General features: G+C 35.9%; 62 protein-coding genes (1 of these 62 cut by a window edge). 23 read left to right on the top strand and 39 right to left on the bottom strand.

Annotated features, from left to right (window positions below; all coding sequences use genetic code 11):
* The 19 genes from BOQ62_RS17155 to tpx (BOQ62_RS17075) all read right to left on the bottom strand — a co-directional run.
* Positions 1-183, bottom strand: partial view of an SRPBCC domain-containing protein gene (locus tag BOQ62_RS17155; RefSeq protein ID WP_129041401.1) — the start only. The gene continues 246 nt to the left of window position 1, outside the view; 183 of the gene's 429 nt are visible here — the first part of the coding sequence; it begins with the start codon at positions 181-183; its stop codon lies beyond the left edge, outside the window.
* 96 nt (positions 184-279) lie between these two features.
* Positions 280-1,113, bottom strand: coding sequence for an SDR family oxidoreductase (locus BOQ62_RS17150; RefSeq protein ID WP_129041399.1), 834 nt, complete (start codon positions 1,111-1,113; stop codon positions 280-282).
* 48 nt (positions 1,114-1,161) lie between these two features.
* On the bottom strand, positions 1,162-1,836 hold the full coding sequence (locus BOQ62_RS23480) for a VOC family protein (RefSeq protein WP_317127390.1): 675 nt from the start codon (positions 1,834-1,836) through the stop codon (positions 1,162-1,164).
* Positions 1,830-2,027 (bottom strand): VOC family protein, encoded by a 198-nt coding sequence (locus tag BOQ62_RS23475; RefSeq protein ID WP_317127389.1) that lies wholly within the window; start codon positions 2,025-2,027, stop codon positions 1,830-1,832. Before BOQ62_RS23475 ends, BOQ62_RS23480 begins: the two co-directional genes overlap by 7 nt.
* 180 nt (positions 2,028-2,207) lie before the next feature.
* Positions 2,208-2,447 (bottom strand): DNA-directed RNA polymerase subunit alpha C-terminal domain-containing protein, encoded by a 240-nt coding sequence (locus BOQ62_RS17140; RefSeq protein ID WP_228414259.1) that lies wholly within the window; start codon positions 2,445-2,447, stop codon positions 2,208-2,210.
* Between the two features lie 35 nt (positions 2,448-2,482).
* Positions 2,483-2,896, bottom strand: a complete 414-nt coding sequence (locus BOQ62_RS17135) for an SRPBCC family protein (RefSeq protein WP_129041397.1) — start codon at positions 2,894-2,896, stop codon at positions 2,483-2,485.
* Positions 2,897-2,973: 77 nt separating this feature from the next.
* Positions 2,974-3,405: a VOC family protein gene (locus BOQ62_RS17130; protein WP_076597946.1), complete on the bottom strand. Its 432-nt coding sequence runs from the start codon at positions 3,403-3,405 to the stop codon at positions 2,974-2,976.
* A gap of 88 nt (positions 3,406-3,493) precedes the next feature.
* Positions 3,494-3,880, bottom strand: coding sequence for an alpha/beta fold hydrolase (locus BOQ62_RS23470; RefSeq protein WP_228414256.1), 387 nt, complete (start codon positions 3,878-3,880; stop codon positions 3,494-3,496).
* The gene (locus BOQ62_RS23465; protein ID WP_228414254.1) at positions 3,877-4,269 is read right to left on the bottom strand and encodes an alpha/beta fold hydrolase; all 393 of its coding nucleotides are present in this window, start codon (positions 4,267-4,269) and stop codon (positions 3,877-3,879) included. Before BOQ62_RS23465 ends, BOQ62_RS23470 begins: the two co-directional genes overlap by 4 nt.
* Before the next feature lie 2 nt (positions 4,270-4,271).
* Complete coding sequence (locus BOQ62_RS17120) at positions 4,272-4,796, bottom strand: DinB family protein (protein ID WP_129041395.1); 525 nt, start codon at positions 4,794-4,796, stop codon at positions 4,272-4,274.
* Between the two features lie 142 nt (positions 4,797-4,938).
* Complete coding sequence (locus BOQ62_RS17115; protein ID WP_129041393.1) at positions 4,939-5,400, bottom strand: hypothetical protein; 462 nt, start codon at positions 5,398-5,400, stop codon at positions 4,939-4,941.
* A gap of 25 nt (positions 5,401-5,425) precedes the next feature.
* Positions 5,426-5,833 (bottom strand): VOC family protein, encoded by a 408-nt coding sequence (locus BOQ62_RS17110; RefSeq protein ID WP_129041391.1) that lies wholly within the window; start codon positions 5,831-5,833, stop codon positions 5,426-5,428.
* 77 nt (positions 5,834-5,910) lie between these two features.
* Positions 5,911-6,501, bottom strand: coding sequence for a Crp/Fnr family transcriptional regulator (locus tag BOQ62_RS17105; RefSeq protein WP_129041389.1), 591 nt, complete (start codon positions 6,499-6,501; stop codon positions 5,911-5,913).
* A gap of 251 nt (positions 6,502-6,752) precedes the next feature.
* A complete protein-coding gene (locus BOQ62_RS17100) occupies positions 6,753-7,967 on the bottom strand; it encodes a DUF763 domain-containing protein (protein WP_129041387.1) in 1,215 nt (404 codons plus the stop codon).
* Between the two features lie 83 nt (positions 7,968-8,050).
* A complete protein-coding gene (locus tag BOQ62_RS17095) occupies positions 8,051-9,181 on the bottom strand; it encodes an FAD-dependent oxidoreductase (protein ID WP_129041385.1) in 1,131 nt (376 codons plus the stop codon).
* 48 nt (positions 9,182-9,229) lie between these two features.
* Positions 9,230-10,063, bottom strand: a complete 834-nt coding sequence (locus BOQ62_RS17090) for a helix-turn-helix domain-containing protein (RefSeq protein WP_129041383.1) — start codon at positions 10,061-10,063, stop codon at positions 9,230-9,232.
* A gap of 7 nt (positions 10,064-10,070) precedes the next feature.
* Positions 10,071-10,475, bottom strand: coding sequence for a glyoxalase superfamily protein (locus BOQ62_RS17085; RefSeq protein ID WP_129041381.1), 405 nt, complete (start codon positions 10,473-10,475; stop codon positions 10,071-10,073).
* Positions 10,476-10,486: 11 nt separating this feature from the next.
* Positions 10,487-10,834: a VOC family protein gene (locus tag BOQ62_RS17080; protein WP_129041380.1), complete on the bottom strand. Its 348-nt coding sequence runs from the start codon at positions 10,832-10,834 to the stop codon at positions 10,487-10,489.
* Positions 10,835-10,904: 70 nt separating this feature from the next.
* Positions 10,905-11,405 (bottom strand): thiol peroxidase, encoded by a 501-nt coding sequence (gene tpx / locus BOQ62_RS17075; protein ID WP_129041378.1) that lies wholly within the window; start codon positions 11,403-11,405, stop codon positions 10,905-10,907.
* 357 nt (positions 11,406-11,762) lie between these two features.
* Here tpx (BOQ62_RS17075) and BOQ62_RS17070 point away from each other — a divergent pair, with 357 nt between their 5' ends.
* The gene (locus tag BOQ62_RS17070; RefSeq protein ID WP_129041376.1) at positions 11,763-13,982 is read left to right on the top strand and encodes an NADP-dependent isocitrate dehydrogenase; all 2,220 of its coding nucleotides are present in this window, start codon (positions 11,763-11,765) and stop codon (positions 13,980-13,982) included.
* Positions 13,983-14,176: 194 nt separating this feature from the next.
* Here the strand turns inward: BOQ62_RS17070 and BOQ62_RS17065 are convergent, their stop codons facing one another.
* On the bottom strand, positions 14,177-14,512 hold the full coding sequence (locus BOQ62_RS17065; protein WP_129041374.1) for a winged helix-turn-helix transcriptional regulator: 336 nt from the start codon (positions 14,510-14,512) through the stop codon (positions 14,177-14,179).
* A 102-nt stretch (positions 14,513-14,614) separates the two neighbouring features.
* Here BOQ62_RS17065 and BOQ62_RS17060 point away from each other — a divergent pair, with 102 nt between their 5' ends.
* The 5 genes from BOQ62_RS17060 (at position 14,615) to BOQ62_RS17040 (ending at position 18,786) form a co-directional block, all read left to right on the top strand.
* Entirely contained in the window at positions 14,615-15,361 is a 747-nt protein-coding gene (locus BOQ62_RS17060) for an SDR family oxidoreductase (RefSeq protein WP_164976778.1), read from the top strand.
* Between the two features lie 168 nt (positions 15,362-15,529).
* Positions 15,530-16,513: a heme-binding domain-containing protein gene (locus tag BOQ62_RS17055; protein ID WP_129041372.1), complete on the top strand. Its 984-nt coding sequence runs from the start codon at positions 15,530-15,532 to the stop codon at positions 16,511-16,513.
* The gene (locus BOQ62_RS17050; RefSeq protein WP_129041371.1) at positions 16,510-16,953 is read left to right on the top strand and encodes a hypothetical protein; all 444 of its coding nucleotides are present in this window, start codon (positions 16,510-16,512) and stop codon (positions 16,951-16,953) included. The genes BOQ62_RS17055 and BOQ62_RS17050 overlap by 4 nt, the downstream gene beginning before the upstream one ends.
* Positions 16,954-17,033: 80 nt before the next feature.
* The gene (locus BOQ62_RS17045; protein WP_129041369.1) at positions 17,034-18,047 is read left to right on the top strand and encodes a sensor histidine kinase; all 1,014 of its coding nucleotides are present in this window, start codon (positions 17,034-17,036) and stop codon (positions 18,045-18,047) included.
* Positions 18,028-18,786 (top strand): LytR/AlgR family response regulator transcription factor, encoded by a 759-nt coding sequence (locus BOQ62_RS17040; RefSeq protein WP_129041367.1) that lies wholly within the window; start codon positions 18,028-18,030, stop codon positions 18,784-18,786. The genes BOQ62_RS17045 and BOQ62_RS17040 overlap by 20 nt, the downstream gene beginning before the upstream one ends.
* Positions 18,787-18,931: 145 nt before the next feature.
* Here the strand turns inward: BOQ62_RS17040 and BOQ62_RS23935 are convergent, their stop codons facing one another.
* Positions 18,932-19,060, bottom strand: coding sequence for a hypothetical protein (locus BOQ62_RS23935; RefSeq protein ID WP_262708353.1), 129 nt, complete (start codon positions 19,058-19,060; stop codon positions 18,932-18,934).
* A gap of 55 nt (positions 19,061-19,115) precedes the next feature.
* On the opposite strand from BOQ62_RS23935, the gene BOQ62_RS17035 reads away from it, so the two are divergent.
* The 5 genes from BOQ62_RS17035 (at position 19,116) to BOQ62_RS17015 (ending at position 26,459) form a co-directional block, all read left to right on the top strand.
* Positions 19,116-19,892, top strand: a complete 777-nt coding sequence (locus BOQ62_RS17035; protein WP_129041364.1) for a DUF1223 domain-containing protein — start codon at positions 19,116-19,118, stop codon at positions 19,890-19,892.
* A 37-nt stretch (positions 19,893-19,929) separates the two neighbouring features.
* Positions 19,930-20,322, top strand: a complete 393-nt coding sequence (locus BOQ62_RS17030) for a DoxX family protein (protein WP_129041362.1) — start codon at positions 19,930-19,932, stop codon at positions 20,320-20,322.
* A gap of 532 nt (positions 20,323-20,854) precedes the next feature.
* Complete coding sequence (locus BOQ62_RS17025; RefSeq protein ID WP_129041361.1) at positions 20,855-21,301, top strand: hypothetical protein; 447 nt, start codon at positions 20,855-20,857, stop codon at positions 21,299-21,301.
* A 70-nt stretch (positions 21,302-21,371) separates the two neighbouring features.
* A complete protein-coding gene (locus tag BOQ62_RS17020; protein ID WP_164976777.1) occupies positions 21,372-24,188 on the top strand; it encodes a T9SS type A sorting domain-containing protein in 2,817 nt (938 codons plus the stop codon).
* Positions 24,189-24,266: 78 nt separating this feature from the next.
* On the top strand, positions 24,267-26,459 hold the full coding sequence (locus BOQ62_RS17015; RefSeq protein WP_129041357.1) for a TonB-dependent receptor: 2,193 nt from the start codon (positions 24,267-24,269) through the stop codon (positions 26,457-26,459).
* 102 nt (positions 26,460-26,561) lie between these two features.
* Here BOQ62_RS17015 and BOQ62_RS17010 read toward each other — a convergent pair whose 3' ends face one another.
* The 3 genes from BOQ62_RS17010 to BOQ62_RS17000 form a co-directional block, all read right to left on the bottom strand.
* Positions 26,562-27,563: an aldo/keto reductase gene (locus BOQ62_RS17010; RefSeq protein ID WP_129041355.1), complete on the bottom strand. Its 1,002-nt coding sequence runs from the start codon at positions 27,561-27,563 to the stop codon at positions 26,562-26,564.
* An 86-nt stretch (positions 27,564-27,649) separates the two neighbouring features.
* Complete coding sequence (locus tag BOQ62_RS17005; RefSeq protein ID WP_129041353.1) at positions 27,650-28,555, bottom strand: helix-turn-helix domain-containing protein; 906 nt, start codon at positions 28,553-28,555, stop codon at positions 27,650-27,652.
* Between the two features lie 109 nt (positions 28,556-28,664).
* The gene (locus tag BOQ62_RS17000; protein WP_129041351.1) at positions 28,665-29,117 is read right to left on the bottom strand and encodes a hypothetical protein; all 453 of its coding nucleotides are present in this window, start codon (positions 29,115-29,117) and stop codon (positions 28,665-28,667) included.
* 571 nt (positions 29,118-29,688) lie between these two features.
* On the opposite strand from BOQ62_RS17000, the gene BOQ62_RS16995 reads away from it, so the two are divergent.
* A complete protein-coding gene (locus BOQ62_RS16995) occupies positions 29,689-29,976 on the top strand; it encodes a GNAT family N-acetyltransferase (protein WP_047433564.1) in 288 nt (95 codons plus the stop codon).
* A gap of 80 nt (positions 29,977-30,056) precedes the next feature.
* On the opposite strand, the gene BOQ62_RS16990 is transcribed toward BOQ62_RS16995, so the two are convergent.
* Positions 30,057-31,076, bottom strand: a complete 1,020-nt coding sequence (locus BOQ62_RS16990) for an MBL fold metallo-hydrolase (protein ID WP_228414252.1) — start codon at positions 31,074-31,076, stop codon at positions 30,057-30,059.
* 316 nt (positions 31,077-31,392) lie between these two features.
* Between BOQ62_RS16990 and BOQ62_RS16985 the strand changes: the two genes are divergently transcribed.
* On the top strand, positions 31,393-32,787 hold the full coding sequence (locus tag BOQ62_RS16985) for a S41 family peptidase (RefSeq protein WP_228414250.1): 1,395 nt from the start codon (positions 31,393-31,395) through the stop codon (positions 32,785-32,787).
* 41 nt (positions 32,788-32,828) lie between these two features.
* Here BOQ62_RS16985 and BOQ62_RS16980 read toward each other — a convergent pair whose 3' ends face one another.
* The 6 genes from BOQ62_RS16980 to BOQ62_RS16955 all read right to left on the bottom strand — a co-directional run bounded on the left by BOQ62_RS16980 (position 32,829) and on the right by BOQ62_RS16955 (position 37,792).
* Positions 32,829-33,419: a hypothetical protein gene (locus tag BOQ62_RS16980; RefSeq protein ID WP_129041348.1), complete on the bottom strand. Its 591-nt coding sequence runs from the start codon at positions 33,417-33,419 to the stop codon at positions 32,829-32,831.
* Between the two features lie 13 nt (positions 33,420-33,432).
* On the bottom strand, positions 33,433-33,942 hold the full coding sequence (locus tag BOQ62_RS16975; RefSeq protein WP_129041346.1) for an RNA polymerase sigma factor: 510 nt from the start codon (positions 33,940-33,942) through the stop codon (positions 33,433-33,435).
* Positions 33,943-34,252: 310 nt separating this feature from the next.
* Complete coding sequence (locus BOQ62_RS16970; RefSeq protein WP_129041344.1) at positions 34,253-34,612, bottom strand: hypothetical protein; 360 nt, start codon at positions 34,610-34,612, stop codon at positions 34,253-34,255.
* Positions 34,613-34,674: 62 nt separating this feature from the next.
* The gene (locus tag BOQ62_RS16965; RefSeq protein WP_129041342.1) at positions 34,675-35,490 is read right to left on the bottom strand and encodes a hypothetical protein; all 816 of its coding nucleotides are present in this window, start codon (positions 35,488-35,490) and stop codon (positions 34,675-34,677) included.
* Positions 35,491-35,501: 11 nt separating this feature from the next.
* A complete protein-coding gene (locus BOQ62_RS16960; protein WP_129041340.1) occupies positions 35,502-36,011 on the bottom strand; it encodes an RNA polymerase sigma factor in 510 nt (169 codons plus the stop codon).
* Positions 36,012-36,163: 152 nt separating this feature from the next.
* Positions 36,164-37,792 carry an NADP-dependent glyceraldehyde-3-phosphate dehydrogenase gene (locus BOQ62_RS16955; RefSeq protein WP_129041338.1) on the bottom strand — a complete coding sequence of 543 codons (1,629 nt, stop codon included), beginning with the start codon at positions 37,790-37,792 and terminating at the stop codon, positions 36,164-36,166.
* Positions 37,793-37,965: 173 nt separating this feature from the next.
* Here BOQ62_RS16955 and tpx (BOQ62_RS16950) point away from each other — a divergent pair, with 173 nt between their 5' ends.
* Positions 37,966-38,535, top strand: coding sequence for a thiol peroxidase (gene tpx, locus BOQ62_RS16950; RefSeq protein WP_129041337.1), 570 nt, complete (start codon positions 37,966-37,968; stop codon positions 38,533-38,535).
* A 498-nt stretch (positions 38,536-39,033) separates the two neighbouring features.
* Positions 39,034-39,411 carry a helix-turn-helix domain-containing protein gene (locus tag BOQ62_RS16945; RefSeq protein WP_129041335.1) on the top strand — a complete coding sequence of 126 codons (378 nt, stop codon included), beginning with the start codon at positions 39,034-39,036 and terminating at the stop codon, positions 39,409-39,411.
* 575 nt (positions 39,412-39,986) lie between these two features.
* Here BOQ62_RS16945 and BOQ62_RS16940 read toward each other — a convergent pair.
* The gene (locus tag BOQ62_RS16940; RefSeq protein WP_129041334.1) at positions 39,987-40,694 is read right to left on the bottom strand and encodes a DUF6261 family protein; all 708 of its coding nucleotides are present in this window, start codon (positions 40,692-40,694) and stop codon (positions 39,987-39,989) included.
* A gap of 352 nt (positions 40,695-41,046) precedes the next feature.
* Between BOQ62_RS16940 and BOQ62_RS16935 the strand changes: the two genes are divergently transcribed.
* Complete coding sequence (locus BOQ62_RS16935; protein ID WP_129041333.1) at positions 41,047-43,455, top strand: NACHT domain-containing protein; 2,409 nt, start codon at positions 41,047-41,049, stop codon at positions 43,453-43,455.
* 268 nt (positions 43,456-43,723) lie between these two features.
* Here the strand turns inward: BOQ62_RS16935 and BOQ62_RS16930 are convergent, their stop codons facing one another.
* Complete coding sequence (locus BOQ62_RS16930; protein WP_129041332.1) at positions 43,724-45,709, bottom strand: urocanate hydratase; 1,986 nt, start codon at positions 45,707-45,709, stop codon at positions 43,724-43,726.
* A gap of 275 nt (positions 45,710-45,984) precedes the next feature.
* Here BOQ62_RS16930 and BOQ62_RS16925 point away from each other — a divergent pair, with 275 nt between their 5' ends.
* Entirely contained in the window at positions 45,985-46,422 is a 438-nt protein-coding gene (locus BOQ62_RS16925) for an endonuclease domain-containing protein (protein WP_129041330.1), read from the top strand.
* A 115-nt stretch (positions 46,423-46,537) separates the two neighbouring features.
* Here BOQ62_RS16925 and BOQ62_RS16920 read toward each other — a convergent pair whose 3' ends face one another.
* The 4 genes from BOQ62_RS16920 to BOQ62_RS16905 form a co-directional block, all read right to left on the bottom strand.
* Positions 46,538-46,831, bottom strand: a complete 294-nt coding sequence (locus BOQ62_RS16920; protein WP_129041328.1) for a hypothetical protein — start codon at positions 46,829-46,831, stop codon at positions 46,538-46,540.
* A 49-nt stretch (positions 46,832-46,880) separates the two neighbouring features.
* Positions 46,881-47,867, bottom strand: a complete 987-nt coding sequence (locus tag BOQ62_RS16915; RefSeq protein ID WP_129041326.1) for a 2-hydroxyacid dehydrogenase — start codon at positions 47,865-47,867, stop codon at positions 46,881-46,883.
* A gap of 316 nt (positions 47,868-48,183) precedes the next feature.
* The gene (locus BOQ62_RS16910) at positions 48,184-48,834 is read right to left on the bottom strand and encodes a protein-L-isoaspartate(D-aspartate) O-methyltransferase (protein ID WP_129041324.1); all 651 of its coding nucleotides are present in this window, start codon (positions 48,832-48,834) and stop codon (positions 48,184-48,186) included.
* 100 nt (positions 48,835-48,934) lie between these two features.
* Positions 48,935-49,582: a hypothetical protein gene (locus BOQ62_RS16905; RefSeq protein ID WP_129041322.1), complete on the bottom strand. Its 648-nt coding sequence runs from the start codon at positions 49,580-49,582 to the stop codon at positions 48,935-48,937.
* A 134-nt stretch (positions 49,583-49,716) separates the two neighbouring features.
* On the opposite strand from BOQ62_RS16905, the gene BOQ62_RS16900 reads away from it, so the two are divergent.
* Positions 49,717-50,679: a Gfo/Idh/MocA family protein gene (locus BOQ62_RS16900; RefSeq protein ID WP_129041320.1), complete on the top strand. Its 963-nt coding sequence runs from the start codon at positions 49,717-49,719 to the stop codon at positions 50,677-50,679.
* Between the two features lie 77 nt (positions 50,680-50,756).
* On the opposite strand, the gene BOQ62_RS22585 is transcribed toward BOQ62_RS16900, so the two are convergent.
* Positions 50,757-50,930 (bottom strand): hypothetical protein, encoded by a 174-nt coding sequence (locus tag BOQ62_RS22585; protein WP_164976776.1) that lies wholly within the window; start codon positions 50,928-50,930, stop codon positions 50,757-50,759.
* A gap of 215 nt (positions 50,931-51,145) precedes the next feature.
* On the opposite strand from BOQ62_RS22585, the gene BOQ62_RS16895 reads away from it, so the two are divergent.
* The 5 genes from BOQ62_RS16895 (at position 51,146) to BOQ62_RS16875 (ending at position 55,455) form a co-directional block, all read left to right on the top strand.
* Positions 51,146-52,876, top strand: a complete 1,731-nt coding sequence (locus BOQ62_RS16895; RefSeq protein ID WP_129041318.1) for a cellulase family glycosylhydrolase — start codon at positions 51,146-51,148, stop codon at positions 52,874-52,876.
* A 66-nt stretch (positions 52,877-52,942) separates the two neighbouring features.
* Positions 52,943-53,821 carry a CGA/CIA family class A beta-lactamase gene (gene bla-A, locus BOQ62_RS16890; RefSeq protein WP_129041316.1) on the top strand — a complete coding sequence of 293 codons (879 nt, stop codon included), beginning with the start codon at positions 52,943-52,945 and terminating at the stop codon, positions 53,819-53,821.
* Positions 53,822-53,852: 31 nt separating this feature from the next.
* Positions 53,853-54,263 carry a hypothetical protein gene (locus BOQ62_RS16885; RefSeq protein WP_129041314.1) on the top strand — a complete coding sequence of 137 codons (411 nt, stop codon included), beginning with the start codon at positions 53,853-53,855 and terminating at the stop codon, positions 54,261-54,263.
* 10 nt (positions 54,264-54,273) lie between these two features.
* Positions 54,274-55,164 carry a 3-hydroxybutyryl-CoA dehydrogenase gene (locus BOQ62_RS16880; protein ID WP_185146806.1) on the top strand — a complete coding sequence of 297 codons (891 nt, stop codon included), beginning with the start codon at positions 54,274-54,276 and terminating at the stop codon, positions 55,162-55,164.
* Positions 55,165-55,215: 51 nt separating this feature from the next.
* Entirely contained in the window at positions 55,216-55,455 is a 240-nt protein-coding gene (locus BOQ62_RS16875) for a hypothetical protein (protein WP_002977986.1), read from the top strand.
* Between the two features lie 49 nt (positions 55,456-55,504).
* Here BOQ62_RS16875 and BOQ62_RS16870 read toward each other — a convergent pair whose 3' ends face one another.
* Positions 55,505-55,915, bottom strand: a complete 411-nt coding sequence (locus BOQ62_RS16870) for an META domain-containing protein (RefSeq protein ID WP_129041310.1) — start codon at positions 55,913-55,915, stop codon at positions 55,505-55,507.
* Positions 55,916-56,212: the final 297 nt, after the last annotated feature.

The raw sequence follows: 56,212 nt of genomic DNA, 5'->3' as shown, positions 1-56,212 counted from the left end.
GTACATTCCATTATTTTTGGGATCAAGAAATTTGACGATATGATCCTCTTCAAGTGTTCCTTCATAAAAAGAACCTTCTGTAAATGCTGTTGTCCATTGTCTGTAGGTAATATCTCCCCAAAGGACACTCCACACTTTCTCTGGCTCGGCATTAATTTCTATTTCGTATGATAATTTTTCCATATATTTTTTTAGGTATTAGGTTGCATATGATTGGGTTTGATAGTCAGAGGGTATTAGGATGAGAAAATTATTGGTAATCATTTCTAACTTCTTGTTCTATCCTCCTACAAAATCACCTCCATTAATGTGTATAATTTCTCCTGTGATATAACTTGCGTCTTTGGAAGCAAGAAAAACATATGCAGGAGCAACTTCCGATGGCTGTCCCGCACGTTTCAGGGGTGTATCTTTTCCAAACGTGGAAAGATCATCAAAAGCTTCTTTTACAAGCGGTGTCCATATAGGCCCCGGTGCAATTCCATTCACCAGAATCTTTTTTTCTGCAAGATTATCAGCTAAAGAGCGGATAAACGACAGCACAGCTCCCTTGGTAGATGCATAGTCAATTAAATGATCACTTCCACGATACGCCGTGACAGAGGTTGTACAGATGATCTTTCCTCCTTTTCCAATAAGCGGAAGAAAATTTCTGGTGAAAGAAATCATAGAGATGATATTGGCATCAAATGTTTCCTGAATCTGTTCATCAGAGATTTTCTCCAGACTGCTTTTAGAAGTATGAATACCTGCATTATTGACAAGAATATCAAGCTTTTTCCAGATAGTTTTAATCTTATCTGCACATTTTGTTCTGAAAGCTTTTCTTGTAAGATCTCCTTTAATCATAAGGCACTTCTGCCCTTCTTTTTCAACCAGTCTTTTGGTTTCTTTGGCATCATCATAACTTTCTTTATAAATGATGGCAATATCTGCTCCTTCTCTTGCAAAATGAACGGCAACAGCCTGTCCTATGCCACTATCTCCTCCGGAAATAACTGCTTTTTTACCCTGAAGCTTCCGGCTACCGCGATAATCATTCCGGATAATTTCCGGAAACAGCCCTTCTTTAGGCACTTTTGATTTAGAGTCTGATTTGTTCTGTGTCTTCATAAGCAAATCTTTTTCTCTAAACCACATCAAACAATACGCCGAACTGATTTAAGAATTATAAGCGTCTTCCAGATCCTGTATAATAATTTTCTGCATTTTCATCATTGCCTGAACTACTTTATAGGCTTTTTCACGATCAGCATCATTCATTAACTGAATGAGTCTTTTAGGCACAATCTGCCAGCTCATTCCGTATTTATCTTTCAGCCAGCCGCACATACTTTCCCGGCCTCCGTCTGCTGTAAAAGTATTCCAGTAGTGATCGGTCTGCTGCTGATCATCTGTCATTACCACCAATGAAATTCCTTCATTAAAATCAAACTGATGATCGTAAGAATTATCCATACAGAACAGACTGTAATTGTCAATCACAAAATGAGCATGCTGCACATTGTCTGCAGGCTCCGGGCTGTCATGACCTTCGCTCCCTGCCCCATAGGTCAATATATTTCCTATGTTTGAGTTTGGAAAGGTCTTCGTATAAAGCTCCATCGCTTCTTTTGCTTTTCCATTATTCTGATGGATAAACATTAAAGTAGGAATTATTTTCTGCTCGCTTGTCTTTTCACCTAAAAACAGTTGCCATGTTACGCCGTATTTATCCTGCACCCATCCGTATTTTGGGCTCCAGGAGTAAGATCCCAGTTCCATTAAAGCCATGCCGCCTTCCAATAACTGGTCCCAATATTTTTGAACTTCATCTTCGGTTTCACAGATTACCATGAAAGAGATGGATGCATTTTTTGGAATTGCGGACCTCCGTTCAAGAGCATCAGTCTTTGCCCAAACAAATCAATATTCATCACCACAGGAGTATCTGCTGTAATTTCGCCTCCAAAAACGTTACAGTAAAACTCTGCAGACTGTTTGGCATCTCCGTCATACCAGAGACATGGAAAAATATCGTTATTCATAATTTTAAATTTTAACAGGGGATTGATTTATTTTATTTTTTCTGTTTCAGATTAAGTTGATTTTACAGATTTTTTTGACAGGGTTTCATAATAGCAAAAGTGATATTATGCCTATGCATTTAAATGACACTGCTCATTTTATGGCAATGACACTGTAAAATTTTAAGTTGTATATTTATTTTATGCTTCTTTAAAGCACATTTGATTTTCTTTCATGTAATTTTTCAGTTTCATCATCGTATTTTTACCGAAACCATGAAGCTGCATGATTTCTTTTTCAGAATAATCTGAAAGTTTTTCCAAAGAATTTATTTTTTCTTTTTCTAAAGCTTTTCTTGCACGCATTGCAATAACTCCATGAAGAAATTCTTCTGCAGAGTCATAATTAAAAGCATACATAGAATTTAAACTCTTTGACATGATAACTAGATTGATCATGGCTACAAAAAATATTGTTAATGATTCTCAACATATTTGTGGAAATTATTCAAAATAGCATACCAGCCATCCCGCTGCATTTCCACGGAATTTTGTTTTTCCGGATCGAAAATTTCAATAACTTTCGTTGTATTTTCGTCTATTTTGTCGAAAACAATTTCTACTTTCCTTCCGTCCTCCATATGGTATTTGATGATCTCATGAGGGATAATTTCATCATATATTCCTTCAAAATCGAATCCGAAACTCTTGTCTCTGGCTTCCATTCTGTTTTTGAATCTGCCTCCTACCTTCAGGTTATTTTCAGAACTAGGACATTGCCAGCTTTCGTGGGCGAAATTCCATTTCGTGATGTGTTTAGGCTCATTGAAATAATTCCAAACCTTTTCAACCGGAGCTAAAATTGTAATGTCTATTTTAATTGGATCCATAGTTCTATTTTTTTAAGTTTGAATAAAGAGCTGCCCAAAAATGAGCACCTCTTTATTATCATTAGTTAAATATAAGATTATTTTGCATATTCTTCATTATAGTTCACCATCCAATGAACACCATATTTGTCCTGAAAGCAGCCAAAATAGTCTCCCCAGAATTGGTCTTCAATTGGCATTTCTACATTTCCTCCATCAGAAAGCTCTTTAAAAATTCTGTCTGCTTCACTTCTGGAATCAGGGAAAATAGACACATAATTGTTGTTTCCTACGGTAAGAGTCTGCCCAAATCCGGGTACAATATCAGATGCCATTAGAAGATCTCCTCCAACAGGCAAGGCAATATGCATTACTCTGTTTTTTTCTTCTTCTGAAAGGTTTTCAGTACCTGGAGCATTACCCATTTTATGAATTCCTCCAACGAATTCACCACCGAAAACAGTTTTGTAAAAATTGAACGCTTCTTCAGCTGTTCCATCAAAATTTAGATACGGATTTAATTTTGCCATGATTTTTAATTTTAAAGTTATTATTATAAGATATAGTTTCTACTGTGGAGCCATTAAGGATTAATTAATTTACTATGAATAAAAATGCTTAATCGTTTAAGAATTTTTCTACTTCTCTGATGGTAAAGTCTATTAAGTTGACATCCATACTTCCATCAAAGTCAGGCATCATATAAGTGCCGTGAGTAGCAGGAAGAATCATTAATCGTGAATCTTTTACCAGTCGCCACATTGCTGCGGTATGCTCCGGTTTCATCACATCCTGATCTCCACTGATGAATAATGTGGGTGATTGGATAGAAGCCAGCACCTCATCATCCCAGTCTTCAAATGTCTGCATCCTTGTACAGTCTTTCTCAAAAAGATTTTCCAGTTTTGAAAAATCAGGATTGAGATTTAAAAAATTGATTTTGAAAGGTTCCGGCATTGAATCGAAAGTAGCTTCCTGCATTCCTTCGAAAAAGCCTTCTATCATTCCGTTTTTTTATAAAATGCTGAGGCTACAATCAGTTTTTCAACGATTCCGGGATGGCGGTGTCCAATCTGCATTACGGTACTTCCACCGTTGCTGAATCCCCAGAACGAAGCTTTATTGATATTTAATTCTTTTAAAAGCCCTGCAACATCGTCTGCATCCTGTTCAAATGTTTCAGGAATATTACGGTGTTCGCTACGTCCGTGATTTTGGAGATCAACTCCTATAAGCTGGAATTTTCCTTCCAGTCTTGTAATGACCTCTTTAAAATCGTAAAGAATGGAAGATCCCCCACCATGAATCAAAATCAAAGGTTTTCCTGATCCATAGATCTCATAATACAATTGGATTCCGTTGACTTTTTTATAGCCTGTTTCTACTGGATTCATTATTAATATTTAAGATTTTCATCCACATCATATTTCATTCCCGGATAATTCAGAATTCTTCGCATTAAGCCAATTTGTCCGCATAAATAATCTTCACGGCCAATACACATTCCGACAAAATTGAGTTTTGTTTCTTTAATGAAAGGGATATTCATTCCTATTTCAAATATTTCATCCAGCTCTTCATCGGTTACTTCATGAAGTTTTTGATATACTTTAGCAGAAATTGAGTGAAAATTTTCTTTCAATTCGGTCAGCGTTGGATATTTAAAGCTTTCATCCAGTGCTTTTCCCTGAAAGAATAAATCGCTGTAAGGATCTTCTGCCCGAAGTCCAAGCACCCAGCCCAAGCCATAGCGCATGTTGACAAAGTTTCCTGCCATCCATACGATGTGATTGGTTTTATTTTCAATTCTTTTCAAAGCATCTTCTTCCGAAATGCCATCCAAAACATTCATAAAGCTCTGGGAATGCATTCTGTAAGCCGGAATAACGAGTTCCATTTTTTTTGATTTTGGTGTGTCCATTTTTAATTAGAGATTAAAAGTTCGAAATTAAAGGTTAATAGGTGGGAGAAACGCAAGGGCGCTAAGGATTTTACAAACTATACGTTTTTAAGGAGCGAGAATTTTATCTTCGATAAAATTTCACTAATCTAAAAATAGCACGCTATTTGATAGCTCCCGGTTTTCCTAAGATTCTTCGGAGATAACCTAACTGTCCGCTGTGATAAATTTCATGAAGACTTAGTGTTGATATATCTTTGATCATTTCAGGTTGAAAATTCTTAAGAGTATTAAGTTGGGTTTCCAGTTTGTCCTGAGATTGTTTCAGATAAGATTTTAAATCTTCAAAGTTGACTAATTCATCTTTCCGGTTCAAAGGATTTTCCCCTCTGTTGTAGAATGAAAATTTTTCGCTGTCCCAAACAGATTCTTCTCCTAAAATATTCAATAAGGGATTTCTGATGTAGATCAAATGTCCAAGAATCCAGTTCATACAATTAGCTTCCCCATTAGGAAAAACCATAGATTCTTCATGGGTAATTCCTTCAATATTCGAAGTAGCCACATAATAGGTACCAGCTACCTGATTTTTTATGATTTCTATCTCGTTTGATTGTGTTTCCATGGGAGATGTTTTTGTGTGATAATAACTATTCTGCAGGCATTTGAGACATGTCGGCAAAAGTAATATTCCAGCCATGTCCATCCAGATCCCAGAAAGAATTCTGATACATCCATCCGTAATCCTGAGGCTCTTCATGCTGCCACGCTCCGTTCTCTACGGCAGTATTCACTATTTTATCTACTTCTTCACGACTGTTTAAGCCAACCGCTACAAGTACCTGGCTGGTATTTTCTTTGGCAACAGGTTTATTGGTGAAGGTCATAAAATAATCTTCCTGCAAAAACATGACATAGCTTGTATCATTCAAAGCAACACAAGCCGCTTTATCATCTGAGAATTGTTCATTAATTGAAAAACCTACCTTCGTCCAGAAGTCTTTTGTTTTCTGTACATCTTTTACCGGAAGGTTCACATAAATTTGATTGATTTTCATTTTCTGTAATTTTAGTGTTAATTTCTTATCCAAAATTACCTAGGTGTAATGAAAATCAACTTGTCATAGGGCAAGATTTAATTTTTCTTGGGATGGGAAACGATTTCCTTACGAATACGGCTCAAAGAAGTGTCTGTAATGCCCAGATAGGAAGCAATCTGTTTTAGAGGAGCAAATTGTATGACTTTAGATTTTTGTTCCAGCAGATTGAGATATCTTTTGGTTGCTGAAAGGGTGAACATTTCCACAGATCTCTGTTTATAGGCAAAAAGTTCCTTAGACATCCATAATCTACCCCATTCTCTGAGATTTGGAATTTTGTGGAACAGTTCCTGAAAAGTGTCATAATCTAATCTCCAGCATTCACAGTCTGTAATACAAACGATATTTTCCTGAGAGGGAACTCTTTGAAACATAGATAAAACCTCAATAATCACTTCGTTTTCCGTGAAAAAATGCGTGGTTACTTCATTTCCGTTGAAATCATTAACGTAGGAACGTGCTAATCCGCTTTCAAGAATATAATATTCATTGGCTGTTTTTCCTTCTTCAAGAATAAAATCACCTTTCTGGAAGGATCTTTTTTCGTGAGCCTGAAATATTTCAGCAAGCTCTTCGGGGAAAAAGAAGGGAAAATCGTAACATATTTCAAGGGCTTGGTTCGTCATTTGGTCAATTTTTTAAGTTTTTAAAAATAAAATTTTTAATTGAATTAATGATAAAAACATTAAACAAAGAATATAATACCTTTATAAAAAGTCATGTATTACACTACAACAAATATTATTTTAAAACCAATTATATTAAACAGTTATTTAAAACCACCCCGTCAAAAATTCTTTGAATTTTCGCCACCCCTCCAGAGGATGGGAATAATAAAACATTTATCTGATGGCAAGAGAAATGCGCAGCTTTTGTTTTAAAATAGGGAAAGCTGTATTGGTTTTGGAGGATTATTGGGTTTCTGGGCATCTCCAAATACAGTTTTTCCGCCAAAACGCCAGGAATTTTGTCTTTCTTCTTCAATGACCTGCTGAATATCAAAATCCGGTGTAAAGTCTTTTTCTGCTTCAGTGACAATCTGGTGAAGCTTGTTTAAAGAATTCAGCTTATCAGAATTTCCCAATTTGGACTTTTCAATCCCTCTTCTGAGAATGCTGATACTTTCGTCATACGTATTAATCGGAACCGGAAAAGGATGTCCATCTTTACCGCCATGAGCAAAGGAAAATCTTGCCGGATCAGCAAATCTTGAAGGCGCACCATGAATCACTTCGCTTACCAAAGCCAATGACTGCATGGTTCTTGGCCCTACTCCTTCCAGCATCAGCAAGTCTTCAAAGTTCTGAGGCTGCTGTTCTCTGGTAACATACAGAAGTGCTCCAAGACGTTTCAGATCCACGTCAGAAGCCTGAACATCATGATGGGCAGGAAGAATCAGCCTTGCAAAATCTTTCATCACTTCTGCTGAATCAGTATGGGAAATATCCAGAATTCCTTTTCTGTTTTCAGAAGCTTCGGTATCCGTAAGGTTAAGAATCTTTCCTCTTGAAATCCCATTAATTCCTGTGTGAGGTTTTTCTACAAATGAGGTGATGTTTTCGGAATGCCAGTGATATCGTCTTGCTGTACCGTCGGATTCATGCATTCCCTGCTGAATAACGCTCCAGTTTCCATTGTCGGAAAGGATGAAATTGTGCAAATATAGCTGATAACCATCCTGAATCGCAGTGTTATCTACTTTTGCAGAAAGTTTGCTGGCTCTTACCAACTCAGTTCCATTCAGTCCAGTTTTATCTGCAATTCTGATTAACTCTGATGGGGTCTCTCGTGAAAATTTTCCTTTTCCACCACAGATATAAAGTCCCAACGATTGAGAATTAGGATTAATAGAACGTTTCAAAGCACCCATAACGGAAGTGGTAATTCCTGAAGAATGCCAGTCCATTCCCATCATCGCTCCAAAACTTTGAAACCAGAACGGATCTGCCAATCGGCGCAATACTTCATCTTTACCGTAATCCATCAGAATGACTTCAATAATGGATAACCCAAGAACAGACATACGCTCATACAGCCATGGCGGTACTTTTCCATAGTGAAGAGGTAAATCTGCGGTTCCTGAACGTTTCATTCTATTTTTAAAATGTAAAGGTAAGTTTTATTCATCTTACTATTTAATGATCCGGATCATTAATTCTGTCATTAAATCCTCAACTATTGAATAAGACTTGTAAAAGAGAAGTTGACATCCCGCATTTCCAGTTCATTTTTGCTGGATTCAAATTGTGCTTCTTTGGCATATATAAACATTTCTTTTTCGTAAGTCTCAATGGCTTCGGATAGCGTTAGGCATTTTCCTTCCGTCAGGTTTTCTGATAAAATTAAAGCATCCAGCAATCCGCTGTTTACACCCTGTCCTGCAAATGGAGGCATCAGATGTGCTGCATCACCAATCAATGTTACGGGTAAAGGACGGTTATTTTTCCAGGGTTTATCTAATGGAATTTTTCTTGTTGGTAACCCTACAAAAAAGGAAGTTGAGTCAAATAGCTGTTGATAAAGCTCACTCCATGAAGAGAATCTTTCAGAAAGGAATTGACGAATCTGTTCTGTATTTTTAAAATCCAAGATACGGCCGTCTTTCCATTCTTCAGGTTTTTTGAATATAACTCCATACGTCAAAGCACCATTATTATAAGGATTGGCAACCAATAAATTACCTTCAAAAGCTGCCATTGGCCTTTTCCCATCACACCAGTTGAAAAATTCAGGACAAATTTTTTCAGGCTGAGGAATATCTCCCTGAATGATAAAGGTTCCCGTTTCTTCTACTTCGGCTTCCGTTACGTATTTTCTTACTTTGGACATTCCACCATTAGCACCGATAACAAGATCAGCTGTAACATCAGGTTTGTTTTTAAAATGAAGCCGCCACTGGCCATCATTATCTTCCATTCCTGTATAATTCATATCCCAGATTACGGTATCATCGGCCAAACTGCCAAGCAGCATTTCTCTCAAATGATTTCTGTTGATTTCAGGGTTGTCAAATTGATTTTCAGGTGTGATTTCTTTCGTAAAAAGAATATTTCCCTGCTCATCAGCAATTTTGATTCCCATAGGTAAAGCTTTAGCGTAATATTGATCCAGCAAACCCGTCTTTTTCATTGCTTTCTGTCCTGATTCCTTATGAAGATCCAATGTACCACCCCAGACTCTGGTCTGCGCATTCAGATCTCTTTCATAAACATTGACTTCAACACCTTTCTGTTGTAATAAAACAGCCATCGTTAAACCCACGGGTCCTGCGCCAATAATGGCTACTTTTTTATGATTCAGTACCATAATCTTTAATGTATTTATTATGATACAAAATTCCGGAATGCAGTTGTGTTATGCTTGTACAAATGCGACAAAATCATTGCTTAAGGCCCGCTTTCTTTTTTTGGCTTCCCGTGCAAAAACAGCAGGTGTTGTACCGCTGTACCGTTTAAACTCTCTGCTTAAATGGGATTGGTCTGTATATCCAAATTCCTGTGCAAGTTCAGCAATGGAAGCTTCAGGAGTATTCCACAGACGGTTTCTTATTTGCTCAAAACGCATAATCCCGGATATATCTTTTACCGTGTGACCGGAAGACTGCTTAAATTTTCTTTCTAATGTTCTTACAGTCGTATGCGCTGAATCCGCCACCTGATGGACAGGGATGGTTCCTTTATTCTTTCTCATGGCAGCTCCGGCTTTGGCAAGGAGACTGTCTGTTGTAATATGTGAATGTAATTTCAGGAAATATTGTTCTACCTGAAAGATCGCTTCCTGTATTTTTCCTTGAATAATCAAATCAGTCAATCCAGATTGAAGCTCTGCCAGAGGATGCTCCAATATGTGAACCCCATTTTTTGTTTTTTCGGAGGAAAGCCCCAGTAGGTCAAAAACAGCCCATGGAAAACATCTGATTCCGATAATTTCCAGTTGATTTTGAGCATGAAAAACGGCAGGCTGATTGAGCAGTCCCATGATAAACGGAGAAGGTAAAGCCTGTACAATTCCCTGATGAGAAATGCTGCACCCGCTTCCAAAATGAAAAATGATTTCTGCATACCCATCCGGAAGCACTGTCAATTCAGACAATTCCTCTTTATAATTCCTTCTGTTGTACCAAAAGCATTTGATGGTATCTTTTAGTTCTTCCGGAACTTCAAACTCCTGATGTATATTAGAAAACATACTTTTATCAATCGTGAGAATACAGTTTCAGATCTTTATGTTTTGCTTCGTCATATTCTTCTTCGAAGGTGATTTTATTTCCAAAAGGATCAATCACAGTAAAGGATACAGCTCCATAAAAGGTTTTTTCAAGTCCGGGACGGTTGTATTTATATTTTTTATCAATCAATTCTTGATGATATTCAGGAACACCTTCCCCCCATACAGAAACTCTTGTTCCTGGTGTTCCATCTCCGTGATGTTCGCTTAAGTGAAAAATGATATTTTCTCTTTTCACCTCCATATAAACAGGGGTGTTTTCTTCAAAATAATGTTCCCATACGATCTCAAATCCCAGCCAGTCTACATAAAATTCTTTTGTCTTCTGATAATCGAAGATTCTTAATACGGGAATAATTCTATCTGCTTTCATTGTACTTGTATTTATTGGTGAGACAGTATATTGATCAGTTTCTGAAATGGATCTTTAACGAAAAATCTGCGGACTCCCCAGTCTTCATTGGTGAGCTTGTAAATGATTTCAAAGCCTGCATTTTTCATTTTGTCATAGACCTCATCTACATTATCTACTTCAATAGAAAGATCAGGAACTTCAGTACCATTTCCTCCTTCTTCTGCAAAGCTGATCTGAATTTTTGCTTCTTCATCATTACCCAGCGTTTTGATCCAGCCATGATCCATCAAGACATCCAGTTCTAAAATATCCTGATAAAAATGATTCGCTTTGGAAAGATCATTTGTTTTAATATTGGCTACGATTCTTTTTATCATTTATTAGTTTTATGTTCAAAAAAAGCCTTGCAAAAATGATTCACAAGGCTTCTTTACAAAAATTATTTTATTATTTTAATGCGGCAAGAGCTGCATCGTAATTAGGTTCATTAGCAATTTCCTGAACCTGCTCAGTGTAAACTACTTTGTTGTTTTCGTCTGTAACGATCACGGCACGGCTCAATAGACCTTTCAAAGGTGAATCTGTGATAGTCACTTCATAATCATCTCCGAAATTACTTCTGAAATCTGAAAGTGTTTCCACATTATTCAGTCCTTCAGCTGCACAAAATCTTCCTAACGCGAAAGGAAGATCTTTAGAAACATTGATTATCACTGTATTATCAAGTTTGGATGCCTCTTCATTGAATTTTCTGGAAGAAGCAGCACAAGTAGGTGTATCAATGCTTGGGAAAATATTGAATACTTTTTTCTTACCTGCAAAAGTTTCAAGCGTTTTTACTGCTAATCCTGAATCTACCAGTGCAAAGTCTTTTACAGTGGTTCCTACAGAGGGTAATGTTCCTATTGTATGTACTTCGCTTCCTTTTAAAGTGATTGTCGTCGACATAATATTTATTTTTTAAGTTTTTCAAATTTAATCAAAAAAGAAAATTTTCCCAGTTTTATTATGGTTAAATTAATCTTAAAGTGAAAATAAAATTCTTAATTCTGATAATCAGTTTTCCCAACAAAAATTTTTACATATCACCCATCTGAAAAAATGAAGATTTCTATAAAAAAACTCCAGTACATGAAAATTATAAAATCGTTTTTAAAATAATTGTAAACTTAATCAGAGTATAAATTGTACAGAGATGAAATTAAAGAGCCAAAAGTCTCTTTTTTTATGGAAATATCTCAAATAAAACAATGATATTTACTAAATTTGTGGGACTTAAAATTTCAAATAAAAAATAACAGTATAATGTCAGAAAAATCAAAAATCTATTACACACTTACTGATGAAGCTCCAATGCTGGCTACTCACTCGTTTTTACCTATTGTAAAAGCTTTCACAAAATCAGCAAATATCGAAATCGCCGTTCCGGATATTTCTTTGGCAGGAAGAATTTTAGCTAACTTCCCTGAGTTTTTAAAAGACGACCAGAAAATTGGTGATGCTTTGGCAGAACTGGGAGAATTGGCAACACAGCCTGATGCTAACATCATTAAGTTACCTAACATTTCTGCTTCTGTACCTCAATTGGATGCGGCGATTGCTGAACTACAAGGTAAAGGTTTCGCAGTTCCAAACTATCCTGCAGAGCCTAAAAATGACGATGAAAAAGCAATCAAAGCTAAATATGCGAAAGTATTAGGAAGTGCTGTAAACCCTGTATTAAGAGAAGGAAACTCTGACAGACGTGCTCCAAAAGCTGTTAAAAACTATGCTAAAGCAAACCCTCACAGAATGGGTGACTGGGCATCTGACAGCAAAACTGACGTAGCTCATATGAACAACGGTGATTTCTACGGTACAGAAACTTCTACAACTTTGGAAAACGCTACAAAATACAAAATTGTATTCAAAGGAAATGACGGTTCTGAATCTGTATTAAAAGATTTCGCAGGTCTTCAGGCTGGAGAAGTAATTGATTCTTCTGTAATGAACCTAAATGCATTAAAAGCATTCGTTCAGGAAGCTATCGAGGAAGCTAAGAAAAGAAATGTACTTCTTTCTGCTCACCTTAAAGCAACGATGATGAAAATCTCTGACCCAATCATTTTCGGGGCTATCGTTGAGACTTTCTTCAAAGAAGTATTTACTAAATATGCTGAGACTTTCAAGTCTTTAGACATCAATCCAAATAACGGGCTTGCTGATCTTTTTGATAAAATCAAAGGAAATGCTCAGGAAGCTGACATCAAAGCTGATATTGAAGCGGCTTTAGCAAACGGACCTAGAGTAGCAATGGTAAACTCTGACAAGGGAATTACTAACTTCCACGTACCTTCTGATATTATCGTTGACGCATCTATGGCTGCTCTTGTAAGAGGTGGAGGTAAAATGTGGAACAAAGACGGAAACGAAGAAGATACAGTTTGTATCATTCCGGACCGTTCTTATGCAGGTTTCTATCAGTCTGTTATTGACGATATGAAAGCGCACGGAAAATTAGACCCTACAACAATGGGATCTGTTCCAAATGTAGGTTTAATGGCTCAAAAGGCTGAAGAATATGGTTCTCACGATAAAACTTTCCAGTTAGCTGCTGAAGGAACTGTAGAGGTTCAGGACGAAGCTGGAAATGTTCTTCTTTCTCAGAAAGTAGAAAAAGATGATATCTTCAGAATGTGTCAGACTAAAGATGCTCCTATCCAGGACTGGGTAAAATTAGCAGTAAACAGATCAAGATTATCTGATACTCCTGCGATCTTCTGGTTAGATAAAGGAAGAGCTCACGACAGAGAAATCATCAAAAAAGTAGAGAAATATCTTGCTGATCATGATACAACAGGTCTTGACATCAGAATCCTTGATGTAAAAGATGCAATGACTGAAACTCTTAAGAGAGCAAGAGAAGGTAAAGATACAATCTCTGTTTCAGGAAACGTATTGAGAGATTACTTAACAGATCTTTTCCCAATCCTTGAGCTTGGTACTTCTGCAAAAATGCTTTCTATTGTTCCATTAATGAACGGTGGTGGTTTATTTGAAACGGGTGCCGGAGGTTCTGCTCCAAAACACGTTGAGCAGTTCTTAGAAGAAGGATATTTAAGATGGGATTCTCTAGGTGAATTCTTGGCACTTCAGGCTTCTTTAGAGCACTTAGCGCAAACTCAGGGGAATACAAAATCTCAGGTTCTAGCTGATGCATTGGATGAAGCAAATGCTAAATTCTTAGCTACAGATAAGTCTCCTGCAAGAAAAGTAGGTCAGATTGATAACAGAGGTTCTCACTTCTATTTAGCAATGTACTGGGCTGAAGCGTTAGCTAACCAGACTACTGATGCTGAATTGGCAGCTAAGTTTGCTCCTATTGCTCAGGCAATGCAGGAAAACGAAGAAGTAATTAATGCTGAATTAATTGGTGCTCAGGGTAAACCTCAAAACATTGAAGGATACTACAAAACTGACACGTATAAAACGTATGCAGCAATGAGACCTAGTACTGTTTTAAATGAAATCATTGACGGAATTTAATTGTTCGTTTTGATATAAATGAAAGCTCCTTTTTTAAGGGGCTTTTTTGTAGATACAATCGGCGTAGTAAACCACCCCGTCAAAAATTCTTTGAATTTTTGACACCCCTCCAGAGGAGGGGAATTTAGCCCATAATTACTCATACAGGTCGGCACATCCCTAATCCCTGCAACCTAACATCTGCCATCTCTCGCCTATCTATCCTCTACAATCACTCTTCTATGCTCCCTACCCCAGTGGATCATTTCCATAATGATGTTTCCAAAAGTGCGACAATATTCTGTGGGTTCGTATTCTATTAAAACTGGAGTTTCCGGGTAAACGGTGCGTTTTACCAGTTTATTCAGTTCCATATCTTTCAATTCTTTTGAAAGCATTCTGGTGGTGATTCCGGGAATACTTCGCTCAATTTCTCTGAAACGTCTATTTCCGTTACAAAGTGAGTTGATAACAGGAATGCGCCATTTTCCTCCGATGAAATAAAGGGTATCCTGCAGGGCTCTAAGTTCTTCTGTCTGATCTCTTTCCATAGTTGCAAAGTTAATTGATATCATTCGTTATACTGGTATACTCTGTGACACTGGTAACAAAAGTATACCAATTTGAAATAACTTTGTCAAAAAAATTTTACAATGAAAAAATTAAGTAATAAAATAGCTGTTGTAACAGGAGGAAACAGTGGAATCGGGTTCGCTGCAGCAAAAGAGCTTATTTCAGAAGGGGCAACCGTGATGATTACCGGAAGACGAAAAGAAGCTGTAGAAAAATCAGCTCAGGAGATTGGAGCTACTCCGTTTATTGCAGATCAGGCTAATCTTGATGATATTGATTTACTGAAGAAGGAAGTAGAGAAACAGTTTGGAAAGGTAGACATTCTGTTTGTCAATGCAGGAATTACAGGAACTCTGACACCTATTGAAAATATGGATGTAGAAAATTTTGATCAGGTGATGGATATTAATTTCAGGGGAGCTTATTTTACGTTAAGCAAATTCATTCCTTTATTGAATGAAGGAGCTTCCGTTATCTTTTTATCTTCTATTGTTGCTTCTACCTATAAACCTAACAGTTCAGCATATCAGGCAAGCAAAGCCGCATTGAATTCAATTGCAAAAACAGCAGCAGCAGAATTAGCTCCAAGGAAAATCAGAGTGAATATGATAAGTCCGGGTCCTATAAAAACAGAAATTATGAATAAGGCTGGTCTGGATGAAGAAGCTTTGAAAAATATTAAAAATTATCTCATAGATCAAATTCCATTAAAGAAAATGGGAACAGCTGAGGAAGTTGCCAAGCTGGTTACTTATTTATCAGACAGTGAAGCCTCCGGTTATGTCACCGGAACCGAAATTGTGATAGATGGCGGTATGACATTATAAGGAATCAATTCCAACAAATCCCAGTAGTGCAGCTATCGGGATTTTTCTTGTGTATTTTCGGGGTTAAAAATTCCGTATTCGCCTCTTGATTTGTCCAGATCAGTTTGTTTTTCGTTTCAGTACATGTACTACTCACTTACTTTTGAATCATAAAAAAACAATACTCATATGGACACCGCAAAGAAAAAAAGAAGTCCCATTGCCATAGTGTTTCTGGCTATACTAGGAATTTCCGGAGGGTTGCAGCTATTCAGCAGACCTCTTGAAGGAAAACCTATTACAGGAAGAATAGAAGCTCCAAAGGAAGTGATCAGTATTCTTGAAAACTCATGTTTCAACTGTCATTCCAATCAACAAAATTTGAGTTGGTATGATAAAATTACCCCAATTTCCTGGGCCGTTAATAAAGACATCAAAAGAGCTAGAGAAGTTCTGAATTTTTCAGAATGGGAAAAGTTATCTCCGGCTGAACATCAGGGAAAAATGTATGCTATTCTGAATATGATGCAAAGTGGAAAAATGCCTCTTCATGAATATACTCTTCTGCATCCTTCTGCTAAAATTACAGAGAAAGATATTGAAACCATCAAAAAATATGCGCTTTCATTATCCTCCGTACAGCCATCAGTTCAAAATACACCTGAGGTATATCCTACCTCTCCAACTCCCACTAACACCATCTCTTCAAAATTACCGGTTTCACCGAACGGAGTTCAATACAGCCCTGATTTCAAAAACTGGAAAGTGATCAGTATGAGTACGTTGTTTGATAATTCCATCCGTGTGATTTATGGGAATGACATTGCTGTAAAAGCAGTGGAAACAGACAACTTTCATCCTTGGCCAGACGGAAGCATTGTGGTAAAATCTGTATGGAAACAGGAAGAACTTCCAAACGGTGAGATCAGACCCGGGAAATTTATCAATGCACAGTTTATGGTAAAGGATTCCAGACAATATCAAGATACTGAAGGTTGGGGATTTGCGAAATTCTCAGGAGATGAACTTCATCCTACGGGAAAAACAGCATCATTTGCGAAAGAATCATGCATTGCCTGCCACAGACAGCTGGCTGAAAAAACAGGCTATCTGTTTGATGTTCCTATGAAAGTAAATACCCAAAGATTAATTCAAAACTTACAGAAAAAATGAAAAATACCATTCTGCTTTTATTGGTAAGCCTTATTTCTCTTACCGCCTGCAGCAAAGAAAATAATGATACAAATAATGGACTTTCAAGGATTGTTTTTGATCCTGGCCATCTGAAATTCATCTCCAATTCTTTAAATCCTAAGAAAGAAACCATGTCGGCTTTATATGGAAATGAGAAAGCATTGGAATCTTTATCCAAAGAAAGTAAAACACCTGAAGCTGGTGCCGTAATGAAACTAGTTACCTGGAAATATCATGATAATCCTCAATACATTGGCGGAACTATCACCGGAGAACTGGTAAGTATTGAAACTGTTCAGGCCGATCATCTTGGAAAGGTTTCCTATGATATAAAAAATAATCTGCCACAAAACAGCTCTCCCGATAAAGAAGAAAGAATACACTATTTTATGAGTTACCGCCCTGTAAGCAGGCCTTAATAAAAAACTTCCGTTTCACTATTTATCATAATATTATCGATAAAAAGCATTAATTTAACCTTTTCAAATCAGCAGATTTCATGCAACAGCAAAAAATAAAAATCTCACAAGCCATTATCTGGATAAGCTCCATTTTCCTGGGCGTTTTATCATCTGTACCTCAGCTTGCATCCCATCAGTTCGACTGGAAAGAAGCTTTGGTCAACTCGGGGATTACGGCAGCATTTTCGGTCATTATGTGGTACATTAATATTTATATGCTTAACCGCACGAAAAAACGAAGACAGCATATCTCCTATTCAAGATTGATGGTGGTACTCGCTTTTGGGATGGTGATTATGTTTGGCCTGGCATGGATTCAGCAGCTGATCCTCTCCCATATTAATTTTGGTCCGGTCATGCTGATGATTGAAGTAAGAGGAATCTTAATCAATCTGGTGTGCTACATGTTTCTGAACCTTCTTCAGCATAATTATACGGGACAACAGGTACAGCTTGAACTGGAAAAGGTAAAAAGTGATAATCTCGGGGCTCAATATGAATTATTAAAGCAGCAGATCAATCCACATTTTCTGTTCAATAGCCTGAATACTTTAAAAATGATGGCAGAAACGCGTGATGAAGAAACAGTAGATTTTGTTGTAAAACTTTCTGATTTTTACAGATTTACGCTCGAAAGCAGAAAATTAGACCTGATCAGTGTTCAGGAAGAGATGAAAATAGTAGATGCTTATCTTTTTCTTCAGAAAGCCCGTTTTGGCGACGGAATTATGTTTACCAATCAGCTTGAAAAGGCAATCGGCTCTACGCTTATTCCTCCTTTTACGCTTCAGCTTTTGGTGGAGAATTGCATCAAACATAATATTGTTTCACAGAGTAAACCATTACATATTAAAATTTATACTTCCAACGATCATATTGTGATTGAAAATCCTATACAGCGAAAAGTGAATCCTGAAGATTCTTTGGGAGTGGGATTGGATAATATTAAAATGCGTTACAAGCACTTGTTGGAAAAGGATATTATTATTAATTCAGACGAAAAAACATTTCAGATAAAACTACCATTAATTCATGAATATCATCATTATTGAAGACGAATTCAGGGCTGCAAAATCCCTTCAGAATTTAATCTCAGATTTAAAACCGGCCTCCAAAATACTGGGTGTTTATGACAGTATTGAAACAAGTATTGAAGGCTTACAGGAGATCAAACCCGATCTTATTTTTATGGACATCCATCTTTCGGACGGGCTTTCGTTTGAAATTTTCAAATCGGTGGAAATTACCTGCCCTGTAGTTTTCTGTACTGCATTTGATCAGTATATGCTTGATGCTTTTAAAAGTAAAGGGGTTGATTATGTTTTAAAACCATTCTCAAAAGAGGATATTGCAGAAGCCCTCCGAAAAGTGGATGAACTTAAAAAATTCTTTCAGAAAAATGATCTCCCGGACTTGGAATCTATTATTCAAAAAATGAATCAGCCTTCTGGTAAAAGCAGTTTTTTAGTGTTTAAAAATCAAAAATACACAACGATTCCTACAGAAGATATTGCCTATTTTTATATCCATAATGAGATTACCCATCTTGTTACATTTGCCAAAGAGCAGTTTCCTCTTACCCAGCCTTTGGGACAGGTAGCAGAACAGGTTTCTGACAAGCAGTTCTTCAGGGTCAATCGGCAATATCTTGTTAATTTTAAAGCCATTAAGGAAATGGAACATTACTTTCAACGTAAAATACTGGTAAAACTAACGATTGAAACTCCTGAGAAGCTTTTGATTAATAAAGAAAAGACGCATAGTTTCTTTACCTGGCTGGAGGATAGATAAAGGAGGAAGGAAGCTGGGTGCTGGAAGTACTTGAAGGCATTATAATCTATAAAAGTCTTATTTAAATACATTATAGCCCTGATTGAGATGATCAGGGTTTTCTTTTGCTTTAATTTTTTAAGCTTCATTGCTCATATTTTTACTATCAAAAAATATAAACATCAATTCCTTTTTGCACTCCAAAAACTTCCAGCATCCTTCTTCCAGCATCCAGCCTTAAAATACTTCCCCTCACAATTTCCGGGTTCACCTTGTAATTTGTCCGGTTGAGCATTTTTTACATTTTTTTACCTTCGCACAGTATCTACTTTTGAATCAAATTAAAAGAAATGATACTAAAAAACTTAATCATAGTAAGTGCTTTCACGGCTTTACTATTTGCTACTTCAGCATTTATTTATCAAAATAAAGAACAAAAGACGGCACAGCATTTAGCTGATGAGAACAATGGTTTTGCTGTCTTGGAGCTTTTCACTTCAGAAGGCTGTTCCAGTTGTCCTCCGGCAGATGAACTGATGGGAAAAATAGAAAAGGATTACAAGGACCAACCTGTTTACCTTCTCTCCTATCATGTAGACTATTGGAACCGTCTTGGATGGAAAGACAGATTCAGTACTGCTGAAAACTCTCGACGACAACAAGAGTACAGCCATATTCTAAACTCACAAGTTTATACTCCACAGCTGGTAGTGAATGGAAAGACGGAATTTGTAGGTTCTGATGAAAGTAACATTAAAAATGCTATTCAGAAGGCTTTACTTACTGATAAAAAGACAAAAATAGAACTGTCGGCAACTGCTTCTCAAAAGGATATTAATGTGTCATATAAAACATCTTCTAATGATCCTAAGAACATGCTTCTCATTAATCTGGTTGAAAAACATTCTTCTACTCAGGTAGGAAAAGGGGAAAATGAAGGACGTCATCTCCATCACTGGCAGATTGTTCATCAGCAAAATTCAATTTCATTGAATAAGCAACAAGAAGGGACTACAACATTCAAACTTCCGGAAGGTTTTTCACCAGAGAACTGGGAAGTAATAGCATTTATTCAGAATGTAAAAACCGGGCAGATATCGGGATCAGCAAAAACAGCTTTTAAATAAAATTCTAACCATTCAATCAATATTAAAAATTACAACAATGAAAACAAAAACAACAAAAATTATCTATTGGGCAGGCACTATTTTTATGTCATTATGGTTTGGAGCCAGCGGCTTCTTTGAACTGACAAAAAATCCTGTTGTATGGGACATTACCCAACAGCTCGGTTATCCGCCTCATTTCATTTATATACTGGGTGTTTTTAAAATTTTGGGAGTGCTTGTTCTTCTGCTTCCCAATAAATTATTAAGACTGAAAGAATGGGTATTTGCAGGAATGTTTTTTGATATTCTGTTTGCCTTCTTTTCAAAAATCATGGTACTTGGGTTTCCATCAACTGTGGATGCGATAGTTGCTTTTTCCGTGCTCTTAGTGACATATCTGATGTTCAGAAAACTTTACCCTCCTGAGCTGATATACGGGGAAGCTTAATATTTATAAAACTCTTATTTTTCTTATGTTTGAAACCTATCCTCCCATTAACGGGAGGATAGGTTGTTTTATAAGTTTGGGCTAAAGCCTGACGAAGAGACATTATTCATTAGAGCATTATGAGTTGATGATTCCTTTTAAAAATTCTTTGAATTTTTGCCACTCGTCCGGAGGCTAATCTATAGGAGTTTTATAATTCGGATCCCTTTTTTCATTGTTTGTGCCAGTTTCTTGATTCCCGGAAAGGGATAATTTTTTGTTGGGCTTCATCCGGAGCAATCTGTTCTGTTACTGATTCCAATATGAAATTTTGTTGTTGGAAAAAACAAATAATATGAACTACATTTCCTGATTTTTCTTTGAATTCATCTTGACTTTATTTTTTGAATCTTTCTAATTATAAAGTATATATTTATTAATCACCAGTCATTTATCCATACAACATACTGCTCAAAAAACACTCTTTTAAAAGTTATTTCAGAACTTTGGACATTTTTTTGTATATTCTTTTCATAATTTTGAAACTACAGATATGAAAGCCATTCATTACATTTTACTCTTGCTCTTATTCAGCAGTTGTTCTTCTGCTCAGTACTTTAAAGTGATTGAAGCCACTCATACTCTTACAATGGGAGGATTGCAAGGAGCAAGATCTGAAAGATTCAATATCATGATCAAAGACAATCCGCAGCTTGATATAAAATATCTCTTAGCTGGAAATGTTGAAATAACTTTAAATAAAGAAAATAAAAATGGTATTACCTATCTGCAAGGAGTCTATTTTCCCGAGAGCCAGGAATACCCTACCATGAACGAAAAAAGTGGAACTACAGACAGCATCCCGGAGAAAACTTTTGATCTGAATACAATCTATCTCGTCTCTGAAAATATAAGAACAAAGAAAACAATCAAGCAAAAAATAAAAATCCTCAACAAAAACATCAAAAATCAAATAAAAAAAGAAGAACACCCTCAATAAATTAAAAACTATTCCATAAAATGTTTTTTATGTGATAAAAAACAATATTTTTATGCATCAAAAAAACAATATGAAACTAAAATCAATTTTCGGACTTGGCCTTACTATAGCCTCGTTGTATTTGAATGCACAACAACCTTCTCTAGGTAAAGAAAACCCTAACTCGAAAGTCAACAAAAAATACCTGAAACATATTCAGGATATTACCAACACTTTTCAGAAAAATGTAAAGTTTGCTAAAGAGCACAATCAAAAACCGCCTGATGAGTATTATCTGCAGGACTTTATTGCTACAATGGATCCTGAAACGGGAACAGTAAATAACCAAAACTACGTTGAACTTGAAAGAAAAGTAAAGAATGGAAAATTCCAGGCTCAGCAAGATCTTAAGATTTTCAATGGAGCAAGAGGAGGTACAGCTAATAAAAGTATTACTAATTTGTGGGTAGAAAGAGGACCTTATTCCGTAGGAGGAAGAGTGAGAGGTATTATGTTTGATCCGAATGACTCTACCGGTAAAAAAGTTTGGGCAGGTGGAGTTTCCGGCGGACTTTGGTACAATAATGATATTACCGATGTCAATTCCGAATGGACTCTTGTAGATGCTTTCTGGTCCAACACGACAGTATCCTGTATTACTTCAGATCCTAATAACCCACAGATTTTTTATGTGGGAACAGGTGAAGTGGAAACCGGAGACTTCAGTGGAATGGGCATTTGGAAAACCACAAACGGAGGAGCAACCTGGCAGCAGGTATTCAATATCGACACCGGATATACTTCAACCGGAGTTAAAAAAGGAACTTATAATATTCCGTCAATAAAGGTGGTCAACAACAACGGAGTATCTGAAGTATATGCAGGCGTTGCTGGAACTTATCTGGGAGATGCCGCCACCTTCATCGGATTATCTGAAGCAGGGCTCTATAAATCTACGGATGGTGTCAATTTTACTTTAGTGAATAGTTTGCTGACAACGGCTACCAGAGGATATGATATTCAGGATATAGAAGTAGGTACAGACAATTCAATTTGGGTGGCGACAAGACAAAGCCGCTTCAGCGGATCCGCTTCCGGGGGAAGAATTTTCAAATCTACTGATCATGGTGCTACTTTTACGAATGTCTATAACGTAGGTAACAACAGCTCAAGGGTCATGGTAGAGGTTTCCAATACCAATCCTTTGAAAGCTTACGCCCTGATGCAGGGAGCGTCAAGTTCAGAACCTGTAAGAATCGCAAAAACTACAGATGGTGGTACGACATGGATTGCGACCAATGTAGCCGGTTCGGGAATAACTCTGCCCAATCCGGTAGATACGAGCCAGCCTGATAATGATTTTACTAGAGGGCAGGCATTTTATGATCTTGTTATTGAAACTGATCCGGATAACGATGAGCATGTGTATGTAGGAGGAATAGATTCTTATAAAAGCACAGACGGAGGTGCTACATGGACTCAGTATACCAAATGGTCAAATAACAACGTGATGGGAACTACCAATATTTCTCTGGTGCATGCCGATCAGCACGCTTTGGTTTTCAATCCAAAAAACACAAGCCAGTTTTTAATGGGGAATGACGGAGGCATTTTCTTTACTTCAGATAAAAACAACCTTGCTAATACTACAGCTCTCGGCATGAGAAATAAAAGGTTTAATGTGACTCAATTTTATCATGGAACATTAAATCCGTCTTCTACATTTGCCAATGAAGACATGATTTTAGGAGCTCAGGATAACGGAACAAAAAGACTTTCCGGAGCTGCTTTAGCCAATAACTTCTACAACACTTCGGAAGTATATGGTGGAGATGGCGCTTATACAGCCTTCGATGATCAGAATAAGTACTATATCGCATCCTATGTTTACAATTACCATATTATTTTCAATTCACAGGGATCATATTATCTTATGCCTACTGCTGCTCAAAGAGATGCAGGGTTATTTATAAACCCTCTTGCAGTAGACAGAAATCTTGACATATCTTATAGCAATGCCAATGCATCGAACTCCACCTCAATAGTACTGAACAGAGTAAGCGGACTTGCAAGTCTACCATTAAGTCTTACAAGAACTCAGCTTACCATTGCTAGTGTAACAGCTGGTGAGTTTGTTACGGACATTCTTGTATCTCCTTATACTACTACAAGCAGCAGTCTTTTCATAGGATTATCTTCCGGAAAATTATTTAAGGTGACCAATGCCGATACTACTCCGGTAACTTCATTAATCAATTATAATTTCGGCGGTTATATTTCTGATGTTAAACTTGGAGCATCTGAAAGTGAGATTATGGTCACTGTTTCTAATTTTAATAAAACGAGTGTATTTTACACTACTGATGCAGGAATAACCTGGGTGTCTAAAGAAGGAAATCTTCCGGATATTCCTGTTAAAGCTATATTTATGAACCCTGAAGATAATAATGAAGTGATTCTGGGAACTTATTACGGAGTATGGGGAACAGCCAATTTCCAGTCTTCTTCCCCTACATGGGCTTTATATTCCGATGGTTTAGGAAAATTTAAGGTAAATCATTTTGATTATCGTCCATCAGATAAAACAATCCTTGCGGTAACGTATGGAAGAGGAGCTTTTACTACCAGAATAAACAATACGACTTTAGCTACTTCTGAGTCACAGCAAAACCTGCTCAACAACCGTGTGTATCCAAATCCTACCAGAGGTCCTATTCAGGTAAAACTTGAAAACGGTAAACCGATGGATATAGAGATTTATGATGCTTCCGGAAGGCTCGTTATGACAAAGAAAAATATTAAATCTAATGAAGAGTTTAATATTGAAACCCTGAGTAAAGGAGACTATGTACTGAAAGCTTTACAAAACGGCAGTATGGTATACACTGCAGTAATTATCAGAAAATAATTCTTAATTTTTTACAATAAAGCAGAAAGGTAAGGTTATGTTTACTTTTCTGCTTTCTAATATTCAACAGTAAGATTGATGAAAAAAAACTATATTATCGCTCTTTCATTATCATTAATGGGATTTGCCCATGCACAGGAAACTGAAAAAAATATTGATGAGGTAGAAATCCATGCAAGAACAAAAGTTGTCAAAGAGCGGGAAGAATTTAAAAGACACGCACAGTCTACAGAGGTTATTTCTGATTATGAAATAAACCGTAATAATCCTGCATTTGTGGAACAAAGCCTGGGTACAATGGCGGGTGTTCAGGTGGAAAAAAGAACCCAGCTGGGTGGACAAAGAATTGTAGTGAGAGGATATGGGAACGATCAGAAGTTTAACAATTGGGGAATAAAGATGTACCTCAACAACATTCCTCTTACCGGAGCAGACGGAGTTACCGTTTTAGATGATGTTAATTTCGGACTCGTTAACCGTATAGAAGTTATAAAAGGGCCGGCAGCCACATTATATGGTGGAGGCTCCGGAGGTGCAGTCAGGTTTTATATGCAGTCCGAAACCAGAAAAGGCACTTCTATTTCTGAGCAGTTTAATACAGGTTCTTTTGGTTTATTTCAAAGCTCTACCTCTGTTACCAATGTAGGAGACAACCATTCCATCACAGCCAATTACGGACATATCGGAAGTGACGGGTATCGTCCTCATGGTAAAAGCATCAAAAACTTTTATAACATCAATGGAGAATTTAAACTGAATTCAAAGCAGAAGATCACTTTACTCGCTACTCATGGAAATTCTCTGGAACAGGTTTCCGGCCAAATCTCTTATGATGATTATTATAATAGGATAGACAATGGAAACTTTGCCTACATCAGAAGAGGTGCCAAAACAAAATTCGTTACCTCCAGAGTTGGAGTGGGCCATATCTGGCAAATCACTCCTGATTTCAAAAATAATACGGCCGTATTCTACACAGGAACTATCGGTGATAGAATTGCTGCAGGAGCGTATGAAACATCTTCTTTTTCCAACTATGGGGTAAGATCTGTATTTAATTTCAACAAAGAGTGGGATGATTTTAAAAGTCAGACAGAGTTTGGAATCGAAATACAGCAATCACAGTCTACTATCACCAATTATCGGTATAAAAGTGTAACTAGTAGCGAACCTCCTATTTTGAGGCCGCTTTCTGATGGATCTTATTTTAAGAATATGAATCATCAGAACAACTATTTTGCCGTTGAAAAGTTCACTTATAAACCATGGGATCTAATGTTTCTTGCAGGTGTCAGTATCAACCAGATAGGCTATAACAGAAAAGATCTGTTGGCTTTACCCGGTTTATTTGCACCGAGTGTCAATAAAAAAGACCTGTCTTTTGATAAAAAATTTAAAGTGGTAGCCACTCCTCATTTTGCTCTTCAGAAAGTATGGAAAAATCAGATATTCAACCTAAGCTACAGTGAAGGATATAATGCTCCGACTTCTGCAACTGCTTTTATAGCAGGACTTAATATAACTAATGACAACTTGATTGCAGAGAAAGCAAAAATGTGGGATTTCAGTGTACAGGGATTGATTGAAAATACTTCAATAGATTATCAGTTCTCACTGTTCAGTATCAATATCACAGATAAGCTTACGCAATTGGGAGCCACCATGTCCAATCCAGAAAAAACACCTTATACCTATTGGGCCAATACCGGGGATCAAAAAAACAGAGGATTGGAAATGAGCATAGGATATTCTTACAAACCTACCCGTTCTTTTGTTTCGAAAATCCAGCCTTTTGTCAATTATACCTATAATGATTTTAAGTATTCCAATTTCAGCACCTATTTAAAGGAAGACGGACAGCCGGCAAGAGTCAATGTTTATGATAACAAAGATGTAGTAGGAGTACCTAAAACTAAATTATCTGCCGGATTGGATTTTGAAACCCATTTTGGACTGTACTGGCAAAATACCTATAATTTTATGGGAGGCGTCTACACCGACTTTGCCAACACCAATAAAGTAAGAAGTTTTGGTCTTTTAAACTCAAAAATAGGATATAAACAAAGCTTCAATAAATGGGATCTGGATGTATTTATTATGGGAAACAACCTGACCAATCAAATCAATTACACGTTCTTATTTTACGGAAACAGTATCAACGATACAGATGCAGATAATCAGTATAATAATTCTTCGGTATATACCGATGTAAATCCCGGTCCTAGTAAAGCTTATTTCTTTACTGGGTTTAATATAAAGTATAATTTCTAATATTATTGACTGTTTTCGTGGCTTTACATCTCCATTAGTGAACAGTCAAAACAAAAAGCTGGGTTCCTGATGACAGGAACCCAGCTTTTGTATAAATAATTCTTAGTTGTTTACCAGTTTCATTGAACCTTCGGTATACCTTTCTCCTACATTCGGGTACTTTTTCAGAATAGCATCAATGGTCTCCAGATCTGATTGGGAAAGGTCTATATTGACGGCTGCAATATTTTCTTCCAGGTATTTGATTCGTTTGGTACCAGGAATCGGGATGATATCTTCGCCCTGACTCAATACCCAAGCTAATGCAAGTTGTGTCCCTTTTACTCCTTTAGAAGCGGCAAACTCATTGATCTCGTTAGCTAATTTGGTATTATTTTCCAGATACTCCTGCTGATAACGTGGTAATGTTTTTCTGAAATCGTCATCACCTAATTTCTGTACCTCATAAATATTGGTAAAAAGTCCTCTTGCCAATGGTGAATAAGGCACTAAAGAAATCCCCAGCTCTCTGATGGTTGGTAGAATCTCTTTTTCAACATCTTTTGTAAGGATAGAATATTCTGACTGTAATGCTGCAATAGGGTGAACTTTGTTCGCTTTTCTGATCGATTCTGCTGAAGCTTCAGATAATCCGATATATTTCACTTTTCCGGCTTTTACCAGCTCTGCCATTGCTCCTACAGTTTCTTCTACAGGTACATTGGGATCTACTCTGTGAGCATAGTACAGGTCAATAGTATCTATTTTTAATCTTTGAAGGCTTAAATCTACGGCCTTTCTGATCCATTCCGGAGAACCGTCAAAATAAGTTCCGGGGGCTCCACTGTGGCTAGCTTTTCCATCTTTAAATCTGAATCCGAATTTGGTAGCAATAAAAATCTTATCTCTGTTCGGAACTAATACTTTAGAGATTAGTTTTTCATTTTCTCCGTTGGCATACATATCTGCCGTATCCCAGAAGTTAACGCCTAAATCTAATGCTCGGTGCAGTGTATTGATACTTTCCTGCTCATCTGTAGGGCCATAAGCAAAGCTCATTCCCATACATCCTAAACCGATTGCTGATAACTGTTCTTCTGTGTTTCCTAATTTTTTAAATTTCATGATAGGTATGATTTAATTTTACAGGACAAAATTAGAACATCCGGAAACGATCTGCTATATAGAATTCAAACTAAGAATTATAAAATTCAAACAACATCCATTCTTAGGGCGTTGGGAGTAATTCCGGTTTGTTTTTTAAAGTAATTGGTAAAATAAGCGGGTTCTTCGAATCCTAACCCATAAGCGATCTCGGCAATATTCCAGTCTGTATGTTTCAGTAAAGCATTGGCTTCCTGTATGATTCTTCCGGTAATCTGCTGACTGGTTGTTTTCCCTGTAATCTCTTTTACGGAGCGGTTTAAAGAATTCACATGAATGGAAAGACTTTGAGCATAATCATTGGGAGTTTTTAATTTTAAAAATGCTTCAGGACTGTCTATTGGAAACTGTCTTTCAAGAAGTTCCATAAATAAAGAAGCAACTCTTTGTGAGGCATTCTGATAAGGTTCAAAACTCTCTGCCGGCTGCATTCTCATGGTTTCATGAATCATCAGATGAAGGTAAGCTCTCAGCATATCATATTTGTGAATATACTCAGACTGAATCTCCGTCATCATTTTGGTATAAATCTCGGCAAGTATTTTCTGCTGTTCCTCATCTACAAAGAAAACCGGAGTTCCTCCAATCTTAAAAAGCGGAGAATCCTGAAGGTTTCCCATACGGGTTCCATTGTGCAGAAACTGATCTGTAAACAGGCAGAACCAGCCTTTCTGATCTTCATCGTCAGCTTCCCAGGAATAAGGAATAATGGGGTTGGAAAACAATAATGCAGGACGGTCTACTTTGATCCATTTATCAGCATAATGAAGTTTTCCCTTTCCTATGATCAGTGAAATCTTATAATAATCTCTTCTGCTGTAAGGGGTAAGCGGGGAACAGTATTCTCTTGAAAATACATTAAAGTGCCCCATTTTATTCACACCAATACATTGTGATGCCAGATTGGGGGCATTTCTTTCATAAAAACCTTTGAGTGATTCGTGTGATTCCATAGATCAAAGTTATAAAATTCAAACAAATTAAATAATGATCATCATTAAAAAAATAAAATGGCTGACAAAGATGTCAGCCATTTCAAAATAAGATATAGTTGATCATGGATTAATCCCAATCATCATCATGACCATGATGTTTATTTTGTTTTTTATAATATTTCTCCTGGTTTTTATAGTATTTTTCCTGCTGCTTACGGTATTTTTTATAATCGTTTTTGTTTCTGCCATAAACAATTACCGGGTTTTGACCTCTGTAATATTTCTTTTTAAAAATAATATACTTTTCCCTACCCATGATTCTTTCCAGCTCCGAATAACGGTCGCCTCTCCATCTTCCCGGATCTACCACATACACCCTGTTCCAGGTATCATAATCACGGTATCTGTCATTCAAAACATAAATCTGGTTAGCCTGAGTTGTAGACAATAACAGATCAGCAACTACTTTTTGCCAGTTTAGATCTGAAATACTCCTTCTATAATCATTATAATAATCTGACTGGGCATAGCTCAAACTGAATGTTCCAATCAAAAATGCTGTTAATATTAACTTTTTCATTTCATTCCTCTTTAAATTAAACATCAAGACCTAGTCAATTAAAGTGCCAATTCTTAATTACAAAAGCCAATATTTGTTAAGAAAAACCACAAACAACTGATTATCTTTGAAATATTTTCTTTTTTTTCACAAAATCATTGAATGTTAATTATTTAAAATTATAATGGGAACGTAATTAGTTTTATTAAATATAATTATATTGAGTATTATTAATCAACGGATTGCAATTTTTAAATTAAGTATTTTAAACTACATCTGTTTTAAGTTTTGGCTATAGCCAATGGATCAATAATTTATTATGAGGTGGGTTAAAGACCATCCCTATTGAATTTAATCAACAACATCTTTTATCTTTTATCTTTTATCTTTTATCTTTTATCTTTTATCTTTTATCTTTTATCTTTTATCTTTTATCTTTTATCTTTTATCTTTTTCTCATTTATGTTATAAAATTCGTTAAGATTCCGAAAAACTATTATTTCATATGATTTAATTTCGTAATTTTAATGGAGAGAATGTTTTTCAGAAAATTTTCTCCTATCATTTTTAATCAACCAAATCTTACATTATCATGGAAAATATAAAGTTTCAGGTATCTCAATATCAAGATGAATTGCAGCTGCTTATAGATGGGAAAAAGGCAGGTTATATGTCCATAGAGGTTGACGGAAGACTGCTTATCGTATTTTATACAAAATTGGATGAGGAGCGTGAAGGAAAAGGATATGCCAAACTATTACTGGATGAACTTGTGCGTTATGCAGAGGAAAAAGATTTGCTTGTAGACCCGGAATGTGATTTCGTCAGACAACAGTTTGAAAATCATCCCGCAAGATATAAAGAAATCTGGCATGCCTGATCAGCTTTCCCACCAGGTGGTAAATTGCTGGTCTGATTGATTTAGCTCTACTACCTCGCCGATCATCGGAGTGAGGATATTCAATTTTTGTTCTTTTCCAAGAGCTGTAATCCTTTGTAAAGGTTCATTCCATGGATGAAAAGTGCCAATGCAAATTTTGCTGCATGAACCGGTAAGATATGCGCGGCTTTCAGATCAATGCCAGCCTGAATAACGTCTTCCGGTAATGTATGAATATACCTCCATGCTTCTCCATACTGCCCATTCTCCAGAATTGCATAATCGAAAGGACCATATTGCTCACCTATTCTTTTAAAATGGGAATCATAGCCGCTGTCTCCTCCTAAGAAAATTTTCTTTGTGGGTGTTATCAGAACGTAAGAACTCCATAAGGTATCATTCTGTCGGATTCTTCTGCCCGAAAAGTGTCTGGCAGGGGTAAAAACAATTTTCAATTTATTCTTCAGATTAATTTCGGCTCCCCATTCTTCTTCAATAAGTGTATTCTCAGCATATCCCCATCTTTCCAGATGTGCACCTACTCCCAAAGGTATAATAGCCATTCCTGTTCTGTCTCTGATAGATTGTACAGTGGGATAATCCAGATGGTCAAAATGATCGTGGGTTATGACCAGATAATCAATATTGGGAATATCTTCAGGTTTAAAAATATCTGACCCTTTAAATGCTTTATTAAAGTATTTAAAAGGTGAACCATATTTACTCAGCACAGGATCAATCAGAAAGGAAATACCATCTGTCTGAAGATAATAAGATGAATGTCCCAGCCAGATAAATACGTCCTGATTTTTATCTCTATTTTTTAAATCCGTATGAATGGAAGGAATTTCTTTCAAAGGTTTCAGCAATGGATCTTTTTTTTCTAAAAAGAAATCGTAGGTCACTTTCGACATTTTGTACCCTTCTGTGATAGAGGGTGTATGGCTGATATTCTGAAACTGCCTTTTCTTGTAGAGTTTCGATTGTTTAATGCGTTTCAGTCTCTCCCCTTTTGGCACACCACCAAAAGCCTTCATATTGATCACAATAAAAAAAGTAACCGTCAAAACAGCTACAATCGTAATAATCCAATAAATCATTTGTACAAAATAAGCATCAAATGTATCGACTTTTGGTTTGAAATGAAAATTTATTCCATCTTACTATAATTTTTAACTAAATTTATCATGAATTTTAGAAAATTTATTATTCATTTAAGTCAGGATTAATTTTAAACTTTCTATTTTAGCACGTTAAAAAAACTCAGATACATTGAAAAATTATTCATTAATATTTCTCCTCGCTATTTTTTCGTCCTGTGCCTCTATAAAAAAACACAACGAACAGCGGGCTTCATGTATCCCACCGGAGCAACTTAAAGAAGATGTGGACTTTGCATATTCAAAATTACAGCAAATGCACCCGCAATTATACTGGTACATTCCCAAGAAGGAATTGGACCATAAATTTGACAGTCTTAAACACACCATCACCGAGCCTCTCACCCCTCTTCAGTTTTATTTTAAGCTTCAGCCTGTTATTGCAGGAATCCGTGAAGGGCACCTTTCATTGAGAATTCCCAGAAAAAAGTTCACGAAAAGAGAATATAAAAGACTGGAACACCAAAAAGGAATGTTCAGTCGTTTTGAATATTATATTAAAGGGGATCAGATGTATATTGTTCAAAACAGAGATTCTATTGAAAATATCCAACCCGGAACAGAAATTTTATCCATCAACAATGTTCCTATTTCAGATTATATAAAGAAATACAGAAGTCTGATCAGCAGTGATGGCGACAATACGACTTTCTATCCTTATTTTTTGAAGGATCTATTCTTTAATTTTTATACCGCAGAAAATGGTTTTGGAAGTAAAGCTACTCTTGAAACCCTTTATCAAGGAGAGAAAAAAACCTTCACTTTAACCAGAGAGATAAAATCTGATACAGAGCTGGAAAAAGATAAGGAAATGAAGAAAAAAACTCCAGAAAAGAAACTGAATGATTATGTAGCAGCCAGCAATTCTTACAACAGAAGTTTTAAGTTTCTGGATAAAGACAGTACAATTGCTTATATTAAAGTAAAAAGTTTCTCAAGGGAATATTCTGATGAATTTTATAAGAAGACATTTGCCAAAATCAACGAAGCAAAGTCTCCTTACCTCATCATAGATGTCCGTAATAACTATGGCGGCTCTCTTTATGAGATCAATAACCTGTATTCCTATTTAGCAGAGGCTCCGTTTACTCTGATTAAACCTTCCCAGTTAACGTCAAGAAATGTTCCACTGCGCACAAATTATTTCAGAAAAAGTAATCCTTTAGAATATGCTCTTAAAAGTATTGCCTACCCGAGTTACTTTTTTGCACAAACCTTCAGTACCTATAAAAAAGATGGAAAAGTTTTCTATAAAATGAAAGCTGACAAACCAACAAAGCCTAATAAAGCTGCCTTTCACGGAAAAGTTTTTGTACTGATCAATGGTGGTAGTTTCTCAGCATCTTCTATCATTACCGCTAAACTTAAGAATGATAAAAGAGCAACTCTTGTTGGTGAAGAAACGGGTGGAGCTAATGACGGAACAGTCGCAGGTTTCTATTCTTACCAAAAACTTCCTAATTCTGAAATCAGGTTTCCTATAGGATTGCTTTTGGTACAGCCTAATATCAATTTTTCAGATTCACGGAAAGGCGTTATCCCTGATGTAACTGTTACCGAAAGTATGCAGGATATTATTGATAAAAAAGATCCACAGCTGGATTGGATAAAAAACGAAATCGCAAAAGAAAAGGAAAATAAAGGACAATAATGAATATAGGTTCGGCGGGCTTTCAGCCCGCCGAACTCTTTTTATCTTTTTAATTCTTCCAAAAGATCTTCAATATGTTGGATATATCTTCCGTAATAACGCTGATACCAGAACTTTCCAACTACATAAAGCAAAAACAGTCCTATGGTTACCGTACTAATTAAAACGACTGCAATTTTAAGCTCACTCAAAGGTTTCGGCCATGGTATAAATTCCAGGACAATAAGAATCTCGCATACCAGAAACGGTGCAAAACTGATGTAATATGAGAGATAATACTGCTTGTTGAGGTTGAGCTGCATCACCAGATCTTTTAGGGAATCATAGGTTTTAGGGGCAGGATTACTGATGTCATGATATAATTTAAAGAACTTACTGAAAAAGAAAACGGTAACAATAAGCATGGAAGCAATCAAAACCGTTATATACAGTTGAAGTTTGAATGGTCTGCATACAGAGCACACCAGAAAGGCGAAAACAAAGATTCCTATCATCCACCAGAATTCTACACGCATATTTTTGCGTATCTTTTCAAGGGGAAGGCTCAGTTTATTTCTCTGTTCAAGACTTATTTCGGGAGTTTCCTCCACAATATCTTCATTCCAGGTATTTTTGAATTCATCTATATTCATTGGATTACTGATTTTAATGTTGGTTGATTTTTATTTGGCTTAAGATATCTTTAAGTTTATTTTTTGCCCGGTTCATTTTCACTCTGGCATTGACTTCTGAAATTCCCATCTGTTCTGCAATTTCTTTTCCTGAAAAATCTTCCAGATAGTAGAAAATAAAAGCCTTATCAATGGGATTGAGCAGGTGAATAGCCTTATACATTTCGGTGAGACGTTCTTCTTTACGATAATCATAATCTTCCTGAATAATGATTTGGTTAGAAAAATCTTCATTGGCAATAAAGCTTCTTCGTTTCTCAGATTTCAGGAAAATAATGGCTGTATTCAAAGCGATTCTGTATAGCCATGTTGAAAATTCACTTTCCCCTCTGAAACCAGGAAATGCTTTCCAGAGCTGATAGGTGATCTCCTGAAAAAGATCATCACGGTCATCCTTTTCAGTCATGTACATTTTAGAAATCTTAAATAGGATTCCTTTATGCTGTTCAATTTGGCTTATAAACTCTTGTTCTAATGAGGTCATGGGCTTTTACTCTATAGAGTTAGTTTTCGTTTAAAAAAATTGTTACAGTATTTTCACAAAAGAAATAAAAAAACCCGACAGAAATATACTGCCAGGCCTCATTATGTGTTTTTAATTATTACTATTTTCTCAGAATAGTATTTTACCCGAAATAATTTATGTTGAATTTTATCTTCAATACCTTTCTAAAGCATTTATTCATTTTTGATCTCAACAGTTAGTAGAAAAAAAGTAAAAATGTTACATAAAAAACACAAAACCTGATATTTTTTAATATCAGGCTACATATTTAAGGTATTTAATTCTTTTATTATTTAAAATCTAAGAAATCATCTTTTTCAAGATAATGATTCAGTGCTGTGATCAGCTGAGAGGGAGTAACATCGGCACACTGCGTGAAAGCAAGATCCACCACATCCTGAATATTCTCATCAGAACACATATAATTGAGTTTATTGTGAAAAACAAAATCAGGTAAGATTTCATTATCATTTTCTCCAATATCCAAAGGATCACCAATAAAAATTTTCATTTCAGGTTTAAATTCCTCTTTTGAAGAATAGACTGCATAATTATATTCCGGGTCAAAAGATGCTTTCCGATCCTGCTTACTCTTTACGAGTTCCAGAAATTCTTCTATTACATACATTTGATTTTTAAAATCATCCATGTGATATTTTTTTACAACTCAATTTTCTAAAGATAGAAATTTTGCAGAATATAAAATAATTTCTAATTCAGTTTATTTAAAGCCCTCTGCAGCGATCCTATGTCAAGAAAATCAAGTTTTGCACCTACTATGATAATGATCAAAAGCACCACTGTAAGAAATAAAATGATCACAAAATACATAAATACAAACCAAATAACCGTATTCAGGATATTTCCTTTAATACCCATTTTATTCATGAAAAACATCTGCGAGCGCTCAAACCATGTTTTCCTGTTTTTCGTTCCAGTCTTTACTTCCAGTCCGTTCAGTTCATCTACCAGAAGTACCACATCATCAATATATCTTCCGTACATATAATAAATCCAGTACCGGATAATGAAGGCAATCAGCAAAAGCGTAATCAGAACACTGATTCCGAAAATGGCCAGATTGTATTCCATATCAAAATGAAAATTAATTTGAATGAGAGACAAAAGAAAGCCAATAGGGACATAGGAAAGATAATAAGAGATATAGATTTCTTTCGAAATAAGGAGCTGGGTTTTAAGGTTGAACAAATCATAATTGGTATTGATACTGTTCTTCCGAAGCAGCTTATACAATTTCAGAAAACGGGAATAAAAATAGACAATAATAGCAAGGGTCAGAATGGTAACAAATAATGATATGGTTTTAATATTAGAATCCCTGGATGTAAATGGAAAAATGGTTAAAAGCAAAGGCAATGTCACAATCATCAGCCAAAATTCAGTTTGCATATTCACTTTCAGCATCTGCAATGGAGAATGTATTTCCTTCTGTTTTTCCAGCGAAATTTCAGGGGATTCCTGTCCAGTATCTTTATTCCAAATTTCTTTAAAATTTTCTAACTCCATAGTTTTATCTTTTACTTCGAATCTACCTCCTGTCTGGTAATGATCTCTTTCAGTTTTTCTTTTGCTCTTTTCAGCTTTACTCTTGTATTCACTTCAGTAATTCCAAGCTGAACAGCTATTTCTTTACCCGAAAAACCTTCCAAAAAGAAAAATATAAGCGCTTTATCTATGGGGCTCAACTGATGGATGGCTTCATACATCCGCTTCATATTCATATCATCTACATCATTATAGGGTTCTTGTCTGGCGCTGAGCCCATCCACATTCTGATTCTGTATAAAACTACGTTTTTTTTCACTTCTCAGGAAAACAATTGCTGTGTTAAGTGCAGTTCTGTACAGCCATGTGGAGAAATCACTTCTCTTTTGAAAATCACCGTATGATTTCCAGGCCTGGTAAATGATCTCCTGATAGAGGTCATTCTGATCGTCTTTATTGTCCATATACATTTTAGAGATTTTGAAGATAACACCTTTGTGTTTTTCAATTTTCTCTAAAAATTCTTTTTCCGGTGAAGACATGATGTACACACTGATCCTTGAATGATATTTATTAAAAACATCATCTTGTTATAACACAAACTCTAATTTCCGCTATTAAGTTAAAAAAATCCTCAAAAAACAAAGCAGTTTATTGAGGATTTTTATTTATGTTAAATTTGATATTATCGGAATCAGAAAATATAATCAGTACTCAAAAAGTTGGAATCATGTTCTCTCACGATAGTGTTAAGTAATTCTTTGTTGGATTCCGTCAGTTTTGCAGCCACCAGAGACCGGATAGAGAATGAACGGAGCGCATCAAACACAGAAAGTGTTCCTTCTGCACTGTCTTTTCTTCCGGTAAACGGAAATACATCCGGACCACGCTGTGCCTGGCAGTTGATATTGACACGGCTTACAAGGTTTACAAACGGATCAATCAGTCTGGCTACTTCCTGTGGATCTTCACTGAAAATACTTACCTGCATCCCATGTGAAGCATTCACCTGATATTCTATTGGTTCCTCTATGTCTTCAAACGGAACTACAGGAATCACAGGGCCAAACTGTTCTTCATGATACAGCTTCATATCACTGTTTACGGGATACACTACCGCCGGGAAAACAAAAGATTCGTCCGTATACCCTCCGTCTTTATTCAAAACTGCAGCTCCTTTCTGTAGGGCATCATCAATGCATTCTTTCAGATAAGCTGGTTTGTTCACTTCCGGAAGTGGAGTTACTTTCACATCTTTTTCCCATGGCAGTCCAGCCTTCAAAGCAGAAACCGTTTCACTCAGTTTCTTTGTAAATTCTTCGGCTATTTCTTTCTGAACAAATATCAGTTTCAATGCTGTACATCGCTGTCCATTGAAAGAAAGTGCCCCTAAAATACATTCGCTCACCGCAACATCCAGATTAGCGTTTTTAGTAACAATGGCAGCATTTTTCGCATCAAGACTCAGAATAGCTCTTAGACGGTTTACTTTCGGATGAAGTTTTTTTAATCCATTCGCCACTTTGCTTGATCCGATGAAGGCCAGCACATTCACTTTTCCGCTTTCCATGATGGGAGTGATGATTTCAGATCCTTTTCCATATAATGTATTCACTGTTCCTTTCGGGAAGGCTTCTTTAAAGGCATTTAATAAAGGATAATGAGCCAGCACACCATGCTTTGGAAGTTTAAACAGAATAGTATTTCCCATAATCAAAGCTGGAATCAAGGTTGTAAAGATCTCATTCAGAGGATAATTGAACGGCCCCATACTTAATACTACCCCAAGCGGTGCTCTTCTGATCTGTGCAATGGTTCCTTCTGCCTGTTGAAAACGGGAAGATTCTCGATCCAGATCTTTTAATGCATCAATGGTCTGATTGATATAATCTACAGTACGGTCAAATTCCTTGGTAGAATCTGCCAGTGTTTTTCCAATTTCCCACATCAGCAGTTTGATGATCAGGTCTCTTTGCTGGATCATCAGGTATACAAATTTCTGCATGCATTTGATACGTCCTTCTACAGACATGGTAGGCCATTCCCCCAAACCATTATCATAGGCTTTTACGCAGGCTTCAAGAACTTCCAATGCCTCGTTCGGACCAATATTCGGGATGCTTCCCAAAAGCTTTCTTTCCAATCCGTTTTCTGTAGGAAGGCACACCGGGGAATAAATTTCCGTAACATCTCCCTTCCACTCTACCAGTTCGCCATTCAAAAGATAAGTTCTCTGATGAATGACCGGAACTTTATACTCTTCCGGAATTTCGTTTTCTCCTTTAAAAATGTGATGGAATGATGCTGTATTTTCTGAACTCATAAATCTTTCTATTTTTTTATGTGATAAGATCCTTCTTTGTAAGAAGGTTTGATAAGATAAAGGTAGAGGTAAAATATTTTGAAAGAAACAATCTGACAATAGATTTGATCTATTTGAATTAAAATTAATCTTAGCTCCTAAAAAAAGAATAATTTAGCTTAAAAATAAATTTCATGTTTTCAAAATTAGTTTGCGGCACACTGCTCTTCTTCTCTGCGGTGGGCTTTGCTCAAAAATCTAAAGCTACAAATACTGTTTTAATGGGTGGAAAGGAAGTTCATACTTATGCCAAATTACCGGCTCTGAATAAACCGGCTCCCAAATTCACCCTTACCGATGTGAATATGAATGATCAGTCATTAGACTCATATAAAGGAAGGTACGTCATCCTGAATATCTTCCCGAGTGTAGACACTGGTGTTTGCTCTGCATCTGTACATCATTTCAATGAGGAAGCAGGGAATCTTCCCAATACAGTAGTGCTTTGTATTTCTAAAGATTTACCGTTTGCACAGAAAAGGTTCTGTGGTGCAGAAGGAATTAAAAATGTAGTAATGCTTTCAGATTTCCGTTCAGATTTCGGATGGAATTATGGTGTGGAACTGGTAGATTCTGCCATGAAAGGTCTTCTGAGCAGAGCGGTTGTGGTGATAGATCCTTCGGGAAAGATCATCTATGAAGAGCAGGTACCGGATATTTCTCAAGAACCGAATTATGAAGCAGCAATAGCCGCTGTGAAATAGTGTCTCACTTTTACATTAAACCATTAAGAAAAATGAAATAGTTAAGAATATTAAGATGAAGTATAAAGCTTTTTAAAAACATCTTTGATGTTTCTCTTAATTTCTCTTCACAACTTCAATATTCTTAATGGTTCAAAATAATAAAACTCAGCAAGTAGCTGAGTTTTTTATTGGTGTTGGGAAACGCTAAGGCGCAAAATAATATTAAAAACTTTCTGTTTTAAGGCGCTAGGATTTTATCTCCGATAAAATTTCAACGCTACCTGTCATTGCGAACCGAAGGTGAAGCAATCTCAATGTTTTCTCACTGATGAAAATAAAGATCTGTGAGATCAGTGGAATCCGTGGGAGAATAATAACACAATACTCACCGAAAATCTCATATTTATGTGAAGCCAAAATGTTCTTGCATCTTAAAATAACATTTCAAGTATAAAAAAACTTTGTGCCCTCGCTATTCTCCAACAAAATTTTGCATATTTGTAGAAAATACGGGTCATGCAAAAAGAAAAACTACGTAACGTAAGAAAAAGAAAAGGCTTCACACAACAACAAGTGGCTGATTATATTGCTACAGATGTCTCCAACTACAGCAGAAAAGAAAGCGGAGATGTAGCCATAAGAAAAGATGAATGGGAAAAAATTGCCCGTTTTCTGGAAGTCCCTATGGAAGAGATCTATGAAGAAGAGGAAGCAAAGCAGATCAATAATTTTGATAATATTACTGGAAGTAGTGGTTTTGGAAATAATATAAATGGTAATCTTTATTGTAATGTTCCAGAGTTTCTTCTTGAAAGCCAAAGAGAGCTTATAGAAATGCTGAAAAAAGAAAACCAGAGATTACAAGAGGAAATAAAATCTCTTAAAAATCAATAATTTAGTTTTCTACAATTATATATAAACCAATAAGAGAATTTAAAAATTTAAGAATATTAAGATCAAGCGAAATACTTTTTCAAACATCTTTGATGCTTCCCTTCACTTACCTTCACAGCTTCAATATTCTTAATGGTTCAAAAAATAAAACTCAGCTACTTGCTGAGTTTTTTCTGTATTGTAGTAGTTGGATAAACGCTAAGGCGCAAAATGATAGTAAAAACCTTCTGTTTTAAGGCGCAAGGATTTTATCTCCGATAAAATTTCAATACTACCAATGTCATTGCGAACCGAAGGTGAAGCAATCTCAATGTACTCTCAATGACGAAGATAAAGATCTGTGAGATCAGTGAAATCCGTGGGAGAATAATTTAAGAGTAGTAAGATGAAGAAGCACAACGCTTAAAAACATCTTGATGTTTATCTTTACTTACCTTAACAACTTCAATACTCTTAATGGTTCAAAAAAATAAAACTCAGCGAATTGCTGAGTTTTTGTATTACGTTTATAAGTATAATAGAGACTCCTACGGAGTGACAAGCTTGTGGGTTACTCTATATAAAGGTTAGATTTCTTACCCTTTAGCTATATTATCCCCGCCTTCTCTTGTCAGCGAAGAGTTTTTTGCAGCCTTCACCAGCTCATTGGTATCATTATAGAGTAGTCCCCAGCCTGATACCTCATTCATCACCGTGAGCAGATTAAGATAAGATTTCACTGTTTTCTCCAGATCTTTACGGATGGCACTGGCGCTCGTCAGCTGACGAAGATCTGCATTGGCTCCTGCCTGCTCTGCAAACACCATCTCAAAAGCATCCTGCTTAGCTTTTATCTCTGCAAATGCAACATCCAGAGAAAGAACAGTTAACTTCTGTTTGTTTTCGGGAGTTTCCAGCACTTCAATCAGCTTTTTCATCTGAGCAGTTTGTGAAGAGTAGCTCAACCTGTCCAGATTCAGCCCAAAAGTTTTGAATATTCCGTAGAGATCCTCTGCCAGCTGATAGTTGGCTGCAGAAGGGAGTTTGCGATACCCGTTCAGGAAAGATTTCAGATTGGCATAGGCGGTATCTCTTTCGTGATCGGCAGCAGCCACATCTTTTCCTTTTCCACTGTAGATCTGCTTTGTATATACCTTATCATATTCTGTATAGGAAAACGCCAAAGCTCCTACAAGAGGATGATTGTTGATAACAGGGTATTTTCCGGATTGGGCATTAGAAAGAATTCTCTGAGCTAAAGTCGCAAGATCTTTAGTACTCAGCTGTGTAAGTGCAATTTTCATTTTTTGTGTCTTTTGTTTTTAATAAATTAACAATCAAATATAGAAAAAAGTTGTTTTGTTACAAACATACTTGCAACAAACCTCCAAAGATGTTGAGAGGTTTCCTTCAACTTGCAGGAGACTTTCTAGGAGCTTGGGAAGTTTCAAACATATTTGTTTCTAATAAATGGAGTGCTTGGGAAGGGTATTTTGCGGTTGTTTTAGAGTTCTGGAGGGATTGGGGAGGTTGTAAACAGGATGTTTTAGAGTTGTGTTTTTGGGTTATGGGAAACCGTAAGGTAAAACTAATATAGAAAACTAATTTTGAGAAAATTTATTAATAATCAAAAACATTCACAATAATTCAATTATAATGCTAGAAAAAGAAAAAATAAACAAACTGAACGAAATAACCAAAGAAACTGAAATTCACGACTTATTAAAAGACCTTTTAGTTGGAATGGGCTATTCTAATGTTCTAGTAACACATGAAAGAGGTAATGTTCCTGAATATGGCAAAGACGTTATTAGTTCACTACATGATACTATTGAAGATAAATTAGAATGGACTGCATTTGTAGTAAAAAAAGGAGATATTACAGGTACCTCAACTTCAAACATAGAAATACAATCTCAAGTTAAGGAATGTTTTGGATATCCATATGAAAGTCTAAAACATGGAAAAATTAATGTTTCAAAGGTTAAGATAGTTACAAATGGAAAGATAAATAGTGGTGCAAAAGATAAATTCTACAAAGATGAATTCTTCAATAAAAATGCAAATATCTCATTTTGGTCAAATTTAGATCTAATAAAATATATTGACAACTCATTTCCTAGATACTGGTTACGAGGTTCAAAAAAATATAAACACTATATTGAAATATTTCAGAATAAAAATAAACAGGATGATTTTACTAAAGCATTGGGAATTACAGATGCAAAAATTGAAAAATTATTGCAAAATACAATAAAATTAAAATTAATTGAAATTTATTATGATGATTCCACTGCACAATTTAAACGTAAATTATTTGGCATAGAAGACTTGAATAATTTATCTGAATGCGCCTTGATCGTTGGTGAATCTGGATCAGGAAAAACAACCTTATTTAAACAAATTGCGAATAACATTATATATCAAAACTCCATTCGAAATGAATGTGAATATTATCCGATACTTTTAAAGTTTACTGATATTCGAGATAATAATTTTGATATAATTCAAACAATTACTGAATATTTTGAAAAAGACGTTTACAAGCCATTAGAAATTGATTTCACTGAGCTATTGAAAGCAAAAAATTTTATAATTTTTGTTGATGCCTTAGACGAGATAGGTGAAAAAGAAAGTAAAAATAAAGCTTTAGAAGCAATAAAAAAATTTCAAAACGAAAATCCAGAGATACAATTTTTTTGTTCTTCTAGAAATTCAGATTCATTGTTAGGAACATGCAGAGAGCTTGATTTTAGATACTTCGAAATTAATAATATCTCTTTACAGCAAGCAGAATCATTTATTGGAAGATATTTTGATGATGAAAAAGTAAAAAGTGAGAGACTTTTAAAATCTTTAAAGGATTCTGGTATCTTAGATAAGTTACCCAAAACTCCTTTAACATTAACACTTTTAACATCATTATTTGACGAAAATGGATATGAAATACCTGCTACTATAGCTGATTTATATAGATATTTTGTAGATATTCTTTTAAGTAAAAGTATAAAGGAGAATCATTTAGATTTATTAAAAATTGGAGTACATAGAAGCGTATTATCATATTTAGCTGAACATCTACATACTTTAAAGAAAAAGAATATAAAAAAAGACGAACTTGAACAACTTGTTTCCGAGTTTGCAAATAAGAGAGGGCAAAATTATGATGTAAAAGAATTATTGGATGTCTTAGTTCAGGACATTAATCTTCTTGTTGAAAATGATAGAGGGGAAATTGAATTTAAGCATTTATCTTTTCAAGAATATTTTACTGCATATCAATTTTATAATCATAGTATTAACGGAAAGAATTATTTCATTGAAAATTTCAATGATGTTTGGTGGCAAAATGTAGCTATTTTTTATGCGGGAATGACAAAAGATTCACCGCAATTAATTGATGAAATTATTAAAAGAGCCAAACCAACAGATTTTCATGAATATTTAATAAATGTGGCAGGTTTAGGATACTTAATTCAAGCACTATACAATACACCTGTTGAAAATAGATTAAATGCTATAAGTACAAATATTGAAAATATTCATAATGCTTTAAAGTTTATATTAACAACTGAGGATGATAAATTTTTTGAAGTCAAATCTTTTCTTCACACAACATATGGGGCGCATAAAATATTAGCATATTGGTATGACTTTCATCATTCTTCAATAACTTTAAAAGAACCCTTAGAAAATCTTTTTAAGGAGATGAAAAGTAAATTAGAAAACCCTCTGGAATTTAAAACTAAAGAAGAAAAGAAAGAATATGAGTACTCTACCTACCTTATTGCCTCGTCACTGCTTAATATAGATTTTGATGATTTCGAAAAGTATAATCAGTTAATAAATTTGGTAGATAAGGACAACTATTATGTCCAAGGCTTAATAGATTCTGATTTTGCAGCAAAGTATAAACAATTATCTAAAGAGGATAAAAGTAGAAAACAAGTGAAAAAATTTATGCAAAGAATTTCATTTCTTGATGAAAACAAAATTATTAATAATGTAAATGTATCTATAAAAGATGGCAAAAAAATTAAAACATTACGTAAATTCAAAAAGTAAAGATCATAATTATACTTCCAATTTATTTGTAAATATCAATAGCATCGGGCTTTAGCCCGATATAAAAAGATAAATACCAAAGGCTTTAGCCGAAACTTAATTTTAAATTTCGGCTAAAGCCAATTACACTACGCACAAAAAAACGGGCTAAAGCCCGTTCCTATTGATGTATTATATTCTTATTGATGTACTGTTACGTATAAGAAACAGGATTCCTTCAACTAACTCAGGATTATAGCCCGTTTCTGTTAAATTATTGAATTTTATGTTACAGTAAATTTTCATCCACAAAATTCGGAAGTGTTACTTTCAGATTTGGTTCTGCTTCCATCGCTCTTTTAATAGCGAAAACGGCACCTTCATTTCTTGCCCAGCTTCTTCTTGAGATTCCGTTGTTGACATCCCAGAAAAGCATAGATTTTAGTCTTCTGTCGGCATCATCGCTACCATCCAGAAGCATTCCGAAACCTCCGTTGATTACTTCTCCCCAGCCTACTCCACCACCATTGTGAATGGAAACCCAGGTAGCTCCACGGAAACTGTCACCAATTACGTTGTGAATAGCCATATCTGCGGTAAATCTTGATCCGTCATAAATATTGGAAGTCTCTCTGTAAGGAGAATCTGTCCCTGAAACATCGTGGTGGTCTCTTCCTAGTACTACAGGTCCTATTTCACCATTTTTGATGGCTTTGTTGAAGGCTTCCGCAATTTTCATTCTTCCTTCTGCATCTGCATAAAGGATTCTTGCCTGTGAACCTACTACCAGTTTATTTTCCTGTGCTCCTTTGATCCACTGGATGTTGTCTTTCATCTGCTGTTGAATCTCTTCAGGAGAGTTTTTAACCATTTCTTCCAATACTGCGCATGCAATATCATCCGTTTTCTGAAGGTCTTCCGGATTACCACTGGAACATACCCAACGGAACGGCCCGAAACCATAATCGAAACACATAGGTCCCATAATATCCTGTACATAACTCGGATATTTGAACTCTCTTCCTAATGTTGGATTTTCTGCCATTACATCAGCTCCTGCTCTGGAAGCTTCCAATAAAAAGGCATTTCCGTAATCGAAGAAATAGGTTCCTTTTTCTGTATGCTTATTGATGGCTGCAGCGTGTCTTCTTAATGTTTCCTGAACTTTTTCTTTGAATAATTCAGGGTTTTCAGCCATCATAGTATTAGATTCTTCAAAACTTTGTCCGGCAGGATAATAACCACCCGCCCAAGGGTTGTGAAGCGAGGTCTGATCTGAACCGATATCGATTCTTAGATCTTCCTGAGCAAATTTCTCCCAAACTTCAACAATATTTCCAAGGTAAGCCAAAGAAACTGTTTCTTTGTTAGCCTGTGCTTCTCTTACTCTTTTTACCAGTTCATCAAGGTTTTCATGAATTTCATTTACCCATTTCTGATCATGACGGATTTTCGTGATCTTCGGATTCACTTCTGCACATACGGTAACACAGCCAGCAATATTCCCCGCTTTTGGCTGAGCTCCACTCATTCCACCTAATCCAGACGTTACAAAAAGTCCACCTTTTGGTTCTTTTTTGATCTTTCTGAAAGCATTTAACACCGTAATCGTTGTCCCGTGAACAATCCCCTGAGGACCGATATACATATAACTTCCCGCTGTCATCTGCCCATACTGAGTAACGCCCAACGCATTGAATTTCTCCCAATCATCCGGTTTTGAATAATTTGGAATCATCATACCATTCGTTACAACCACTCTTGGTGCGTCTTTATGGGAAGGGAACAATCCCATCGGATGTCCTGAATACATCACCAATGTCTGCTCATTATTCATTTCCGACAGATATTTCATCGTCAACAGATACTGTGCCCAGTTTGAGAATACAGCTCCGTTTCCACCATAAGTAATCAGTTCGTGAGGATGCTGTGCCACTGCATAATCCAGGTTATTCTGAATCATCAGCATAATGGCTTTCGCCTGCTCAGATTTTCCGGGATAGTCTGTAATAGGTCTCGCCTTCATTTCATAATCCGGACGGAAACGGTACATGTAAATTCTTCCGTAATCCTCCAGTTCCTGCTTAAATTCAGGAATCAGTTCTGCATGAAACTGAGGTTCAAAATAACGTAAAGCATTCTTCAATGCCAGTTTTTTCTCTTCTTCTCCTAAAATTTCTTTACGCTTCGGAGCATGGTTGATATTGGTTTCGTATGGTTTTGGTTGTGGCAGCTGACTAGGAATCCCCTGCTGTATCTGTTCTTGGAATGTCATATTACTATTTAAAGGTCTATGTTTTAAACAATGTTTGAAGTCTTAAAGATATTCAAAATAGGAAATATAGGCAAGTGGGGAAAGGAAAGAATGAGGGAAGGGTTAAGGGTTAAGGGTTAAGGGTTAAGGGTTAAGGGAAATTATTAAATCTGTAAATCAACCACTATTTGATATTAAATACTATATTTGAATAAATACACCTGAATTCCCCTCCCTTGGAGGGGTGGATTTCAAAGTTGATAACTTTGAAAGACGGGGTGGTTAAAAACACAGTCATGAAAGAAATCCTTACCCTCATCAACGGAATTCCGATCCGCAGGAATTTCGTTGAAAATCTACCCTACAATCCCTATTTAAAAGTATTATTAAAAGAAAAACGCAAAGCCCGGATCTTGGGTGAAGTGATCTTCTGGAAGAAAGTCCGTGCAAAAAAATTCCATACAATTGATTTTGACAGACAAAGGATTATCGGAAATTATATTGTTGATTTCTATGTGAAAACTCTTGGACTCATTATAGAAATAGATGGTTCTAGCCATGATGAAAAACAGATTTATGATGGAATAAGAGAGGAATATCTTGAATCTTTGGGGTTGTTGGTTTTTAGAATCAGTGATTTTGATGTGAGGAATAATTTGAGTTGGGTAATGAAGGAATTGGAGGATTTTATTGTGTTGCATTATGGAACCACCCCGTCTTCAAAAATTTTTTAATTTTTGAATCCACCCCTCCAAAAGAGGGGAATTGCCCTTACCAAAAGCAGTCATTATTCAACATAAAAAAAACCTTACTGAAATTCAATAAGGCTGTTTTTTGTATCGTTAAAACTTAGGTTAAAACATCATCATTTTCTTCTTCATGGTCATCTTCATTATCACTGAGACTCCAGTAATTGTTTTCTTCATCTTCTGCTCCTATTTCTTCCATTTCATCATCATCTTCTGCTCCGGGTATGTCTAAACCTTTATCAATTTTATCATCGTCCAGATCTTCATCCAGAATAGGATTTCCGTCTCCATCGAGCGAAATATGTTTTTCTCTCTTAAATATATCTTCATTTGGGTTATAATCCATCTGTTCTAACCTCTTGTTTTGCTCATTAATATTTTTCTCTGGTGCCATACTATTTAAGATTTTAGGTTTATATAATCAGAACAAAAATAATTCCAAGTTATGATGATTGATGAGAATAAACGTCAGGATTTGCACAATGTGGCATTTTTTCATTTTTTGAAAAAGCAATGATATTTCCTGCAGCCAGTCTTGCCATTCCGTTTCTGGCTTCAACCGTTGCAGAACCAATATGTGGAAGAATACAAACACTGGAAAGCCCAAGAATAGGATCATCTGCAGACATTGGTTCAGGATTGGTAACATCCAGACCGGCTCCCCAGATTTTTTTATCAACGAGTGCCTGATACAGATCTTTTGGGTTGTGAAAACCGCCTCTTGCTGTATTGATGAAAATTGAATCCGGCTTCATCTGTTCAAATATGGCATAATTGAATAATTCTTTCTGCTCAGGGGTAAAATTAGCATGTACACTCAATACATCTGAGTTTTTGATCAATTCATCAAAAGAAACATAGGTTGCCCCCAACTCTTTTTCTGCTTCTTCATTTTGGTGGCGGTTATGATAAATGATATTCATTCCAAAAGCCTTTTTTGATTTCTCAGCCATTTCATAGCCGATACGTCCTAATCCAAAAATCCCCAGCGTCTTTCCGTACAGTTCCTGTCCCATGGCATGTAAAGGATCAAATCCTCCCCAGTTATCATCTTTTACTTTCTGAAAATTATAACTAGCCCTTCTCGCAACAGACTGCATCAGTAAAAAAGCTACGTCTGAAGTTGCCCTGCTCAAAACATCCGGAGTATTTCCTATCGGAATATCCCTTTGCGTAGCTTCCTGAATATCCACATGATCAAATCCTACAGAATATAAAGCAATGGCTTTGATATTGGGACAGGCATCAAAAAAATTCTTATCATATTTGAAATCTCCACCTACATTTAGTATGGTGTCTGTGTTTTTGCAGTAGTTAATCCATTCTTCATAAGAAAGATTTTCTTTTTCCGGAAAAATAATTTCCAGACCTGCTTCTTTCAGCATTTCGATTCCCGGTTCAGGAATTCTTTTATTTATAAATACTCTCATTGTACTGATGTTTGATGATTTTTTAATAAAAAACCTCACTCGCAAAAAGTAAGGTTATTGAACTTTAATATTAAAAATTTATTTATTTTCATCTGAATGTTTTATTCAAGATCTATTTATTTTTTGTGATGGTGATTTTATACTGAGGGTTTTAATTCCATCAATTTTCATTCCGAAATGGAGTTAAAAGATTTTAAATTTTAATTAAATCAGATAAATTTTATTTATGAAAAAACGAAAAAAAGTCAGTTTCTATTGATAAAATTGGTTCTCATAAAGAACGGTGTTTGAGACCAGCTAATCTACCAATTCCGTTCTACTGATTGGTGTTTCCAAGCATCGGAACAAATTTATAGGCCCCGAATTCTTCTTTTTCAAATTCTGTAGGACCTACTTTTGTGAATCTGTATAAAACCTGTTCATCTGTTGGTCCCAATGGGATCACCATTATTCCTCCAACATTCAGTTGTTTCAAAAGTTCTTTCGGTAAAGTAGAGGCACCACACGTAACGATGATTTTATCAAAAGGAGCAAAAGTAGGAAGTCCGGCAAAACCATCCCCAAAGCTCTGAAATTTTGGAAAGAGATGAAGTTCTCTGAGTTTCTTTTTAGAAAAATCAAACAGATCTTTTTGCCTTTCTACCGTATATACATGGGCTTTCATCGCCATTAACACGGCAGTTTGATATCCACATCCTGTTCCGATCTCCAGTACTTTTTCACCGGGTTTTACCTTCAACAGTTCAGACTGTTCCGCTACTGTGGAAGGATGGGAAATAGTCTGGTGCGCCAGAATAGGAAATGCCCTGTCTTCATAGGCAAAGTCTTCAAAAATACTTTCGATAAAAAGATGTCTCGGAACTTCACTCATCGCCCGAAGTACATTTTCATCCGAAATTCCAATTCTGTGTTGAAGATATTCAACTAAAATCTTTCTTTTTCCTTTATGTACAAACGAATCCTGCATTTGACAAAAGTAAGAAATTAGAAATTAGATTTCATAAATTGGAGAAAAGAATTATCCACAAAAAAAAGCAATCAAAAAAATGACTGCTTTATTTTGTTTCTTAATTCCATTTTATAGGATAAGGTCCGTAAAACGCACTAAAGGTATTATCAGCACATCTTTTTCTGACAAAAAAGTTATAGTTCTGAGTTTTACTTAGTCCTGTGTAGATGGCTTTTTGACCTGCAATTGCTAACTGTCCACTCGCAGGAGGTGCAGAACTTATCGTTAAAACAGTTTCATATGCAGAAACACCATCATTTTCCCAGGATACGGTAGCATCAAAAGTAGAAGAAAGCGTGGAGGAAGTCGTTTTGGTATACGTTGCATACGATGGCTGTATACAAGTTGTCGTACTACTTGCCAAAACAGTAATAGGTCCCGCCCAGTTACTTCGCCCATTGTCTATTCCGCAATTTTTTCTTACGTAAAGATCATACTTATTATTCTGATAGAGCGGGAGGCTATAGGAATTTTTATAAGTAACCACTGTGGTTCCCTTTCCTAAAGAAAAGCCAGGTTCTCCATACTGCACTTCATAATACCCTTCGCCCATGGTGTTCATGTTCCAGGCAAGAGTGTTACTTCCTTTTTCAAATGTCAGATTTGTTGGAGTTCCACATTTAGCTTGTGGATCATACGGACTATCTCCTATACATCCTTCAGTACATAATGCAAAGAAGAGTAAAATCGAAATTATTCTTTTCATCGTTATTTTTCAGGCCGTGAATTTACTGTAATTTCTTTAATGAATAAACATATTCAATCTTGAATACCTCCAAGTGAAAAGTCATGTATTTTATAAATGTACATTCACTATATTTACAAAAATTTAATACAGCTATGTTAAAAGCAGGTTTGGTAGGTGCCGGACACTTGGGAAAAATACATTTAAAACTTCTTAATCAGTCTGATAGATATGAATTTGTAGGTTTCCATGATAAAGATGTTGAAAACGGAAAGAAATTAGAAGCCGAATTCGGGTATACATATTTTGAAAATTTTGATGAATTGCTTGAGCAGATTGACATGCTAGACATTGTCACTCCTACAGTTTATCATTATGATTATGCTTTAAAAGCCATTGAAAAAGGTCTTCATTTTTTTATTGAAAAACCAATAACCCAAACACTTGAACAGGCAGAAGGAATCCTTCGTTTGTGCCAAGAAAAAGGAATCAAAGCACAGGTAGGACACGTTGAGCGATACAATCCGGCTTTTATCGCCACTAAGGAATACATCAGTACGCCGATGTTTATTGAAATCCACAGACTGGCAGAGTTTAACCCACGTGGTACGGATGTTTCTGTAGTATTGGATCTTATGATTCACGATCTTGATATTCTTTTAAGTATTGCGAAATCTAAAGTAAAAAATATCCACGCAAGCGGTGTTTGTGTAGTAAGCAAAACTCCGGACATTGCCAACGCAAGAATAGAGTTTGAAAACGGATGTGTGGCCAATCTTACGACTTCCAGAATTTCTATGAAAGCGATGAGAAAAAGCAGATTCTTCCAGAAAGATGCTTATATTTCCGTTGATTTCCTTGAGAAAAAGGCTGAAGTGATCAGAATGAAGGATGCTCCTGAAAACCCTACTCCATTTGATATGATTATTGAAAATGCAGAAGGAGAAAAGAACCAGATTCTTTTTGAATATCCAAATATTCAGCCTAATAATGCTATTTTGGATGAATTAAATTCTTTCGCGGATGCGATTACGGGCGACAAAAATGTAGAAGTTTCTCTTGAAGACGGAACTGAAGCATTGAAGGTGGCTTTAGAGATTATGAAACTGATCAGTTAAGAATACGCCGTTTTCATGAACAGCAATAGATACAATGCTATCTTATAATCAGAATAATGGATTATGAGGTAGCATTTTTAGTTTCTGATGTATATAATTTTACCACGCAAAGGTTCAAATTTGGCTACATAATATTTTAAGGAAGCTAAGATAGAATCGATTTTCAATCGATTGGATGAAGCGGTGTTATCTATTCTGCTGATTTCTGCTTTGTATTCTTTAACCCTTGTAATGAAATAAAAACTTTTCATTAATAATTGCTTATTTATCAATAAAAAATTATTTTAAAACTAAAAAAATAATATATTTGAAAAACAATTCAATAAACAATTGAAAGATTTTGTTTTATACACGCAATGGATTTCTGGCAGAATAAATGGTCTGAATGTAGATTCTTACTATGATGCCACCATTCATTATTACTAATTTCTAAAAAATTCCTATTATTTAAATCATTAAAACTACTATGAAAAGAGCCATTCTATTATCCGCACTTTTATTGTCTCAATTTGGGACATCGCAATTACTGAAGACTTCAGGACAGAAAATCGTTAATGATAAAGGTGAAAATATTCAATTGAAAGGTCTTGGGCTTGGTGGTTGGATGTTACAGGAAGGATATATGCTGAAAACTGCAGATTTTGCAGGACCCCAGTATAAGATTAAAGAGAAAATTGCAGAATTGATTGGTGAAGACGGAATGAATGAGTTCTATAAAGCTTACCTGAAAAACGGAATCACTAAACAGGATATCGACTTTCTAGCCAAAGCAGGATTCAATTCTATAAGGCTTCCAATGCATTACAATCTTTATACACTGCCCATCGAAAAGGAGCCAGTAAAAGGAAAAGATACATGGCTGGAAGAAGGTTTTAAAATGACTGATGACCTGCTTCAATGGTGTACAGATAACAAAATATATTTGATTCTCTATCTTCACGCCGCTCCGGGTGGCCAGGGAAATGATGCTAATATCTCTGATAATGATAAATCTAAACCTTCGCTCTGGGCCAATGAGGAGAATCAGAGAAAAACGATTGCCCTATGGAAAAAACTGGCTGAACGATATAAAGATAATCCATGGATTGGAGGTTACGACCTTATTAACGAACCCAACATTAATTTCACTGGGAAAAATCCAAACGGTACTGATGAAATGTCTAATGCTCCGCTTTGGAAGCTTCAGAAGGATATCACAGCAGCCATCAGAGAGGTAGATAAAAAGCATATTATTTTCATTGAAGGAAACGGCTGGGGAAATAATTATAATGGACTTCCAGCAATCTGGGATAATAATATGGCTTTCAGCTTCCATAAATACTGGAATTACAATGATGATCAAACACTAAAATTCGCACTGGATCTCAGAGAGAAACACAATATGCCGATATGGCTTGGAGAAACGGGTGAGAATTCAAACGTTTGGTTTACAGAATTGATCCAGCTTTTGGATAAGCACAATATTGGATATGCATTCTGGCCAATGAAAAAAATTGATAATATCGCTGGAATTAATAATGTGAAAATTACTCCGGAGTATGAAAAACTGTTGGATTACTGGAAAAACGGAGGTGAAAAACCGTCTAAAGAGTATGCGAAAAAAGCTTTACTGCAGATTGCAGACAATTACAAATTGAACAATACAGAAATTAAAAGAGATGTGATAGATGCTATGTTCAGACAGATTACAGAGGCTTCTACAAAGCCATTCAAAAATCATCAGGCTCCCGGAAGAATATTCGCTTCAGAATATGATTTGGGAAGAATGGGTTCTGCCTATCTGGATAAGGATTTCATTAATCTTTGGGTGAGTGATCCTGCCAAAAGATCGGAATGGAACTCCGGACAGCAAATGAGAAATGATGGAGTGGATATTTATAAATGTAATGACAAGGTTACGAACCAATATTATGTAGGAAAAACGGAAACCGGAGAATGGCTTCAGTACACCGTTCAGTCTAAAGGAGACAGAAGTTATACAGCTGATATCAGATACGCTGCGGCCAATGCTTCCAAAATAAGAATTGAAACAGCTTCCGGAAAAGTTTTAGCATCAGTATCACTGGCACCTACTGGCGGAAATGAGAACTGGAAGACCGTTTCAGCAAAAAACATCAGCCTTCAGAAAGGAGAAAATAAAATCAGAATCGTCTTTGAAAATGATGATACCAATCTGAGTTATTTTGAATTAAAATAGTAATAATTGTCTTAAATTGCAGCTCTCTTTTGGTCTTCAGAAGAGAGCTTTTTTAATGATACTATTATGAAAAAAACAGCCCTTCTTTTTATTCTGATTTCAGCATTCACCTTTGCTCAGACTTCCCTATTAGAACAAAAAATAAGTACAATTCTTAAGAACAAAAAAGCAACGGTAGGCGTTTCTGTCTTAGGATTTGAAAATGGTTTTAAATATGATAAAAATGCAGACAAAAAACTTCCGATGCAAAGTGTATTTAAATTTCACATTGCCGCTGCAGTTTTGAATGTGATAGATCAGGGAAAACTTTCTTTGGATCAGAAAATCAAATTAGATCAGTCAAACTTGCTCGAAAACACGTGGTCGCCGCTTCGTGATAAGTATCCCGGAGGAAATGTTGAAGTTCCGCTAAGTGAAGTGATTGAATATACAGTTGCCAAGAGCGATAATAACGGTTGTGATATTCTTTTGAAGCTATTGGGAGGGACTCAGACCGTGCAAAAGTTTATGGATTCCAAAGGCGTAAAAGGTTTTCAGATCAAATATAATGAAGAAGCCATGCATAAAGACTGGAATGTTCAGTATGAAAATTACAGCACAACAAAATCAGCAGTTGATGCTCTAAAAAAATTCTATGACGGAAAATTATTATCCAAAAAATCTACAGATTATCTGATGAAAGTAATGTGGTCTACCTCCACAGGATTGAATAAAATGGTAGAGCAGCTTCCCAAAAACACTCCTGTGGCTAAAAAAACGGGAGCTTCCGGGAAGAATGATGCAGGCTTAACGGGTGCAGAAAATGAAATTGGGATCGTTACTTTACCGAATGGCAAACATTATGCATTAGCTGTATTTGTCAGTAACTCAACGGAAACGGATGCTATCAACTGCAGGATGATTTCAGATATTTCCAGAGAGGTTTGGGAATATTTTAATAAGTAAAATTTTAAGCTTATTTTTAAAGCGATTTAACATGAAAAAAATAATAATAACAACGGCTCTATTTGCATTTACATTCTTTTATTCTCAGAAGAATCAGAATTATTTACAAATCAGCTATGGAAGTGTATGCTGTGGTCCGCCATCTGACAAACCTGTGATAAGCTTTCTGAAAGAGTTTAAAAATAAAAGCCAGATCAAAAGCATGGAAATCCTGATAGAAAAAGGAAGAGGAAGGGAAGGCGAATATACCTTATATGTTGGTACTGATTTTCTTACAAAGAATCAAAAAAAACGACTTGTGAGAGGATTGACAGCGGCTATTTCTAATCAGAATAACAGTAAGAAAAATCAAAATGTAGGAAACGTTTTCTTTGATTCTACAGCTGTTGTTACACAATCAGAACTTACAGACGTAAAAAATTTAACTATCTATAAAAAATAAAGGAAAAATGATCAAAAACATTGTAGTTATCGGAGCGGGAACCATGGGGAATGGTATTGCACATACTTTCGCACAAAGCGGTTTTAAAGTAAATCTTGTAGACGTATCCCAGGAAGCTTTGGACAGAGGTTTAAAAACCATTACTACCAATCTTGACAGAATCATTGCAAAAGGAAACCTTACAGAGGAGCAAAAAGCAGAAACTTTAGGCAACATCACCACTTTTACCGCATTGAATGATGCAGTAGGAGCTGCTGATCTTATTGTAGAGGCTGCTACAGAAAACATGGATCTTAAATTGAAGATTTTCGGTCAGATGGATGAACTGGCTCCTGCCAACTGTATTCTTGCAACCAATACTTCATCGATATCTATCACTAAAATTGCAGCATCTACTAAAAGAGCCGATAAAGTAATCGGGATGCACTTCATGAACCCAGTTCCGATCATGAAACTGGTTGAAATCATTAAGGGGTATTCTACATCTAAAGAGACTTTCGATGCTATTTATGACATGAGTAAAACGCTTGGGAAAGTTCCTGTAGAAGTAAATGACTACCCAGGTTTTGTGGCGAACAGAATTTTGATGCCAATGATCAATGAGTCTATTGAAACGCTTTACAACGGAGTGGCAGGTGTAGAAGAAATTGATACGGTAATGAAATTGGGGATGGCTCATCCGATGGGTCCGCTTCAGCTGGCTGACTTTATTGGTCTTGATGTATGCCTTGCCATCCTGAACGTAATGTATGACGGTTTCAAAAATCCTAAGTACGCTCCAAACCCATTGCTTGTAAATATGGTGACAGCCGGGAAACTTGGGGTAAAATCAGGAGAAGGATTCTACGATTATTCAGAAAGCAAAAAAGCTGAAAAAGTTTCAAAAATGTTTTTGAAGTAATTTTAAGTCAATAATTTTATTTATCTTTGAGAAAGTTAAAACATTAAAAAAATGAAATTACCAAAGTTTTTATTAGCAGATAATTCGGAATTTCCAGAGGATCTATTCGTAGTTCATACAGAATATCCAAGATTTATCTTAAACGTTGAGGAAGAAGAAGTTGAGTGGTTAGATGATCTTGAAGGTGATGATGAAGAAACGATGGCAGACGAGGCTACTAAAGTAGTAGAAGCAGCGTTCAAATGGTGCGACGAAGAGTTGGCTAAGTACGACGAAGAAGAGGAAGATTAATAACACTCTAAACATAAAAAAGGAACTCCATTGAGTTCCTTTTGTTTTTTTATTCTGATTTAGAGAATTTCAATAGTAAAAGATTGTCTTTATACAATTCTAAAGTATTTCCGGAAATGACATATTTGTTTGCTTTTCCCATCATATCCATAAAGTTCTGCTCTACTCCGATGTTGTTGCACATCATTTTTGTAGATCCCATGTGTCCCGCTGCAAAACCACCTGTAGAAGGATCTATGGTAGCCGTTCCGAAATAGTTGTTGCATCCTGCATTTCCAGTGATCTTTTCTCCTTCAATATTCAATGTTGGAACTTTACCTTTTACCGTTTCAGCCAACGTCCATTTTGTATTGGTAAGAGCAGGCTGAGCTTTTCCTACTTTAGACGCAGACGGGCTCGTCATTGATCCACATGAAGCCAATACAGCTGCTGTACATATACTTAAAAAAAGATTTTTCATTTTTTACTTTTTGAATTAACCCAAATTTACGGAATTTATATTATCTAAACGGGTTGCCATGAATTTTATTATTCTTTAACATTTGATATTTTGAATATTTTTCCGAGCAAAAGATCTTATTATATGGTCATAAGTTAGAAAACGCAAAGATTTCTATGTTAATACACAAGAGAAATTTGAATTTTTTATTGACACAAATTCTTCTTTTTGTAAAAATGGCTGTTTTCTATTGATGACAGCCATTATTCTGTGTACTAATTTATTTCTTACCGCATTCAGGACACTCATTTTATTTTT

This window comes from Chryseobacterium sp. CH21 (assembly GCF_004119445.1).
Taxonomy (GTDB): Bacteria; Bacteroidota; Bacteroidia; order Flavobacteriales; family Weeksellaceae; genus Chryseobacterium.
This window is presented reverse-complemented; position numbering and strand designations above follow the sequence as displayed.

What these genes read in the sequence shown, in the direction of transcription:
- BOQ62_RS17150 (WP_129041399.1), bottom strand. Translation starts at nt 1,113, where the DNA reads ATGAAGACACAGAACAAATCAGACTCTAAATCAAAAGTGCCTAAAGAA.
- BOQ62_RS23480 (WP_317127390.1), bottom strand. Translation starts at nt 1,836, where the DNA reads ATGGTAATCTGTGAAACCGAAGATGAAGTTCAAAAATATTGGGACCAG.
- BOQ62_RS23475 (WP_317127389.1), bottom strand. Translation starts at nt 2,027, where the DNA reads ATGAATAACGATATTTTTCCATGTCTCTGGTATGACGGAGATGCCAAA.
- BOQ62_RS17140 (WP_228414259.1), bottom strand. Translation starts at nt 2,447, where the DNA reads ATGTCAAAGAGTTTAAATTCTATGTATGCTTTTAATTATGACTCTGCA.
- BOQ62_RS17135 (WP_129041397.1), bottom strand. Translation starts at nt 2,896, where the DNA reads ATGGATCCAATTAAAATAGACATTACAATTTTAGCTCCGGTTGAAAAG.
- BOQ62_RS17130 (WP_076597946.1), bottom strand. Translation starts at nt 3,405, where the DNA reads ATGGCAAAATTAAATCCGTATCTAAATTTTGATGGAACAGCTGAAGAA.
- BOQ62_RS23470 (WP_228414256.1), bottom strand. Translation starts at nt 3,880, where the DNA reads ATGATAGAAGGCTTTTTCGAAGGAATGCAGGAAGCTACTTTCGATTCA.
- BOQ62_RS23465 (WP_228414254.1), bottom strand. Translation starts at nt 4,269, where the DNA reads ATGAATCCAGTAGAAACAGGCTATAAAAAAGTCAACGGAATCCAATTG.
- BOQ62_RS17120 (WP_129041395.1), bottom strand. Translation starts at nt 4,796, where the DNA reads ATGGACACACCAAAATCAAAAAAAATGGAACTCGTTATTCCGGCTTAC.
- BOQ62_RS17115 (WP_129041393.1), bottom strand. Translation starts at nt 5,400, where the DNA reads ATGGAAACACAATCAAACGAGATAGAAATCATAAAAAATCAGGTAGCT.
- BOQ62_RS17110 (WP_129041391.1), bottom strand. Translation starts at nt 5,833, where the DNA reads ATGAAAATCAATCAAATTTATGTGAACCTTCCGGTAAAAGATGTACAG.
- BOQ62_RS17105 (WP_129041389.1), bottom strand. Translation starts at nt 6,501, where the DNA reads ATGACGAACCAAGCCCTTGAAATATGTTACGATTTTCCCTTCTTTTTC.
- BOQ62_RS17100 (WP_129041387.1), bottom strand. Translation starts at nt 7,967, where the DNA reads ATGAAACGTTCAGGAACCGCAGATTTACCTCTTCACTATGGAAAAGTA.
- BOQ62_RS17095 (WP_129041385.1), bottom strand. Translation starts at nt 9,181, where the DNA reads ATGGTACTGAATCATAAAAAAGTAGCCATTATTGGCGCAGGACCCGTG.
- BOQ62_RS17090 (WP_129041383.1), bottom strand. Translation starts at nt 10,063, where the DNA reads ATGTTTTCTAATATACATCAGGAGTTTGAAGTTCCGGAAGAACTAAAA.
- BOQ62_RS17085 (WP_129041381.1), bottom strand. Translation starts at nt 10,475, where the DNA reads ATGAAAGCAGATAGAATTATTCCCGTATTAAGAATCTTCGATTATCAG.
- BOQ62_RS17080 (WP_129041380.1), bottom strand. Translation starts at nt 10,834, where the DNA reads ATGATAAAAAGAATCGTAGCCAATATTAAAACAAATGATCTTTCCAAA.
- tpx (WP_129041378.1), bottom strand. Translation starts at nt 11,405, where the DNA reads ATGTCGACGACAATCACTTTAAAAGGAAGCGAAGTACATACAATAGGA.
- BOQ62_RS17070 (WP_129041376.1), top strand. Translation starts at nt 11,763, where the DNA reads ATGTCAGAAAAATCAAAAATCTATTACACACTTACTGATGAAGCTCCA.
- BOQ62_RS17065 (WP_129041374.1), bottom strand. Translation starts at nt 14,512, where the DNA reads ATGGAAAGAGATCAGACAGAAGAACTTAGAGCCCTGCAGGATACCCTT.
- BOQ62_RS17060 (WP_164976778.1), top strand. Translation starts at nt 14,615, where the DNA reads ATGAAAAAATTAAGTAATAAAATAGCTGTTGTAACAGGAGGAAACAGT.
- BOQ62_RS17055 (WP_129041372.1), top strand. Translation starts at nt 15,530, where the DNA reads ATGGACACCGCAAAGAAAAAAAGAAGTCCCATTGCCATAGTGTTTCTG.
- BOQ62_RS17050 (WP_129041371.1), top strand. Translation starts at nt 16,510, where the DNA reads ATGAAAAATACCATTCTGCTTTTATTGGTAAGCCTTATTTCTCTTACC.
- BOQ62_RS17045 (WP_129041369.1), top strand. Translation starts at nt 17,034, where the DNA reads ATGCAACAGCAAAAAATAAAAATCTCACAAGCCATTATCTGGATAAGC.
- BOQ62_RS17040 (WP_129041367.1), top strand. Translation starts at nt 18,028, where the DNA reads ATGAATATCATCATTATTGAAGACGAATTCAGGGCTGCAAAATCCCTT.
- BOQ62_RS23935 (WP_262708353.1), bottom strand. Translation starts at nt 19,060, where the DNA reads ATGCTCAACCGGACAAATTACAAGGTGAACCCGGAAATTGTGAGGGGA.
- BOQ62_RS17035 (WP_129041364.1), top strand. Translation starts at nt 19,116, where the DNA reads ATGATACTAAAAAACTTAATCATAGTAAGTGCTTTCACGGCTTTACTA.
- BOQ62_RS17030 (WP_129041362.1), top strand. Translation starts at nt 19,930, where the DNA reads ATGAAAACAAAAACAACAAAAATTATCTATTGGGCAGGCACTATTTTT.
- BOQ62_RS17025 (WP_129041361.1), top strand. Translation starts at nt 20,855, where the DNA reads ATGAAAGCCATTCATTACATTTTACTCTTGCTCTTATTCAGCAGTTGT.
- BOQ62_RS17020 (WP_164976777.1), top strand. Translation starts at nt 21,372, where the DNA reads ATGAAACTAAAATCAATTTTCGGACTTGGCCTTACTATAGCCTCGTTG.
- BOQ62_RS17015 (WP_129041357.1), top strand. Translation starts at nt 24,267, where the DNA reads ATGAAAAAAAACTATATTATCGCTCTTTCATTATCATTAATGGGATTT.
- BOQ62_RS17010 (WP_129041355.1), bottom strand. Translation starts at nt 27,563, where the DNA reads ATGAAATTTAAAAAATTAGGAAACACAGAAGAACAGTTATCAGCAATC.
- BOQ62_RS17005 (WP_129041353.1), bottom strand. Translation starts at nt 28,555, where the DNA reads ATGGAATCACACGAATCACTCAAAGGTTTTTATGAAAGAAATGCCCCC.
- BOQ62_RS17000 (WP_129041351.1), bottom strand. Translation starts at nt 29,117, where the DNA reads ATGAAAAAGTTAATATTAACAGCATTTTTGATTGGAACATTCAGTTTG.
- BOQ62_RS16995 (WP_047433564.1), top strand. Translation starts at nt 29,689, where the DNA reads ATGGAAAATATAAAGTTTCAGGTATCTCAATATCAAGATGAATTGCAG.
- BOQ62_RS16990 (WP_228414252.1), bottom strand. Translation starts at nt 31,076, where the DNA reads ATGATTTATTGGATTATTACGATTGTAGCTGTTTTGACGGTTACTTTT.
- BOQ62_RS16985 (WP_228414250.1), top strand. Translation starts at nt 31,393, where the DNA reads ATGCACCCGCAATTATACTGGTACATTCCCAAGAAGGAATTGGACCAT.
- BOQ62_RS16980 (WP_129041348.1), bottom strand. Translation starts at nt 33,419, where the DNA reads ATGAATATAGATGAATTCAAAAATACCTGGAATGAAGATATTGTGGAG.
- BOQ62_RS16975 (WP_129041346.1), bottom strand. Translation starts at nt 33,942, where the DNA reads ATGACCTCATTAGAACAAGAGTTTATAAGCCAAATTGAACAGCATAAA.
- BOQ62_RS16970 (WP_129041344.1), bottom strand. Translation starts at nt 34,612, where the DNA reads ATGGATGATTTTAAAAATCAAATGTATGTAATAGAAGAATTTCTGGAA.
- BOQ62_RS16965 (WP_129041342.1), bottom strand. Translation starts at nt 35,490, where the DNA reads ATGGAGTTAGAAAATTTTAAAGAAATTTGGAATAAAGATACTGGACAG.
- BOQ62_RS16960 (WP_129041340.1), bottom strand. Translation starts at nt 36,011, where the DNA reads ATGTCTTCACCGGAAAAAGAATTTTTAGAGAAAATTGAAAAACACAAA.
- BOQ62_RS16955 (WP_129041338.1), bottom strand. Translation starts at nt 37,792, where the DNA reads ATGAGTTCAGAAAATACAGCATCATTCCATCACATTTTTAAAGGAGAA.
- tpx (WP_129041337.1), top strand. Translation starts at nt 37,966, where the DNA reads ATGTTTTCAAAATTAGTTTGCGGCACACTGCTCTTCTTCTCTGCGGTG.
- BOQ62_RS16945 (WP_129041335.1), top strand. Translation starts at nt 39,034, where the DNA reads ATGCAAAAAGAAAAACTACGTAACGTAAGAAAAAGAAAAGGCTTCACA.
- BOQ62_RS16940 (WP_129041334.1), bottom strand. Translation starts at nt 40,694, where the DNA reads ATGAAAATTGCACTTACACAGCTGAGTACTAAAGATCTTGCGACTTTA.
- BOQ62_RS16935 (WP_129041333.1), top strand. Translation starts at nt 41,047, where the DNA reads ATGCTAGAAAAAGAAAAAATAAACAAACTGAACGAAATAACCAAAGAA.
- BOQ62_RS16930 (WP_129041332.1), bottom strand. Translation starts at nt 45,709, where the DNA reads ATGACATTCCAAGAACAGATACAGCAGGGGATTCCTAGTCAGCTGCCA.
- BOQ62_RS16925 (WP_129041330.1), top strand. Translation starts at nt 45,985, where the DNA reads ATGAAAGAAATCCTTACCCTCATCAACGGAATTCCGATCCGCAGGAAT.
- BOQ62_RS16920 (WP_129041328.1), bottom strand. Translation starts at nt 46,831, where the DNA reads ATGGCACCAGAGAAAAATATTAATGAGCAAAACAAGAGGTTAGAACAG.
- BOQ62_RS16915 (WP_129041326.1), bottom strand. Translation starts at nt 47,867, where the DNA reads ATGAGAGTATTTATAAATAAAAGAATTCCTGAACCGGGAATCGAAATG.
- BOQ62_RS16910 (WP_129041324.1), bottom strand. Translation starts at nt 48,834, where the DNA reads ATGCAGGATTCGTTTGTACATAAAGGAAAAAGAAAGATTTTAGTTGAA.
- BOQ62_RS16905 (WP_129041322.1), bottom strand. Translation starts at nt 49,582, where the DNA reads ATGAAAAGAATAATTTCGATTTTACTCTTCTTTGCATTATGTACTGAA.
- BOQ62_RS16900 (WP_129041320.1), top strand. Translation starts at nt 49,717, where the DNA reads ATGTTAAAAGCAGGTTTGGTAGGTGCCGGACACTTGGGAAAAATACAT.
- BOQ62_RS22585 (WP_164976776.1), bottom strand. Translation starts at nt 50,930, where the DNA reads ATGAAAAGTTTTTATTTCATTACAAGGGTTAAAGAATACAAAGCAGAA.
- BOQ62_RS16895 (WP_129041318.1), top strand. Translation starts at nt 51,146, where the DNA reads ATGAAAAGAGCCATTCTATTATCCGCACTTTTATTGTCTCAATTTGGG.
- bla-A (WP_129041316.1), top strand. Translation starts at nt 52,943, where the DNA reads ATGAAAAAAACAGCCCTTCTTTTTATTCTGATTTCAGCATTCACCTTT.
- BOQ62_RS16885 (WP_129041314.1), top strand. Translation starts at nt 53,853, where the DNA reads ATGAAAAAAATAATAATAACAACGGCTCTATTTGCATTTACATTCTTT.
- BOQ62_RS16875 (WP_002977986.1), top strand. Translation starts at nt 55,216, where the DNA reads ATGAAATTACCAAAGTTTTTATTAGCAGATAATTCGGAATTTCCAGAG.
- BOQ62_RS16870 (WP_129041310.1), bottom strand. Translation starts at nt 55,915, where the DNA reads ATGAAAAATCTTTTTTTAAGTATATGTACAGCAGCTGTATTGGCTTCA.